General features: G+C 71.1%; 57 protein-coding genes (2 of these 57 only partly in view). 42 read left to right on the top strand and 15 right to left on the bottom strand.

Translation table 11 applies throughout. From position 1 onward, the window contains the following. Positions 1-76: the 3' portion of an NUDIX domain-containing protein gene (locus tag P3T41_RS36935; RefSeq protein WP_348533648.1), read on the top strand. The gene continues 413 nt to the left of window position 1, outside the view; only the last 76 of its 489 coding nucleotides appear in the window; its start codon lies beyond the left edge, outside the window; the stop codon is at positions 74-76. 463 nt (positions 77-539) lie between these two features. On the opposite strand, the gene P3T41_RS12070 is transcribed toward P3T41_RS36935, so the two are convergent. After that, positions 540-980: a MerR family transcriptional regulator gene (locus P3T41_RS12070; RefSeq protein ID WP_280689695.1), complete on the bottom strand. Its 441-nt coding sequence runs from the start codon at positions 978-980 to the stop codon at positions 540-542. Between the two features lie 66 nt (positions 981-1,046). Here P3T41_RS12070 and P3T41_RS12065 point away from each other — a divergent pair, with 66 nt between their 5' ends. Continuing rightward, positions 1,047-1,835: an amidohydrolase family protein gene (locus P3T41_RS12065; protein ID WP_280689694.1), complete on the top strand. Its 789-nt coding sequence runs from the start codon at positions 1,047-1,049 to the stop codon at positions 1,833-1,835. 123 nt (positions 1,836-1,958) lie between these two features. Here P3T41_RS12065 and P3T41_RS12060 read toward each other — a convergent pair whose 3' ends face one another. Next, a complete protein-coding gene (locus P3T41_RS12060) occupies positions 1,959-2,930 on the bottom strand; it encodes a ScbA/BarX family gamma-butyrolactone biosynthesis protein (RefSeq protein ID WP_280689693.1) in 972 nt (323 codons plus the stop codon). 132 nt (positions 2,931-3,062) lie between these two features. Here P3T41_RS12060 and P3T41_RS12055 point away from each other — a divergent pair, with 132 nt between their 5' ends. The 3 genes from P3T41_RS12055 (at position 3,063) to P3T41_RS12045 (ending at position 5,252) form a co-directional block, all read left to right on the top strand. Then, positions 3,063-3,695, top strand: a complete 633-nt coding sequence (locus tag P3T41_RS12055) for a ScbR family autoregulator-binding transcription factor (protein ID WP_280689692.1) — start codon at positions 3,063-3,065, stop codon at positions 3,693-3,695. 83 nt (positions 3,696-3,778) lie between these two features. Beyond that, entirely contained in the window at positions 3,779-4,492 is a 714-nt protein-coding gene (locus P3T41_RS12050) for an HAD family phosphatase (protein WP_280689691.1), read from the top strand. A 4-nt stretch (positions 4,493-4,496) separates the two neighbouring features. Next, complete coding sequence (locus P3T41_RS12045; protein WP_280689690.1) at positions 4,497-5,252, top strand: glucose 1-dehydrogenase; 756 nt, start codon at positions 4,497-4,499, stop codon at positions 5,250-5,252. 72 nt (positions 5,253-5,324) lie between these two features. Here P3T41_RS12045 and P3T41_RS12040 read toward each other — a convergent pair whose 3' ends face one another. Beyond that, entirely contained in the window at positions 5,325-6,563 is a 1,239-nt protein-coding gene (locus P3T41_RS12040) for a transposase (RefSeq protein ID WP_280689689.1), read from the bottom strand. A gap of 281 nt (positions 6,564-6,844) precedes the next feature. Further along, on the bottom strand, positions 6,845-7,048 hold the full coding sequence (locus P3T41_RS12035; RefSeq protein WP_030235313.1) for a cold-shock protein: 204 nt from the start codon (positions 7,046-7,048) through the stop codon (positions 6,845-6,847). A gap of 370 nt (positions 7,049-7,418) precedes the next feature. Here P3T41_RS12035 and P3T41_RS12030 point away from each other — a divergent pair, with 370 nt between their 5' ends. The 5 genes from P3T41_RS12030 (at position 7,419) to P3T41_RS12010 (ending at position 11,807) form a co-directional block, all read left to right on the top strand. After that, positions 7,419-8,318: a menaquinone biosynthesis protein gene (locus P3T41_RS12030; protein ID WP_280689880.1), complete on the top strand. Its 900-nt coding sequence runs from the start codon at positions 7,419-7,421 to the stop codon at positions 8,316-8,318. A 169-nt stretch (positions 8,319-8,487) separates the two neighbouring features. Continuing rightward, positions 8,488-9,708: a cyclic dehypoxanthinyl futalosine synthase gene (gene mqnC / locus P3T41_RS12025; protein ID WP_280689688.1), complete on the top strand. Its 1,221-nt coding sequence runs from the start codon at positions 8,488-8,490 to the stop codon at positions 9,706-9,708. Between the two features lie 4 nt (positions 9,709-9,712). Continuing rightward, the gene (locus P3T41_RS12020) at positions 9,713-10,300 is read left to right on the top strand and encodes a hypothetical protein (protein ID WP_280689687.1); all 588 of its coding nucleotides are present in this window, start codon (positions 9,713-9,715) and stop codon (positions 10,298-10,300) included. A gap of 192 nt (positions 10,301-10,492) precedes the next feature. After that, positions 10,493-11,071 carry a hypothetical protein gene (locus P3T41_RS12015; protein WP_280689686.1) on the top strand — a complete coding sequence of 193 codons (579 nt, stop codon included), beginning with the start codon at positions 10,493-10,495 and terminating at the stop codon, positions 11,069-11,071. A 43-nt stretch (positions 11,072-11,114) separates the two neighbouring features. After that, positions 11,115-11,807, top strand: coding sequence for a demethylmenaquinone methyltransferase (locus P3T41_RS12010; protein WP_280689685.1), 693 nt, complete (start codon positions 11,115-11,117; stop codon positions 11,805-11,807). A gap of 12 nt (positions 11,808-11,819) precedes the next feature. On the opposite strand, the gene P3T41_RS12005 is transcribed toward P3T41_RS12010, so the two are convergent. After that, complete coding sequence (locus P3T41_RS12005) at positions 11,820-12,260, bottom strand: GNAT family N-acetyltransferase (RefSeq protein ID WP_280689684.1); 441 nt, start codon at positions 12,258-12,260, stop codon at positions 11,820-11,822. A 228-nt stretch (positions 12,261-12,488) separates the two neighbouring features. On the opposite strand from P3T41_RS12005, the gene P3T41_RS12000 reads away from it, so the two are divergent. The 7 genes from P3T41_RS12000 (at position 12,489) to P3T41_RS11970 (ending at position 20,431) form a co-directional block, all read left to right on the top strand. Further along, complete coding sequence (locus P3T41_RS12000) at positions 12,489-13,256, top strand: SCO2525 family SAM-dependent methyltransferase (RefSeq protein WP_280689683.1); 768 nt, start codon at positions 12,489-12,491, stop codon at positions 13,254-13,256. Between the two features lie 45 nt (positions 13,257-13,301). Then, positions 13,302-15,137: an SCO2524 family protein gene (locus tag P3T41_RS11995; RefSeq protein ID WP_280689682.1), complete on the top strand. Its 1,836-nt coding sequence runs from the start codon at positions 13,302-13,304 to the stop codon at positions 15,135-15,137. Between the two features lie 3 nt (positions 15,138-15,140). Further along, on the top strand, positions 15,141-16,061 hold the full coding sequence (locus P3T41_RS11990; protein WP_280689681.1) for an SCO2523 family variant P-loop protein: 921 nt from the start codon (positions 15,141-15,143) through the stop codon (positions 16,059-16,061). A gap of 13 nt (positions 16,062-16,074) precedes the next feature. Continuing rightward, positions 16,075-17,031 carry an SCO2522 family protein gene (locus tag P3T41_RS11985; protein WP_280689680.1) on the top strand — a complete coding sequence of 319 codons (957 nt, stop codon included), beginning with the start codon at positions 16,075-16,077 and terminating at the stop codon, positions 17,029-17,031. A gap of 53 nt (positions 17,032-17,084) precedes the next feature. After that, positions 17,085-18,020 carry an SCO2521 family protein gene (locus tag P3T41_RS11980; RefSeq protein ID WP_280689679.1) on the top strand — a complete coding sequence of 312 codons (936 nt, stop codon included), beginning with the start codon at positions 17,085-17,087 and terminating at the stop codon, positions 18,018-18,020. A 75-nt stretch (positions 18,021-18,095) separates the two neighbouring features. Further along, the gene (locus P3T41_RS11975) at positions 18,096-19,073 is read left to right on the top strand and encodes a DUF6879 family protein (RefSeq protein ID WP_280689678.1); all 978 of its coding nucleotides are present in this window, start codon (positions 18,096-18,098) and stop codon (positions 19,071-19,073) included. A 74-nt stretch (positions 19,074-19,147) separates the two neighbouring features. Continuing rightward, positions 19,148-20,431 (top strand): geranylgeranyl reductase family protein, encoded by a 1,284-nt coding sequence (locus tag P3T41_RS11970; RefSeq protein ID WP_280689677.1) that lies wholly within the window; start codon positions 19,148-19,150, stop codon positions 20,429-20,431. 79 nt (positions 20,432-20,510) lie between these two features. On the opposite strand, the gene P3T41_RS11965 is transcribed toward P3T41_RS11970, so the two are convergent. Further along, positions 20,511-21,206 (bottom strand): peptidylprolyl isomerase, encoded by a 696-nt coding sequence (locus P3T41_RS11965; RefSeq protein ID WP_280689676.1) that lies wholly within the window; start codon positions 21,204-21,206, stop codon positions 20,511-20,513. 117 nt (positions 21,207-21,323) lie between these two features. Here P3T41_RS11965 and P3T41_RS11960 point away from each other — a divergent pair, with 117 nt between their 5' ends. Continuing rightward, positions 21,324-21,596 carry a hypothetical protein gene (locus P3T41_RS11960; protein WP_280689675.1) on the top strand — a complete coding sequence of 91 codons (273 nt, stop codon included), beginning with the start codon at positions 21,324-21,326 and terminating at the stop codon, positions 21,594-21,596. 26 nt (positions 21,597-21,622) lie between these two features. Here the strand turns inward: P3T41_RS11960 and P3T41_RS11955 are convergent, their stop codons facing one another. The 4 genes from P3T41_RS11955 to P3T41_RS11940 all read right to left on the bottom strand — a co-directional run bounded on the left by P3T41_RS11955 (position 21,623) and on the right by P3T41_RS11940 (position 24,272). Then, positions 21,623-22,606, bottom strand: a complete 984-nt coding sequence (locus tag P3T41_RS11955; protein WP_280689674.1) for a hypothetical protein — start codon at positions 22,604-22,606, stop codon at positions 21,623-21,625. 81 nt (positions 22,607-22,687) lie between these two features. Further along, positions 22,688-23,572 (bottom strand): helix-turn-helix transcriptional regulator, encoded by an 885-nt coding sequence (locus tag P3T41_RS11950; protein ID WP_280689673.1) that lies wholly within the window; start codon positions 23,570-23,572, stop codon positions 22,688-22,690. 173 nt (positions 23,573-23,745) lie between these two features. Then, entirely contained in the window at positions 23,746-23,952 is a 207-nt protein-coding gene (locus P3T41_RS11945) for a hypothetical protein (RefSeq protein ID WP_280689672.1), read from the bottom strand. Next, positions 23,949-24,272: a hypothetical protein gene (locus tag P3T41_RS11940; protein ID WP_280689671.1), complete on the bottom strand. Its 324-nt coding sequence runs from the start codon at positions 24,270-24,272 to the stop codon at positions 23,949-23,951. The genes P3T41_RS11945 and P3T41_RS11940 overlap by 4 nt, the downstream gene beginning before the upstream one ends. A 125-nt stretch (positions 24,273-24,397) precedes the next feature. Between P3T41_RS11940 and P3T41_RS11935 the strand changes: the two genes are divergently transcribed. After that, the gene (locus tag P3T41_RS11935) at positions 24,398-25,240 is read left to right on the top strand and encodes a helix-turn-helix transcriptional regulator (RefSeq protein ID WP_280689670.1); all 843 of its coding nucleotides are present in this window, start codon (positions 24,398-24,400) and stop codon (positions 25,238-25,240) included. After that, positions 25,216-25,428, top strand: a complete 213-nt coding sequence (locus tag P3T41_RS11930; RefSeq protein ID WP_280689669.1) for a DUF397 domain-containing protein — start codon at positions 25,216-25,218, stop codon at positions 25,426-25,428. The genes P3T41_RS11935 and P3T41_RS11930 overlap by 25 nt, the downstream gene beginning before the upstream one ends. A 39-nt stretch (positions 25,429-25,467) precedes the next feature. On the opposite strand, the gene P3T41_RS11925 is transcribed toward P3T41_RS11930, so the two are convergent. Both P3T41_RS11925 and P3T41_RS11920 read right to left on the bottom strand, forming a co-directional pair. Beyond that, entirely contained in the window at positions 25,468-25,977 is a 510-nt protein-coding gene (locus tag P3T41_RS11925) for a DinB family protein (protein ID WP_280689667.1), read from the bottom strand. Positions 25,978-26,327: 350 nt separating this feature from the next. Next, positions 26,328-26,882 (bottom strand): Uma2 family endonuclease, encoded by a 555-nt coding sequence (locus P3T41_RS11920; protein WP_348533647.1) that lies wholly within the window; start codon positions 26,880-26,882, stop codon positions 26,328-26,330. A gap of 245 nt (positions 26,883-27,127) precedes the next feature. Here P3T41_RS11920 and P3T41_RS11915 point away from each other — a divergent pair, with 245 nt between their 5' ends. The 22 genes from P3T41_RS11915 to rarD all read left to right on the top strand — a co-directional run bounded on the left by P3T41_RS11915 (position 27,128) and on the right by rarD (position 52,822). Then, positions 27,128-28,063, top strand: a complete 936-nt coding sequence (locus P3T41_RS11915; protein ID WP_280689665.1) for a DMT family transporter — start codon at positions 27,128-27,130, stop codon at positions 28,061-28,063. A gap of 473 nt (positions 28,064-28,536) precedes the next feature. Further along, on the top strand, positions 28,537-28,896 hold the full coding sequence (locus P3T41_RS11910; RefSeq protein ID WP_280689664.1) for an NADH-quinone oxidoreductase subunit A: 360 nt from the start codon (positions 28,537-28,539) through the stop codon (positions 28,894-28,896). 67 nt (positions 28,897-28,963) lie between these two features. Next, a complete protein-coding gene (locus P3T41_RS11905; RefSeq protein ID WP_280689663.1) occupies positions 28,964-29,518 on the top strand; it encodes an NADH-quinone oxidoreductase subunit B family protein in 555 nt (184 codons plus the stop codon). Beyond that, positions 29,515-30,252, top strand: coding sequence for an NADH-quinone oxidoreductase subunit C (locus tag P3T41_RS11900; RefSeq protein WP_280689662.1), 738 nt, complete (start codon positions 29,515-29,517; stop codon positions 30,250-30,252). The genes P3T41_RS11905 and P3T41_RS11900 overlap by 4 nt, the downstream gene beginning before the upstream one ends. Further along, positions 30,252-31,598 (top strand): NADH-quinone oxidoreductase subunit D, encoded by a 1,347-nt coding sequence (locus tag P3T41_RS11895; RefSeq protein ID WP_280689661.1) that lies wholly within the window; start codon positions 30,252-30,254, stop codon positions 31,596-31,598. The genes P3T41_RS11900 and P3T41_RS11895 overlap by 1 nt, the downstream gene beginning before the upstream one ends. After that, positions 31,595-32,335 carry an NADH-quinone oxidoreductase subunit NuoE gene (gene nuoE, locus P3T41_RS11890; protein WP_280689660.1) on the top strand — a complete coding sequence of 247 codons (741 nt, stop codon included), beginning with the start codon at positions 31,595-31,597 and terminating at the stop codon, positions 32,333-32,335. Before P3T41_RS11895 ends, nuoE begins: the two co-directional genes overlap by 4 nt. Beyond that, entirely contained in the window at positions 32,335-33,699 is a 1,365-nt protein-coding gene (gene nuoF / locus P3T41_RS11885; RefSeq protein ID WP_280689659.1) for an NADH-quinone oxidoreductase subunit NuoF, read from the top strand. The genes nuoE and nuoF overlap by 1 nt, the downstream gene beginning before the upstream one ends. Next, positions 33,696-36,173, top strand: coding sequence for an NADH-quinone oxidoreductase subunit G (locus P3T41_RS11880; protein WP_280689658.1), 2,478 nt, complete (start codon positions 33,696-33,698; stop codon positions 36,171-36,173). The genes nuoF and P3T41_RS11880 overlap by 4 nt, the downstream gene beginning before the upstream one ends. Then, entirely contained in the window at positions 36,170-37,573 is a 1,404-nt protein-coding gene (gene nuoH, locus P3T41_RS11875) for an NADH-quinone oxidoreductase subunit NuoH (RefSeq protein ID WP_280689657.1), read from the top strand. Before P3T41_RS11880 ends, nuoH begins: the two co-directional genes overlap by 4 nt. A 6-nt stretch (positions 37,574-37,579) precedes the next feature. Further along, positions 37,580-38,155, top strand: a complete 576-nt coding sequence (gene nuoI, locus P3T41_RS11870) for an NADH-quinone oxidoreductase subunit NuoI (protein WP_280689656.1) — start codon at positions 37,580-37,582, stop codon at positions 38,153-38,155. Next, positions 38,152-39,033 carry an NADH-quinone oxidoreductase subunit J gene (locus P3T41_RS11865; protein WP_280689655.1) on the top strand — a complete coding sequence of 294 codons (882 nt, stop codon included), beginning with the start codon at positions 38,152-38,154 and terminating at the stop codon, positions 39,031-39,033. Before nuoI ends, P3T41_RS11865 begins: the two co-directional genes overlap by 4 nt. Then, the gene (nuoK, locus tag P3T41_RS11860; protein WP_280689654.1) at positions 39,030-39,329 is read left to right on the top strand and encodes an NADH-quinone oxidoreductase subunit NuoK; all 300 of its coding nucleotides are present in this window, start codon (positions 39,030-39,032) and stop codon (positions 39,327-39,329) included. Before P3T41_RS11865 ends, nuoK begins: the two co-directional genes overlap by 4 nt. Before the next feature lie 9 nt (positions 39,330-39,338). Beyond that, entirely contained in the window at positions 39,339-41,234 is a 1,896-nt protein-coding gene (gene nuoL, locus P3T41_RS11855; protein ID WP_280689653.1) for an NADH-quinone oxidoreductase subunit L, read from the top strand. 31 nt (positions 41,235-41,265) lie between these two features. Next, the gene (locus tag P3T41_RS11850) at positions 41,266-42,897 is read left to right on the top strand and encodes an NADH-quinone oxidoreductase subunit M (protein WP_280689652.1); all 1,632 of its coding nucleotides are present in this window, start codon (positions 41,266-41,268) and stop codon (positions 42,895-42,897) included. Positions 42,898-42,941: 44 nt separating this feature from the next. Then, a complete protein-coding gene (nuoN, locus tag P3T41_RS11845; RefSeq protein ID WP_280689879.1) occupies positions 42,942-44,561 on the top strand; it encodes an NADH-quinone oxidoreductase subunit NuoN in 1,620 nt (539 codons plus the stop codon). Between the two features lie 187 nt (positions 44,562-44,748). Continuing rightward, a complete protein-coding gene (locus P3T41_RS11840) occupies positions 44,749-45,759 on the top strand; it encodes a polyprenyl synthetase family protein (RefSeq protein ID WP_280689651.1) in 1,011 nt (336 codons plus the stop codon). 38 nt (positions 45,760-45,797) lie between these two features. Then, positions 45,798-46,457: a response regulator transcription factor gene (locus tag P3T41_RS11835; protein ID WP_280689878.1), complete on the top strand. Its 660-nt coding sequence runs from the start codon at positions 45,798-45,800 to the stop codon at positions 46,455-46,457. 300 nt (positions 46,458-46,757) lie between these two features. After that, positions 46,758-48,611 (top strand): 2-oxoacid:acceptor oxidoreductase subunit alpha, encoded by a 1,854-nt coding sequence (locus P3T41_RS11830; protein WP_348533649.1) that lies wholly within the window; start codon positions 46,758-46,760, stop codon positions 48,609-48,611. After that, positions 48,604-49,647 carry a 2-oxoacid:ferredoxin oxidoreductase subunit beta gene (locus tag P3T41_RS11825; RefSeq protein ID WP_280689649.1) on the top strand — a complete coding sequence of 348 codons (1,044 nt, stop codon included), beginning with the start codon at positions 48,604-48,606 and terminating at the stop codon, positions 49,645-49,647. Before P3T41_RS11830 ends, P3T41_RS11825 begins: the two co-directional genes overlap by 8 nt. A 100-nt stretch (positions 49,648-49,747) precedes the next feature. Next, positions 49,748-50,668, top strand: a complete 921-nt coding sequence (locus P3T41_RS11820) for an RNA polymerase sigma-70 factor (RefSeq protein ID WP_280689648.1) — start codon at positions 49,748-49,750, stop codon at positions 50,666-50,668. A 47-nt stretch (positions 50,669-50,715) separates the two neighbouring features. Beyond that, positions 50,716-51,729 carry a hypothetical protein gene (locus P3T41_RS11815; RefSeq protein WP_280689647.1) on the top strand — a complete coding sequence of 338 codons (1,014 nt, stop codon included), beginning with the start codon at positions 50,716-50,718 and terminating at the stop codon, positions 51,727-51,729. A gap of 124 nt (positions 51,730-51,853) precedes the next feature. Continuing rightward, complete coding sequence (gene rarD, locus P3T41_RS11810) at positions 51,854-52,822, top strand: EamA family transporter RarD (protein WP_280689646.1); 969 nt, start codon at positions 51,854-51,856, stop codon at positions 52,820-52,822. Positions 52,823-52,877: 55 nt separating this feature from the next. On the opposite strand, the gene P3T41_RS11805 is transcribed toward rarD, so the two are convergent. The 3 genes in view from P3T41_RS11805 to P3T41_RS11795 are tightly spaced (at most 2 nt apart) and all read right to left on the bottom strand, a layout consistent with a single transcriptional unit that may run on beyond the window. Continuing rightward, positions 52,878-53,774 (bottom strand): ABC transporter permease, encoded by an 897-nt coding sequence (locus P3T41_RS11805; RefSeq protein WP_280689645.1) that lies wholly within the window; start codon positions 53,772-53,774, stop codon positions 52,878-52,880. Next, positions 53,761-54,783 carry an ABC transporter ATP-binding protein gene (locus P3T41_RS11800; protein ID WP_280689644.1) on the bottom strand — a complete coding sequence of 341 codons (1,023 nt, stop codon included), beginning with the start codon at positions 54,781-54,783 and terminating at the stop codon, positions 53,761-53,763. Before P3T41_RS11800 ends, P3T41_RS11805 begins: the two co-directional genes overlap by 14 nt. Before the next feature lie 2 nt (positions 54,784-54,785). Beyond that, a protein-coding gene (locus tag P3T41_RS11795) for a DUF2092 domain-containing protein (protein ID WP_280689643.1) crosses the window boundary here: on the bottom strand, positions 54,786-56,116 show its 3' portion. 1 nt of this gene lie beyond the right edge of the window; 1,331 of the gene's 1,332 nt are visible here — the last part of the coding sequence; the start codon is cut by the window's right edge — 2 of its three bases fall inside, at positions 56,115-56,116; it ends in the stop codon at positions 54,786-54,788.

Raw genomic sequence — 56,116 nt, 5'->3', positions numbered from 1 at the left:
ACTCCAACGCCCAGCGGTTCGCCTTCTTCGCCACCAACTGCACCAAGGTCGCCGAGCCGACCCCGGAGTGCACTGAGTTCATCGACGTCGTCACCCTCCCCCTGTCCGAGTTCCGTACCACCGTGCTCCGCAGGGGCGAGATGACCGACACCGCCGCCGCCTACCTCGCCCTGGACTGCCTCCGGCTCCTATAACTCCTCGGGCGACGGCGGGCGAACAGGCGACGGCACCCCAGCTCACCCGCCCACCCCAGGAGGACCCCACCGTGACCGAACGGAGTACCACCGACACCACCCGCCCCGCGGCTCGCTACTCACGGCCGGGGGTTCGTCGTCGGTGCGTCAGATATCGCCGAACCTGTTCGAGCGGGCCGGCCGGTACGTCAAGAAGCATTCGGGATCACCATCACCGAGGCCGGCCAGCGGGTCTGGATCGGTGACGAGGACGGTCCGGGCTGGGAACTGCCCAGCTGACACCAGGCGGCGTCAGACTTCGCGTTTCCCCAGTTCAGAGCCTTCTCGGCGTTCAGTCAGTCCGCGTCACAGCTCTTCGTGCCGGCGCTCTTCTCGAGGTCCTTCAGCGTGTTCCGCTGGTGGACGGTCGGGGCTGCGGGCAGGGTCACGTTCGGCCGGTGGGCCAGCCCACTGCCGGAGTTCCCCGGCCAGCATCCGCCGGGTCGCCCGCAGCGCGGACATCTTGGCGTCGATGTCCGCGATCTGCCCGCGAAGGCGCTCCTGGGCCCGGTCGCACGGCGTGAGTTCGCCGGTCTCGGCGAAGCAGGGGAGCAACTGTGCGACGTCCTCGAGGTCCAGCCCGATGGCCAGCAGGAGTCTGATCCGACGAACTCGCTCGATCGCCTGCTCGGGGAAGTCGCGGTAGCCGTTCGCCAGGCGTTGCGACGGCAGGAGCCCGTTCGCGTCGTAGTGCCGCAGGGCCCGAGGGCTGGCCCCGGTCCGCTGGGCGAGTTCGCTGACGCGCATGACGATTCCACCTCTCCACCTCGCGGGCTTGACCTTGACGCCGGTGGCAAAGTTTAACGTCGAGCCGTGATCATCGACTTCCACGCCCACGTCACCGTCGACCTCCCGGCCCAGCTGGCCCGGGCCCGAGAGGCCGGTGTCGGCCGCACGGTTCTGCAGTCCACCCGCATTCACCCCGAGGCACCGACGACGTTGGACGGCCTGCGTGCGGAGTTCGCCCGGCTGGTCGCGGTGATCGGTGGTGAGATCAGCCCAGAGGAGGAGTTCCGCGCGGCGGTGGACGAGCTCTGCGCTGCTCTCGACACCCACCCGGACGAGACCGTGGGCCTGGCCGGTGTCCGCCTGAACATGACCGCCGACCGGACCCGGGCCTGGCTGGACCACATGCTGGCCCGCCCCGGCATCGTCGGAATCGGCGAACTGACCCCCGCCCCCGGCCAGGCGCGCCTCATCGAGCCGGCGCTCGCGGTCAGCGCCGACCACGGCGGCGTGCCGGTCCTGGTCCACGGCTTCGCGCCGAACACCGCCGACGATCTGCGGACGTACGCTTCGCTGGCCGCGCGCCATCGCTCGGTCCCGGTGGTCGTCGGTGCGTTTGGCGGGCTCAACTGGCTGGAGTTGGTCGACCTGGCCCGGGAGACGCCGAACCTGCACATCGAACTCTCCAGCGCGCTCCAGGTGTTCGCTGTCCGGGCCGCGGTCCGCGAGCTTCCCGAGCGGTGCCTGTTCGGGTCGAACACGCCCTACGGCGACGTGGTCGCGGCGCGGCACACCGTCGAGGCCGCCGTTGCCGATCCGGCGGTCCGCGACCTGGTTCTCGGCGGCAACGCGGCCCGCCTGCTGGCCGGAGGCTGACCTTGCACCCGGTCCGCCCGCACCGCCCGGTCCACCCGCACTGCCCGCACCACCCGCACCACCCGCACCACCCGCACCACCCGCACCGCGCAGGATCGATAGGGCGCGCTGAGTGACGGCCCGTCAGGCACTGGTGGCGGGTGCCGTGGTCACCGTGCAGGAGAAGCCGATCCGGCCGCCCTGCAGGGCGACAACCTCGACCGCATCCTGATCGCGCACCGTCTCGGCGGCGATCCAGCAGGGCTCGTCGAGTTCGATGTAGCGGTAGAACTTGGCGTCGAACCCCACCGGTATCCGCTCGGTGGAGCCCAGTTGGGCGTGGGCGGCCTGGCGGGCCGCCTCCAGGAGCAGCATGCCGGGGGAGTGGTCGACGGGGTGGTCGAAGAGGATCGGGTGCGAGGTGTCGTTGCGCAGCTGCCAGCGCTGCGGGAAGCGGGAGTCGGCGAGGACCACGTCGGCGGCCCGGCGGCGGCCCACGAGGGCGGCGGGTATCGGCGGAGTGAGCGGCGTGGCGGCGGCCATCGCCCGCTGGGCGTCGGCGCGCTCGCCGCGCAGGCGCTGGTAGACGGCCGGCGGGTTGCTGGTGAAGCGGGCGACCGCGGTGGCCGCCCGGCGGCCGGCCCGCAGGGCGACCACGGACATGGTCAGCGAGGCCAGCCGGGCGCGCCGGCGGACCACGTCGGAGCAGGTGATCCGCAGTTCGAGCTCGGCCGGGCCGTCCTCGATCCGCAGCGCCGCCGGGTCGACCCGGTAGCTGAAGTCCTGCCAGATCAGCTGGTGTCCGACCGGGACGTCGTAGGCCACGTGCGAGATCAGCGGGATGTTCTGCCGCACGGTCTCGGCGAACAGCAGCGGGTCGAAGTCGCCGTTGTCGCTCTGGTAGAAGGCGTGTTGGCGGGGCCAGCGCGCGCCGACGGCGAAGGCGTCGGGGCCGGTGCGTCGCCAGCGGGTCAACAGCACTTCGTCGGCGGCGAGTTTGTGGACGTACTGTTGGAGTGCGGGACCGCCGGCGGTGCATCGGCCTGGCGCGGGCTTGGTCGGCACGGGAGCTGTGGTGCAGGGGTGGAGCTGCGCGGTCTGGATGGTGACGGTCATCAGAGCTCTCCCGTAACGACGGCTGGGGCGACGTTGATCGCTCGGAGCCTGGCGGGCCGGGCCCGAGAGTTGTAACATAACGTGTGTTCGTTTTGTTTGTCGAGATTTTGTTCGCCCAGAGAGGTCAGTGGCTTGTCGCCGGAGCCGAAGCAGGAGCGTGCCGTCAGGACGCGTGACGAGATCCTCCAAGCCGCGGCCCAGGTGTTCGACGAGCACGGCTACCACGGCGCCAGCATGCGGGAGATCATCAAGCGGGCTGGGGTCACCCTCGGCGCGGTGTACTTCCACTTCCCCAACAAGGAGGCGCTGGCCCGCGCGGTGATGACCGCTCAGACCCCCACGATCATGCCCAGGCTCGCCTCGCAGGGGCTGCAGCGACTGGTGGACCTGACCCTGGTCTGGTCGCGTCAGCTGCAGATCGATCCGGTGCTGCGGGCCGGCGTGCGGCTCACCGGGGAGCAGACCGGATTCGGGCTGAGCGAGGTCGAGCCCTACCGGGTGTGGGTGGAGATCATGCAGGACTGCCTGCGGACGGCCGAGCGGGACGGGGAGTTGCTGGCCGGCATCGACGTGCACGAGACGGCCGAGTTCGTGGTCTCCGCCTGCACCGGGATGCAGATGTACGCCCAGATCGCCACCGGCCGGGCCGACCTGTCCGAACGCACCGTCAGCATGTGGCGGCTGCTGCTGCCGGCCCTCGCCACCGAGGCGGCGGCCAAGGCGATGAAGGTCGGCGTGAAGCGGGCGTACACACTGGTGCCGTGACGGTCCCCGGACGTTTCATGTCCCGACCGTCCGCCCGGTCAGTACCACCAGCACCAGTTTTCGAGAATCAAGGGGGGACTTCCGTGTCCCAGGCCTTCCAACGGCTGCGTCTTGCCGCGCTCAACATCGACGGCGTCCTGCTGAACGACACCTTCAGCCCGGTCATCCACCACTTCATCACCAGCCGCGGCGGGCAGTACAGCGCCGAGGTGGAGCAGCGGATCTTCTCCCAGCCGCGCCGGATCGCCGGCGTGGAACTGGCCGCCGCCGCCGGCCTGGCGGTGAGCGGGGAGCGGGCGCTGGAGCTCTACTTCGGCGAGCGGGACGCCTATCTGGCCCGGCATCCGATCGAACTGGTCGACGGCGCGGTCGAGTTGCTGAAGCGGCTGCGTTCGCTGGGGCTGGCCACGGTCTGCTACGGGGGGCTGGCCAAGGACCATTTCGACGCGTTCCTCGGTGAGTACGCCGAACTCTTCGACGGTCCCGGCTACGTCTGCACCAACGACTTCCGCCCGGGCATCCGGGAGATCACCACCGAGGTGTTCGGCCTGGGCTACGACCAGGTGGTGTTCGTCGACGACGTGGCCCGGGTCGCGACGGGGGCCAGGGCGCTCCAGGTGCCGTTCATCGGCCACCCCAGCACCTTCGAGCACAGCCACCAGCGGGAGTTGATGCGCGTCGCGGGCGTGCGCCACCTGGTCGACTCGCTCTGGTCGATCGACGAGCCGCTGCTGCGCCGGATCGACGCCGAGGCGGCGGCCGGCAGCGTGTGGGCCGACCTGGCAGCGGGGGAGTAGCGCCATGCTCGATGGCAGGACGATCATGATCACCGGCTCGTCCAGCGGGATCGGCGCCGCCGCCGCCCGGCTGTTCGCGGCCGAGGGGGCCGCGGTGGTGCTGATGGCGCGCCGGGCCGACCGGCTGGCCCGGCTGGCCGAGGAGATAGCCGAGGCCGGCGGGCGCGCCACGGTGGCGGCCGGCGACGTCACCGAGCCCCGGGACGTGGAACGGGCCGTGGCCCTCGCGGTGCAGACCTACGGACGGCTGGACGGCGCCTTCAACAACGCGGGTTGGGCCACCGCCGGGACCCCGTTGCACGAGACGGACGACGCGGTCTTCGGCCAGGTCATCGACGTGAACGTGCGCGGCGTCTGGAACTGCCTGAAGTACCAGATCCGCGCCATGCTGGCGGCCGGCGGCGACGGTTCGATCGTCAACACCGCCAGCGTCGCGGGGGTGATGGCGACCGGTACCACCGCCTCCTACATCGCGGCCAAGCATGCGGTGATCGGCCTGACCAGGGCCGCGGCCGACGAGTACGGGCAGCGCGGGATCCGGGTCAACGCCCTGGTGGTGGGCAGCACGCGCACCGAGCTGATGGAGGAAGTGCTGGAGGAGACACCGGAGTTGGCCGACTCGTTCACCTCCCGCTCGATGCAGAAGCGGATCGCGGAGCCGGTCGAGATCGCCCAGGCCGCCGCCTGGCTGTGCAGCGCCCGCTCCTCCTTCGTCACCGGCGTGGCGATGCCGGTGGACGGCGGCTGGACCGCTCGCTGACTGCTGGCTGACTGCTCGCTGACCAGAGCAGTTCGACGGTTGATCAGGCGAGGACCCGTGCCGCCGCCGGCGTCACACACCGGCGGCGGCACAGGTGAGTTCGGCCAGCCGGTCGGCGGCGTACAGGCCCTCGGTGGTGGTGTCACCGTCTCCCGGCGGGGTCAGCCGGCGGTATCCGTAGGCGGCCGAGACCAGGGTCATGTGGTGGTGCCAGCCGGGGAACGAGCGGCCCTCGAAGTCGAGCAGGCCGAAGTCCCGGGCCAGTTCGTCGAGCGCGCCGGTGGTCCCGCCCTCCAGTGCTGCCAGGGCCGTCAGCTGGTCCAGCGAGTGGTCGGTCAGGTTGGTGAGCCACACCCGCGCGGGCCGCTCGCCCGCCGCGCGCCACTCGCTGAACAGGCGGTAGTTCTGGCGGACGCCGGGCAGGGTGACCTGCCCGGCGAGCATCCGGACATGCCGGTGCCGGCGGTCGTCGGTCAGCAGGGTGGCGGCGGGCGAGTGCCGGGTGTTGTGCTGGTGGAGGTAGGCCCGGGCGCCGACCGGGCTGTGTCCGCCGGTGGCGGCGTACTGGTAGCCGCGGCTCGGCGACCAGACGGTGGGGAGCACCGGCAGGGTCGCCGGCACCGCGAGGACGAACTCGTGGCCGCGCCGGCTCAGGCCGTCCACCAGCCGGTCGGCGTCGGGGTGTTCGCTCAGGTCGGCGACGACGGGGACCCGGGCCAGCGAGGTGCGGGCGGCCATCGCGTCCACCAGCTGCAGGGTCAGCGCCCAGAGCGGCTGGTGGCGCACGGTGGCCGGGATCCGGGCGCGTTCGCGCAGTTCCGGGGCCCCGCCCCAGCGCTCGGGCAGCAGCAACTGCCAGTCGACCGGGATGTGTTCCTCACCCGAGGAGACGAAGAGGCCGACTCCCAGCTGGCAGTTGATGGTCCGTCCGACGCTCGGGACGAAGCGCCGGTGCACGCCGCAGGAGTGCTCACCGCGCTTGGGCAGCACGGCGCTGCCGATGGTCCAGGCCCGGGGCAGGGTGTGCCGCTCGGTCAGCCGGGTCAGCTCGTGCCGGGCCGGCGCCCAGTCCCACGGGCTGGCGTTGACGAACTGCTGCAGCGATTGGGCGGTGGCGTCGGAGCCGCCGGCGGCCGCGGCCAGCCGCCGCACCGATTTGCGGCCAGGGGTGGTGAGCAGGCCCTGGAGGTAGATCCGGGCCCAGCGGCGCTGGTCGGCCCGGCTCAGATGGCCGAAGAGTGCCTCGGTGAACGCGCAGACCCCGGGGCCGGGCTCCCGTGTGAGGGGTCGCTGCGTCTGCTGCTCCACCATGTCGCTTCCCTCCCGCGTCGCACCGACCTGCTTCCGGAAGAATAACGAACGTTATATTTTTTTGTGCCAAAGGTCGTGCGACTTCGTCAAGTCCGCCAACAGGAGCAGGCCGCCCGAACCGGACCCGGCGCTGAAAAACGGCAGGGGGCCCGCGTGGCGGGCCCCCTTGGTAGTGCTAGTCGTGCTCGTGCGGCCCACGGGAGGGCCGGCGGTGGACCCGGCTCGGGGCAGGGTCCTGAGCGATCAAGCCGGAAGGTGTTCCGATCGCGCCGAGAAGGCGATCAGATCGCGGTGACGTTCTCCGCCTGCGGGCCCTTCGGGCCCTGGGTGACGTCGAAGCTGACCGCCTGGTTCTCCTCCAGCGAGCGGAAGCCGTTCGCGTTGATGGCGGAGTAGTGGACGAAGACGTCGGGGCCGCCGCCCTCCTGGGCGATGAAGCCGAAGCCCTTCTCAGCGTTGAACCACTTGACGGTTCCCGTGGCCATGCCGTTCTCCTTGCGAGGGACGTGTTGGATACCACACCGTGTGGCATCCGGTCCGCTGCGCTGATCGCCCCGCCTCCGGAGTGGGCCCGGAGTTTTTCGCACAATGCTGAAAAACTACAAAAAGCCCGCGGTTACATGCTCCGCAGGCTTCAAGTACTGCAAGGGGAATCAAACTGCAACTGGCAGAAACCGTAGCACGGAGGCGCGGGCTCGACCAGAGGTGTCTCGCGGTACCAGAGGGGCGTGTCGGAGTTGGCTTGAAGTGTGTCGGACGGGGGTCGCGCGGGCCCACCGAGCGCCCGGGCATACCCTGCGAAGACCGGACGAACGGGCAAAGGAGCACGCGGTGGCTGATCTGGTCGAAGAGGCAGTGGGAACCGGTGTCGGCAGCGGTTCGGGCGGGGCCGGAAGTGCCCCGCTCACCCGGCCGCGGGTCGGCCACATCCAGTTCCTCAATTGCGTTCCCCTCTACTGGGGGCTGGCCCGCACCGGCAGCCTGCTCGACTTCGAGCTGACCAAGGACACCCCCGAGAAGCTCAGCGACCTGCTGGTGAACGGCGCGCTCGACGTCGGCCCGATCACCTGCGTGGAGTACCTGCGGCATGCGGACGAATTGGTGGTTCTCCCGGACATCGCGGTCGGCAGCGACGGCCCGGTGATGTCCTGTGTGATCGTCAGCAAACTTCCGCTGAGCGAACTGGACGGTAAGAGCGTCGCGCTGGGTTCCACGAGTCGGACGTCGGTCCGCCTCGCCCAGCTGCTGCTCGCCGAGCGCGAGGGCGTCCACCCCGAGTACCACAGCTGCCCGCCCGACCTGGACGCGATGCTCGCCACGGCGGACGCCGCCGTGCTGATCGGCGACCCGGCGCTGCGGGCCACCCTGGAGGCGCGGCCGGACAGCGGGTACACCGTGCACGACCTCGGGGAGATGTGGAAGGAGTGGACCGGGCTGCCGTTCGTCTTCGCCCTCTGGGCGGCCCGGCGCGAGTTCGTCGACCAGCGCCCTGAGCTGGTGGCGGCCGTGCACCGGGCGTTCCTGGAGTCCCGGGACCTCTCGCTGGCCGAGGCCGACCAGGTGGCCGCGCAGTCGGCGCGCTGGGAGCCGTTCGACGCGGCGGTGCTGGAGCGGTACTTCAGCCAGGCGCTGGACTTCTCGCTCGGCGAGCGGCAGCTGGCCGGCATCGCGGAGTTCGCCCGCCGGGTGGCCCACGACAGCGGCTTCGCCCCCGACGTGACGGTCCGTCTGCTGGAACCCGCCCCGCTGGTCTGACACTCACCGGCGCCCGGCCCGCTGAGCTGGGCGGCAACCCGCCGCCGACTCCCCCCCGCCCGGGGGAGCCGGCGGTCTCGACCCCTGGCGTAGGCTGGTCCGGTCATGCCGCCGGGGCCGAGCCGCCAGCTCTTTCCCGGCCAACCCTGGAGAGAAAGAAGGCCGCCAGGTGTCCGAGCCCGCAGCGACTCTCGACGCGCCCAGCACCGACCTGCAGGCGGTCCTCGACCGGGCGGCGGCCGGCGGCCGGATCTCGGCCGAGGAGGCGCTGGAGCTCTACCGCTCCGCGCCGCTGCACGCCCTGGGCGCCGCGGCCGACGCGGCCCGCCGGCGGCGGTACGCGGGTGTCGAGCACATCGCGACGTACATCATCGAGCGCAACATCAACTACACCAACGTCTGCGTGACGGCCTGCAAGTTCTGCGCCTTCTACGTGGCGCCGAAGAGCGACAAGGGCTGGTCGCGCGATCTGGACGAGATCCTGCGCCGCTGCGCGGAGACCGTCGAGCTGGGCGGCACCCAGATCATGTTCCAGGGCGGCCACCACCCGGACTACGGCGTGGAGTACTACGAGCGCGCGTTCTCGGCGATCAAGGCGGACTTCCCGCAGCTGGTGATCCACTCGCTGGGCGCCTCCGAGGTCGAGCACATGGCCCGGATCTCGAAGGTCTCCGTCGAGGAGGCGATCACTCGGATCCACGCCGCGGGCCTGGACTCCTTCGCCGGCGCCGGCGCCGAACTGCTGCCGGAGCGCCCGCGCAAGGCGATCGCCCCGCTCAAGGAGTCGGGCGAGCGCTGGCTGGAGATCATGGAGACCGCGCACCGGCTGGGTGTGGAGTCCACCTCCACCATGCTGATGGGCACCGGCGAGACCAACGCCGAGCGGATCGAGCACCTGCGGATGATCCGCGAGGCGCAGGACCGCACCGGCGGCTTCCGCGCCTTCATCCCCTATACCTACCAGCCGCAGAACAACCACCTGAAGGGCTCGACCCAGGCGACCGTCTTCGAGTACCTGCGGATGATCGCGATCGCCAGGCTCTTCCTGGACAACATCGCGCACATCCAGGGCTCCTGGCTGACCACCGGCAAGGAGGCCGGCCAGCTCTCGCTGCACTACGGCGCGGACGACCTGGGCTCGGTCATGCTGGAGGAGAACGTGGTCTCGATGGCCGGGGCCAAGCACCGCTCCAACCTGACCGAACTGATCCACCTGATCCGCACCGCCGGGCGGGTGCCGGCGCAGCGCTCCACCACCTACCAGCACCTGCGGGTGCTGGACGACCCGGCCAACGACCCGGTCGACCCCCGGGTCGCCTCGCACATCGCCTCCACCGCGATCGAGGGCGGCACGGCGCACCCGGAGCTGACCATCCTGTCCACCAGCTGACGCGTTGCTGACCCTGCACCGGGCCGCCGAGCTGCGCCCGTCCGGCACCGCCCCGTCGATCACCGACGGGGCGGTGCTGGTACGCGGTGCCGCGATCGCCGCGCTCGGCCGGTACGCGGAGCTGGCGGCGGCCCACCCGGACGCGCGGCTGCGCGAGTGGCCCGGAGCGGTGCTCACCCCGGGGCTGGCCCAGCCGTACGGCGCGCTGCTGCTGGAGCGGCACTACCACCCCGACCCGCGTGAGGGGCTGGGCGTCGAACCCCGGCCGCTGCCGCTCGGCTTCGAGCCGGCGCAGTACGGCGGGCTGGGCGGCAGCGCCCGGCGGGGCCTGCAACGGATGCTGCGCCACGGCACGACGGCGCTGGCCGGCCCGTTCGAGCGGCCCGAGGTGCGGGCGGCGGTGAGCCGCTCGGGGCTGCGGGTGGCAGCCCCGTTCGAGGTGCCGCGGGCGCTGAACACCCTTGCCTTCGAAGGGGTTCCGTACGGAGCGCTGGCCGTAGACGGGCGGGCGGATTTCGCCATCTTCGGTCCGGAAGCCGAGGAGTGCCTGGGTACGGTACTCGCCGGTAGCCTGGTGTACCGCAGTCGCTGAGCCTGCTCCAGGGCAGGCGGGGAGCGGATCGTCAGTCGACGAACTCCGGTGTGGGGATGGTGTGCTGATTCCCCCTCGCCGTGACCTGAGGCACCGCCAGCGGTTACGATCCCGGTTGGTCCCGGTACTTCTCGTGCTCCTTGCCGCGGCCGTGCCAGCAGATGTCCAGGAAAGCCAAGGTCGGCCCAGCCCATGCGATCCCCGTCCGTGACCGCCGCCCCCAGGATCGGCCGTGGCTGGTACCTCGCGGCGGTGCTGAGTGCCGTGCTGGCCCTGGGCATGTGCCTGCTGGGCTGGCGGCAGACCGAGTTGGCCGACAAGATCGGCGCGCACCCGGTCCGGGTCCAGGGCGTGATCACCCAACTCCCGGGCGGCAGCGCCACCTACAGCGGCGTCCGGTACCAGGCGGACGGCCAGCAGCGCAGTGCCACCGACCTGACGTTGCCGGCGCAGGCCAAGGTCGGCGACCAGATCTGCCTGGAGCACGCCGCGAACGACCCCGGCGCGGTCCGGGTCTGCGACCAGCACTATCCGCAGCAGGCGGGGGTCCGGCTGGCCCAGATCAGCGTGCCCGTCGCGTTGCTGCTCTGCCTGCTCTGCGTGCTGCGGATCACCCGGCACCGGCGCAGTCTGGGCGTGCGAGTCCGGCGGGCCCGGGTGGTCACCACGGTGGCGCTGGCCACCGAGGCGCTGGCCGAAGGGATGCCGGCGATCACCCAGGGCAAGCGCTCGCGACGGCGCCGCAAGGGTGGGCGCCGCGCGCTGAGGTGAGCCCGGCGCGGGGCCGGTCGGTGTCAGGGTGAAGAATGGGGCCGTGACCCGAGCCAACCTGGACAAGCAGCCGAACGAAGTCGCCGCCATGTTCGACGACGTCGCGGCCAAGTACGACCGGACCAACGACGTCCTCTCGCTCGGCCAGGCCCGGGCCTGGCGCCGCGCGGTGGCCGAGGCGGTCGGCGCCGGGCCCGGTGACCTGGTGCTGGACCTCGGGGCCGGGACCGGCACCTCCTCGCTGCCCTTCCTGGACGCGGGCGCCAAGGTCGTCCCCTGCGACTTCTCGACCGGCATGCTCGCCGAGGGCAAGCGCCGCCACCCCGAACTGCCGCTGACCGCCGGCGACGCCACCCGGCTGCCCTTCGCCGACGCCTCCTTCGACGCGGTCACCATCTCCTTCGCGCTGCGCAACGTGCACGACACCGACGCCGCGCTGCGCGAGATGCACCGGGTCACCAAGCCCGGCGGCCGCGTGGTGATCTGCGAGTTCTCCACCCCCACCTGGACCCCGCTGCGCACCGTCTACACCGAGTACCTGATGCGCGCGCTGCCGCCGGTGGCCAGCAAGGTCAGCAGCAACCCCGACGCGTACGTCTACCTCGCCGAGTCGATCCGCTCCTGGCCCGACCAGCCGGAGCTCGCCGCCAAGCTGCAGCAGGCCGGCTGGACCAAGGTGGCCTGGCGCAACCTCACCGGCGGGATCGTCGCCCTGCACCGGGGGACCCGGGCCTGACCCGCACAGAGGTCAGCCGAGTTTGCGGGCCATGATGAGCCGGTCGTGGCCCGGGCCGAAGTACGCCTGCCGCCGGTCGATGGTCTCGAACCGCATCGACCGGTAGAGGTTGAGGGCGATCTCGTTGTTCGGCTCGACGCTGAGGCGCACCTCGGCGACCTCGTCGGCGGTGAGCCGCTCGATCGCCTCGCGCATCAGCAGCCGCCCGTACCCCCTGCCCCGGTCCCGCGGGACGACGCCGAGCCCGAGCACCCAGCTGTGCCGCCGGTCGTCGGGGGTGGTGGCGAGGATGGCGTAGCCGGCGAGTTCGCGCTCGTGCTCCAGGACCAGGAAGCGCTCGCCGTGGACCTCGAACAGCTGACGTAGGACGAAGAACTGATAGGCGTCGTCGAGGAAGATCACCTGATCGATGCTGTGGAGCTGGTCCAGGTCCCGTTCCGTCGCGCATCGCACGGTCGCGGCGTCATTCTTTCGAGTGGACTCTCGCACAGCTTGACCTTCCGTCGAGTTGACAAAGGTTGCATGGCGTACAGGTGCTTCGGTGGGGTCCTGGTGGGACGCTGGAGTCGATTGTCCGACTGCGGCGTCATAAACCCAAGACCCTTGCCAGTGCGATACTCTGACTGTCATTCAGCAACTCTCAAGTGGACCGTAGCGCTCCGGAGGCGATAGGCCATGCCCATGGAACTCCTGCCCCTGGTGCCACCGGGAGGGCTGAAGAACAGCCAAGCTCCGTGGGACTCGTTCGATTCGCGCGACTACTTCGAGCACAACTACCGTTCGCTGCGTGAGGACGACCGGCGGATCCTGACCGCCGTGCGCGACCACTTCGGCGCCCACCTCGGACACAACGGCGGTGAGCTGCGCGGCCTCGACGTCGGCGCCGGGACCAATCTCTACCCGTCGCTGGCGATGCTCCCCTGGTGCTCGCGCATCACGCTCTTCGAGCGGGCCGCGGGCAATGTCGCGTGGCTGCGCGAGGAGGTCGGCCGGTACGGGGAGAACTGGGACGAGTTCTGGCAGGTGCTGACCGAACTCCCGGCCTACCAGGGCGTCGCCGACCCGCGGTTGCGGCTGGCGCAGGCCGCCGACGTGGTCCAGGGCGACCTCTTCACCGAACTGCCGCAGCGGGTCGCCGACCTGGGCACCATGTTCTTCGTCGCGGAGTCGCTCTCCACCGAGGCGGAGGAGTTCGTCAGCGCGGTCGACATCTTCGCCAAGGCGCTGCGCCCAGGCGCTCCGTTCGCGGTGGCGCTGATGGAGAACTCGGAGGGCTACGAGGTCGGTGAGCTGGTCTTCCCGGCCTACAAGATCGTCACCAACGACGTCGTCGACTGCCTGCGCGGCCACGCGGCGGACGACCTGCGGGTCACCCGGATCGAGGACGGACCCAAACTGCGCAACGGCTACACCGGCATGCTGCTGGCACTCGGGCGGCTGCGGCCCTGAGCCTGCGGGCCCGGGGGTGGGGGCGGACGGAAACAGGGGTGACACGTGCGGATCAAACCACGCCAGCAACTGCTGGAGATCTGGGAGGCGGTGGCCGCCCAGGGCCAGCACGGCCGGCTCTGGCAGGGCTCCGAGGGCGCCTACCGCAACAGCGTCAGTGACGCCGAACAGCTGCTCTGCCTGCTCTATCCCGCCACCGAGGTGCCCGCGCTGCGCCTGGAGGTGCCGGACCAGACCGCCGAGGACGTGCTGGCCGCGCTGCGCCGGATCGGCGACGCCGTGGAGATCCCCCGGGCGCTGCTGGACGGCCTGACCGGCTTCATGGACCGGCACAGCGTGGACGGTGCGCCGAGCTTCTCCGGCGGGGACTACTTCGACCCGGACGACCCCGATGTGGAGTTGACGCCCGAACAGCGCGAGCTCGGCGTGGTCGACGCCTACTCGCTGTCGATCACCCTCTCGCTCGCCACCCTCGGCTTCCTGAAGTACTTCGGCCCCGGCCTCACCCGCGCCGACCTGAAGCGCACGGCCGCCGAGTTGGAGGCGGCCACCAGTCGGCGGCTGTCGGCCGCGATGGTCTGCCTGCTGCGCTCGTTCTCGGTGAGCGCCTTCCGGATCGAGTCGGACCAGGGGCGGTCGCTCTGCGACATGATCAACCGGGCCGGCGAGCCGAACCGCACGGTCGTCCAGCGGCTGCAGCGCCGGCTGGATCCGCTGCGCGCCACCATCCGCGACCGCTTCTCGCTCGGTCTGGCCGGCACCGACGACCTGGCGAACGACAACCTGCTCTTCGAGGTCGGCTGGTCCTGGGGCATCATCGAGAACGCCCCACCGATCGACACCGACGAGCCGATCGGCGAGCAGCCCGAAGGCGTGGCGCAGGACGCCCCGTACCTGTACTTCACCGTGATCGCGCTGGACGGCATCGCCGACCTCTTCTCGGAGCGCACGCTGACCCTGGGCCTGCTCAACGAGGAGCAGCAGCGGCTGGCCCAGGCGCTGCGTCTGCGCTGGGAGCTGACCCAGCAGTACTGGTCCGCGCTGGCCCGCTTCGACGACCACTCCTGGCCGTTGGAGGACATCCCCTGGCGGACCACCGACCGCCAGGAGTCGCTCTACTTCAGCCTCCTGGTCACCTCCATCCTGGTGCAGGACCTGGTCCGCCGCCGGGCCACCGACGACGACCTGGCCAGGACCGTCAACGTGCTGGAGGAGCTGGCGATCCGCTCCAAGACCATCCGGCGGCTGGTGCCCGACGACACGTCACTGCGGCTGCACAATCCGGGCGTCCAGCTGACCCTGCTGGGCAGCGAGCGGCTCGGTCCGCTGATGCGCTGGTCGGTCACCGACTTCTCCGCCCAGCTGCTCAAGCGCAGCGTTCAACTGCGCGGCCTGTCCCGGAACATCGGCGCGCACGAGCGGCTGCTGCGGCTGGCCGAGTCGGTGATGGACCACCTCTGGGAGCGCCGGATCGGCGCCGGGGTCGGGGCCAGGCTCTGGGACGACCTGAGCGGGGTCTACCCGCAGCTGGACGAGCCGGGCTCGCCGCTCTCCTGGAGCTTCACCGAGCGCATCGTGGAGAGCCTGGTCGCCGCCGCCAGCATGGTCCGCGAGACCCCGATCCGCAGCACCCGGCTGATCGAGCTCGCCACCGACCTGCTGAGCGAGGCCGACCACCTGCTCGACAAGGAGATGATGAACGGCTCCGGCGGCAACTTCGTCTCGGTGCACAACATGCTCCGCCAGGCCGAGGTGCGGCTGCAGCAGGCCCGCCGGCTGGTGCGCGACCGGCCCGGCACGGCCTGCGCGCTGGCCTTGCAGGTCCTCACCTCCCTGGAGGAGCTCGCCGCGGCGCGGCGCACCACAGCCTGGGGGTCCTGAGCCGTGCTGATCTTCGCGATCTCCGACAAGGGCGGCACCGGACGGTCCGTCACCAGCGCCAACATCGCCTACCGCCGCGCCCTGCCCGGGGCCGATGTCTGCTACCTCGACTTCGACTTCGGCTCGCCCACCAGCGCCGCCGTCTTCGACGTGCCCTCGGCGCTGCGCGGCACCGAGCAGGCCGGCCTGCACTCCTACCTGCGCGGCGAGGTGGCCGAACCGCAGCGGATCGACATCTGGGCGGAGACCGAGAGCGCGGGCCTGCGGCCCCGCCCGGCGCAGGCCGGCCAGCTGGTGCTGCTGCCCGGCGACCGCGGCGGCGGCGAGTTCGTGCTGGGCAGCGACACCGTGCGGCGCTGCGCCGACCTCTTCCTGCGCCTGGAGGAGGAGTTCGAGATCACCCTGGTGGACCTCAGCGCGGGCCGCTCCTACGCCGCCCAGCTGGTCCTGGAGGCCACCGCGCTGCCCGAGTTGAGCAGCGTGACGGCGCGCTGGCTGGTCTTCCACCGGTGGACCAGGCAGCACATCATCGCCGCCGCCGGCCTGGTCTACGGCGACCGGGGCATCATGGCCACCGGCGCCTCGCGCGGGCACGAGCGCGACCGGCTGCGGGACTCGGTGCGGTTCGTCCGGGCCGCGGTGCCCAGCCCGTCCTCGCCGATGTTCGCCGAACTGCGGCCGGCCCAGGCACTCTGGCTGAGCATCTGCGACGAGGACCTCACCCGGCTCGCCTCCGAACACAAGCTGGGGCCGATGCTGACCCTGGGCACCGTCCCGCTCGATCCGGTGCTGCAGTGGCGCGAGCAACTCATCACCGACGAGGACGTGCTGTCGAGCCAGGTGGCCAACCTGGAGACGGCGCAGGCGTTCGCGGACCTGGCCGCGGCGCTCACCGACGACAGACGCTGGCAGTCGCCGCTGTGAGCCTGAGGGGGGCTTGATGGATACCACGTTCCGGGAGGTCTCCTCGGATCCGCGCACCACACAACTCCCGCTCTCGCACCTGTCCCTGGAGCTGGGCCACCTCTACATGGACGACTTCGCGGCCGGCCCCGGGCGACTGCGCGAGCAGTTCGCCCGGGTCAAGCCGTGGGCGGACGCGGCGCGGGCGGCCGCCACCAGGACCGGCGGGCGGCGGCCCCGGATCAGCACCTGCTTCCTGATCGACGACTACTTCACCCGGTTCTCCTCGCCCGCCGAGGTGCTGCCCCAGGTGCTCGCCGAGGCGGCCGAGTGCGGCCTGGTGATCGACTACCTGGCCCGCGAGTCGGCCTGCGCCGAGGTGGGCGCGGTGCGGCCGGCCCGGTTGGCGGAGGCTCGGCTGGTGCAGTCGCCGCCGCTGGGCAGCAACGGTTCGCGCCCGCCGGCCACCGAGGTCGGCTGGCTGAGCAACGGCGAACGCTCGCCTTCTGACCAGCCGGGCGAGGCGATGCAGGCGGCCGCCGGCTGGCAACCGCCGCGCGAGATCGAGGCGCGCCGGCACTCGGTCTTCCTGGACGTCGAGCTCTGGGACGAGCACGAGGGGCGGCGCACCTGGTCCTGCCCGTTCCTGGCCGCCGTCTGGCAGTTGCTGCGCCTGGGCCTGCTGCGCGACCAGGGGCAGGAGGTGCTGGCGCCGGTCCCGCGCGAGGAGACGTTTCCCGCCTCCTGGGACAGCCTGCCGCCGCTGGTCCGGCTCAACCCGGCCGCCGACCCGTTCGCGGCCTACCGGACCTGCTCGGTGCTGGCGTCGCGGTTCCTGCCGATCGAGCACGCCGTGCGGGTGATCCTCGCCCAGTGGTCGCCCGAGGAGTCGGTGCTCCGGCAGATCGCCGAGCGGGCCGAGCGGGAGGGGCTGGCCATGCCGGACGACGTCACCGACCGGATCAACTACGTCTTCCACGCGCCGTCATGACGCGCCCCTCGGAGCCTTTCTCGACTGTCAGCCCGCCAGCTGGCCCGGACCTGTTGATCGGTGAGGTCAGGACCGCCCTGCTGCAGCACTCGGTGGCGCTGCCCCGCGCCGCCGCCGGCCAGCTGCTGCAACTGCGGCACGGCGAGCGGGTGCGGACCTCGGAGCGCCCCTCGGGCCAGGCCGTCTCGCCCGACCTGCTGACCGGCGTGGACTGCCCGCTGCCGACCGCCTCGGGCCGGGCGGTGCGCGGGGTCGGGACGGCAACCTCGCGCGCGGTGCTCACCGAGGGCCGGCTGCTGCAGGCCTCGGTCCGGGTGCGGATCGCCGCCACCGGCGGGAGCCTGCGGCTGCCCTGGGGCCACTACCTGGCCCGCCCCGGCACTGTGGAGCCGTCAGGGCGGCTGGCCGGCGCGGACCTGGTCGACGGCCACCTGTCGGCCGACCGCCTGCCCGGCGGCGCCCTGGACCTCGGGGCGATCGCCGAGCGGCTGCTGACGGACCTCCAGGGCCGGCGCGTGCTGGACCGCCGGGCGCCGTTCAGATCCCGGCGCACCCGGCTGCTCTGGACGGCCACCCGCGCCGAGCCGGGCGGCGACGGGCCGGGCGCGCTCTTCACCATCGAGGACGGCACGCTGCGCACGTTGCGGCTCACCCTGGAGCGGGTGGACCCGGTGGCAGTTGCCGCCTTCTGCGAGGACCTGGCGCTGCACGACTGGCTGCTGACCACCCTGGTCCAGCTGGTCGAGCGCAGCGGCCTCGGTTCGGCGCCCGGCCCCGAGCCGCTGCTGCGGCTGCGGCCGGCCGTCGACCACCTGCTGCACCTGTGGATGCCCGGCGCCCGGGTGGACCGGGCACTCGCCCCGATCTGGGCGGGCCTGGAGACCCGACCCGGCTTCACCCGCCAGTGGGCGGCCACCGTCCAGCGCATCCGCGACCACCTGGCGCTGCAGGCCATCGGCCTGCCGGCGCACTCCTACCAAGGGGACTGACCGGCACCACTGACCGGCACCAGCGACCGGCACCACCGACCGGCACCTTCGCCAACACCGAGTACGGGGGCCCGTATGGCAACGGAACGGGAACACGGGATATCGCCACTGCTTCGCAAGATCATCACCACCACGGTCTCGGGTGGCACCACCCTGATGATCACGCTGCTGACCAGACAGTCGATCGTCGAGAGCGTCAACCTCTCGGTCCTGGTGGGCGGCGTCGCCCTGCTGGTCGAGTTCCTGCTGGAGTTCGACGCGCGGCTGGTCGGCGTCGAGGAGGTACTGGCTGAGCACACGGGGGTCGTGCAGCAGCTGATGGAGGGCCACACCCAGAAGGCGCAGGACCTGGTGGAGGCCGGCTTCACCCGGGTCAGCGAGGCGACCCGGCTGTTCCAGCTGATGGAGACGGGCCGGCTGGGGAACGGCCTGATGGGCGAACTGGTCCACAACGCCTCGGAACTGGGGGAGGACGGCACGCCGATCGTGCGGGACTTCGCGCAGCGCGAGATCCGCCGGCTCTCCGACATGATGAAGGAGCTGCAGGCCGGCCAGGCCGCCTACGACGGCGAGGACCAGGACTGGCTGCTCACCCTCACGCACAGCGCCACGGTCTCCATCGACGCGATCAGCACCTCGATGGACAGCGGCTTCTGGGGCAGCGGACTGGGTCGGCGCTACCTCGACGCGCAGCGTTCGGCGGTGCGCCGCGGGGTGCCGGTGCGCCGGGTCTTCGTGCTGCGCAAGCCCGATCAGGAGACCCCCGACGAGACGCTGAAGGTGGCCGGCGCCCAGGCGATGCTCGGCATCAACGTCCGGACGGTGGCGATGGAGGAACTCGCGCCCTGGGCCCGCCGCCCGATGTCCGACTTCATCGTCTTCGACGGGGCGATCAGCTACGAACAGAACACCGACGAGGGCGAGGGGCCGCAGGCGGCGCCGGTGATCGCCCGCACCCTGCTGGTGCTCAACCACGACACGGTGGTGAAACGGATCCAGCGTTTCGAGGACCTCTGGGCAGTCGCTCGGCCCCCTGGAGAGCACACCGTTTAGACTGCTGGGGACCTTCGGCCGGCCAGTCCAGCTCGAGCCGGTGCCCCGCAGCAGTGCTCAGGAGTGTGCCCGTCGTGACCGAGACCGCCGTAGAGAGCTCCGCTGACGTCATCGTGGTCGGGGCCGGCCCGGCGGGCTCGACCACCGCGTACTACCTGGCCCAGGCCGGGCTGGACGTGCTGCTGCTGGAGAAGACGGCGTTCCCGCGCGAGAAGGTGTGCGGCGACGGGCTGACCCCGCGGGCCACCAAGCAGCTGGTGGACATGGGGATCGACGTCTCCACCGGCAACGGCTGGCTGCACAACAAGGGCCTGCGGATCATCGGCGGCGGGGTCCGGCTGGAGCTGGACTGGCCGGAGCTCGCCTCGTTCCCGGACTACGGGCTGGTCCGCAAGCGGGCCGACTTCGACGAACTGCTCGCCCGCCAGGCCGAGAGGGCCGGCGCCAAGCTGTACGAGCGGTGCAACGTCAGCGGTCCGGTCCTGGACGAGCGCACCGGCCGGATCACCGGCGTGACGGCCAAGCTGGGCGCCGAGAAGCGCGAAGTCACCTTCCGCGCCCCGCTGGTGGTGGCCGCCGACGGCAACTCCACTCGGCTCTCGCTGGCCATGGGCCTGCACCGGCGCGAGGACCGCCCGATGGGCGTGGCCTACCGGACGTACTTCACCTCCCCGCGCGGCTCGGACGACTACCTGGAGTCCTGGCTGGAGCTGTGGGACACCCGCGGCCACGAGAAGAAGCTGCTGCCCGGCTACGGCTGGATCTTCGGCATGGGCGACGGCACCTCCAACGTGGGCCTGGGCATCCTCGACTCCTCGCCCGCCTTCGGCGAGCTGGACTGGCGCGAGGTGCTCAAGTCCTGGTGCGCGAGCATGCCGGCGGAGTGGGGCTACACCCCCGAGAACATGACCGACCCGATCCGCGGCGCCGCGCTGCCGATGGCCTTCAACCGGCAGCCGCACTACACCCGCGGCCTGCTGCTGGTCGGCGACGCGGGTGGCCTGGTCAACCCGTTCAACGGCGAGGGCATCGCCTACGCGATGGAGTCGGGCCAGATCGCCGCGCGCACCATCGTGCAGGCCCAGGCCCGGGTCACCGACGGCGGCCGTGAGCGGGCGCTGCAGGCCTACCCGGCGACGCTCAAGGACGTCTACGGCGGCTACTACACGCTGGGCCGGGCGTTCGTGAAGCTGATCGGCAACCCGAAGATCATGCAGATCGCCACCCAGCGCGGGCTGACCCACCCGATGCTGATGAAGTTCACCCTGAAGCTGCTGGCGAACCTGACGGACCCGCAGGGCGGGGACGCGATGGACCGGATCATCAACGGGCTGGCCCGGGTGGCGCCCAACGCCTGACGCGCCCTACCCGGTCGCCGTCGTCCCGTCGCAACCGTGCGGGGGCCGGCGCCGGTCGCGGCGCCGGCCCCCGACGCGGTCAACGGTCGCTGATCTTCACCGACTTGATGTCCACCGGCAGGGTCGGGAAGCCGTCCCCGGCGCCGTTCTGGTCGTCCTCACCGGCGGCGGCGATCTTCTGCAGCACGTCCAGGCCGCCCGTCACCGTGCCGAAGGGGGTGTAGGCCGCAGGCAGCTTGGTGTCCTTCCAGACGAAGAAGAACTGGCTGCCGTTGGTGTTCGGGCCGGCGTTGGCCATCGCCACCGTGCCGGCCGGGTAGGTGGCGCCGGTCAGGTTCTCGTCGTTGAACGAGTAGCCGGGCCCGCCGCTGCCGGTGCCGGTCGGGTCGCCGCACTGCAGCACGAAGATGCCCTGGGTGGTGAGGCGGTGGCAGTGGGTCCGGTTGAAGTAGTCGTGCTCCGCCAGGAACCGGAACGAGAAGGTGGTGCACGGCGCGGCCGCGGTCAGCGCCTGGAACGTGATCGCGCCCTGGGTGGTGCGCAGCGTCGCGTGGTACGGCTTGGCGGCCTCGGTCGCGTCGAACACCGGAATGCCCTTGAACCGGTCGGCCGGCACGGCTTTGGTGAAGCCGCAGTTCGGCGCGGCCGACGGCGTCCGGGTGGTGCCTGCCTTGGCGTTCGGCGTCACGGTGGTGGCGGCGGAGGCGGCGCTGGTCGCGCAGAGCACCAGGGTGGCGGCGGCTGCGGTGGCGGCGAGGCGGGTGCGGCGGGTCATGTGAGGCCTCTCGGGAGATGACGGCATGTCATGCGCACAACGTCATGCCCAACTGCCCCGGAGTCGTTCCTTCGAAACCACTGACACGAACGAACGTTCGTGTCAGGCTGTGCACCCGTGCGCCTCATCAACCGCGACTTCACCCTGCTCTGGGCCGGCCAGTCGGTGTCGCAGACGGGTGACTACGTCTTCGACACCACGCTGACCCTCTGGGTCGGCACCGTGCTGCACGGCTTCCACGGCCAGGTCGCCGGTCTGCACGTGGGCGGCTACGACACCGTGCTCACCGGCTCGGCGCTGCTGGTGGTGGCGGGCGGGGTGTACGCGGTGCTGGGGCTGCGGGAGCGCGTGGGCCGTGCGCCCGCCGTGCCGGTGCCCGAAGCGGGCTGACCGGCACGGCGGTTGCGGCCCCGGGGCTACTCGTTGAGGTGGGCGAGGATCAGGTTGGGGTCCTGGGCGGTGAGGTAGGCGGCGCTCAGGACGTAGACGGTGTCGCCGCGCAGGGCGATCGAGGTGGGGTTCTGCAGGCCGTCGGCCGAGGTCAGCACGAGGGAGTGGCTGCCGTCGGGCTGGACCAGTGCGACCTCGCCCGGGCCGTTGAGGGCGGCGAGCAGCTGGTCGCCGTGGCCGGTGAAGGCGAAGTCGTCGATCCCGGCCAGGCCGGTGGCCTCTGTGTGGACCGTGCCGGCCCGGCCGCCTCGCAGGACGGGGATGCGCAGGACGGTGCCCTGGTCGAGGTTGGTGGCCCAGACGGCCCCGTTGTGGATCTTCAGGCCGTTGGCGCCCAGAAAGCCGGTGGCGGCCAGCTCGGGGGCGGTGGACCAGGCGGTGGCGGTGCCGCCGCCGGTGGGCACGCTCCAGATGGTGCCGAGGACGGAGTCGGTGACGTAGAGCGTGTGGCTGCACGGGTCCAGGGCCAGGCCGTTGGGCAGGCCGTTCGCGGGCAGCGCGGCGATCCGCTGCGGCTGGCCGCCCGGGCGCAGGCGCCACACGCCGGTGAGGTCGGCGGTGCCGGTGGCGTAGAGGAAGTACAGGGTGCCGTCCTGGGCGCGGACGATGCCGAGGGTGAGCGGGAAGCCCAGCGCCGGGGTGTGGACGCCGCCGTCGGCGGGCGCAGGCAGGGTGGCCAGGATCCGGACCGCGCCGGTCGGGGAGACCTCGGCCACCTGACGGCCCTTGGCGAAGGTGACGTACGCGGAGCCGTCCGGCGCCAGGGCGACGTTCTCCGGCGTCTGCCCCTTGGTCAGGTCGAAGTGCGCGGCGATCCGCGCATCGCTCAGCGGGGCGGACGCGGAGGCGGTGGAGGCCGACGCCGACGCGGAGGCCGGGGTGAGCGTCGTGACAGCGGCCGCGACCAGCACGGCAGCCGAAACAGCGGCCTTGGAGAGTTTCTTGAACATGGTTCCTTCACGGTTTTCGGGCATGCGGCAGCGATCCGCCGACGCACAGGGGTGATTGGGGTGAGAGGGGGAAGGCTGGGGTCAGCGGGTGCTGACCCGGTTGTTGTTCGGGGTCTCGACCGGGGCGATGGCTCGGGCGAGCAGCGAGAGCGCGGCCCGCGAAGGCGAGCCCGCCGCCACCGTGCCGACCAGGATGTTCGGGCCGGGCCCGTGGCTCAGGGTCTGCTGGGTGACGGTCAGCGTCCCGATCAGCGGGTGCCGCATCTCGTAGCTCGCGATGTGGCCGGCCTTGACCCGGTGGTCGGCCCACATGGTGGCGAACTCGGCGCTCCTCGCGCTCAGTTCACCGATCAGCGCGTGCAGCGCCGGGTCGTCCGGGTACTGCCCCGCCCGCAGGCGCAGCGTCCCGACCGCCGCCTTGGCCTTGCTCGTCCAGTCCGCGTACAGCTCGCGGGTGTGCTGGTCGAGGAACACCAGCCTGGCCATGTTGGGGCGTTCGGCCGCCCGGTCCGGGGCAGCCGGGTCCAGGTGCCCGGCGAACAGCGCGTGTCCCAGCGGGTTCCATGCCAGGACGTCACTGCGGCGGCCGACCACGACCGCCGGGGCGTCCGGCAGCGCGTCCAGCAACTGCCGAGCCGCTTCGCTCAGCCGCTCCGGTGCGGGCCACCGGCCCCGGCCGCGGGGCTGGTGCGCCCGGGCCAGGTCGTGCAGGTGCAGCCGCTCGGACTCATCCAGCCGCAGCGCCCGGGCGATCGCGTCCAGTACCTGGGGCGAGGCGTTCAGCGAATGCCCCTGCTCCAGCCGGGCGTAGTACGAGGCACTCACACCCGCCAGCATCGCCAGCTCCTCGCGCCGCAGCCCGGGCACCCGCCGGCGCTCTCCGTAGGTGGGCACCCCGGCGTCCTCGGGCCGCAGCCGGGAGCGCCGCGCCTGCAGGAAGTCGCCGAGCCGCACCGTCGTGTCCATGAGTCGAGTATTGGCCGAAGGTGCGTGGCGCTGCCTCTCCCTGCCGCGGATAGGCAACGGCGGGAGTGGTGGTCGGACGGTGGGTGCCTCCGGTGTGGCAGGCGTGTTGTCGCCTGGCGTCAGCGAGCGACAACACGCCAGTTGGAGACGTCAGCTGAGGCTGACGGCTCCCGTCACGTCCGGGCGTCCGGCGGGCGGATGGCCTGGGCGAGGCGGAGTACCTCGATGGGGAGCAGGGGACGGAACTGGACCAGGACGGTCCCGGCGGGCGTGATGCGCCAGCCGGCCGAAAGGTCGGGGATATCGACTTCCGCGTCGTCGAGTGCGGTGGTCAACTCGTCCAGCGCGGAGGCGGCTTGGCGGTGCGCACGGAGGTTCACCGGTCGCTCACCAGCCACTTGGCGTCGACCTCCCACTCCGGGCCACCGCGAGCGGGGCGCAGGTAGACGAGCTGGCCGACGCGGTCCATGAAGACGCCGGTGCGCTGGTTGAGCGTGTCGTGGACCAACTCGCCGCGCTTGGTGGGGGAGTGGGGGTGCTCGGGCGGCTTGGCGGTGCCGTCGTCGCGGACCGTGGGGTAGGCGGGAGCCAGCCGGAGCAGCGCCTCGGGGCGACCTCCGCAGTCGGCCGGGCACTCGCACGAGGGGAGGCTGCGGTCGAAGGTGGGGGGCGGGGGTGGGTAAGTCTGATGATCAGTCATATCTGACTCTCCGTGCGCTTGCTGGGGCCGAATCTCACGATCCGTGTACCTAGCGTGGCGCTGTGGAGTTAGCATCGCCAGAGGGGGAGTCTTCAACCGGCCATGTTGTGAACGAGGGAGTGGTCATGCCGGCTCCGAAGGAACTTGATCCCACCATCTCGCTGGAGCACTATCTGGGGAACCAGGTGCGGAAGCGGCGGGAGGCGAAGGGGCTGACGCAGAAGCAGCTCGGGCAGATGATCTTCGTGTCGCACAACCGGATCGCCCAGATCGAGTTGGCGACGGATCCGCCGGGGCCGCATCTGATCGTGCTGCTGGATGCGGCGCTGGATGCGCAGGGAGACCTGATTGAACTCTGGGGTCACCTCGGGCTCGAGAGGGTTGACGACTACGCTCGGCTCTTCCTGATGCGGCAAGGGCAGGCCAGGATCATCCAGGAGTACGGCCTGGTGATCCCTGGGCTGGTGCAGACCGAGGACTACGTGCGAGCGATGTTCACAGCTGGGGAGGCTGTTGGGGAGCCGCCCGTGGCAGGAAAGCTTCCGATTCGGCTCGCTCGACAGCGGATCTTCGACCGCGAGGATCCGCCGTGGTACCGGCTCACGTTGGATGAGTCGGCTCTCTACCGGAACGTCGGCGGGCGGGCGGTGATGGGCGCGGAGCTGCTCCACCTGTTGGAACTCGGCAAGCGGCCCCGGGTCGAAATCCAGGTGGTCCCGTTCGGTGCGCTCGATCTCAATGCGCTGGGTGGATCGCTGTGCCTGCTCACGATGCCTGACGGTTCCCGGGCGGCGTACACCGAGGGGCTTCACACCGGCCGGTTCTTCGAGGACGCGGAGAAGGTCGCTCGGTTTACCCTCGTTTACGATCGGATCCAGGCTGCTGCGCTCGATCCCGAGATGTCGGCTGCCTTCATCCGGAACGTGATGGAGGAACGGTACGCATGGGACCTGCCGCCCCTGGCCTGAGCGCTGCCGTGTGGCGGAAGTCCAGCCACAGCAACTCCTCGCAGAACAACTGCATCGAGGTCGCCGACGGCTTCCCGGGCGTCACCCCCGTCCGTGACTCCAAGGACCCCGCCGGCCCCGCACTCGTCTTCCCCGCCCCCTCCTTCGCCGCCTTCATCACCGGTGTCAGGCGCGGCGATCTGACATGAGGACCGCAGCACCGGCGGAGCCGCGCTCCTGAAGGACGGTCAGCCCATCGTCTTCTGACCGTCGATGGCCTCGCGGATGATGTCGGCGTGGCCCGCGTGCTGCGAGGTCTCGGCGATGACGTGCAGCATCACGCGCCGCACCGACCAGCTGGCGCCGGGCTCGAACCACGGGGCCTTGGGCAGCGGGTGGCTCTCGTTCAGGTCCGCCAGCGAGGTCAGCATGGCGTCGGTCCGCTTCGCCGCGTCGTCGTACGCGGCCAGCAGACCGGCCAGCGTCTCACCGGGCTCCATGCGGAAGCCGGCCATGTGCTCCTCGAACCCGCCGGACATGGCCTCGGCGCCGCGCTGCGTGAAGTCGAACCACCGCCGCTCGACCTGCGTCACGTGCTTGATCAGCCCGCCCAGACAGAGCGCGCTCACGGTCGGCGTGAGTGCGGCCTGCTCGTCGGTCAGCCCCTTCGTGGTGTGGCGAAGGAAGTTGCGGTGCTTGTCCAGGGTGGCCAGCAGGTCCGCGTGCTCGCCGGTGATGGGGTTCTCGGTGGTGGTCATGGTCTCGGCCTTCCCTCGTCGTTGTCCGGTACGGATGACGTTACGAGGCAATGAGGTCAGATGCTGTCCTCAATGCCAGCGAGTCTCGACGGATTCCCTGTTCACTTCGGCCCGGATGAAACCTCGGCGCTGTGCCGCCACTGGGTGAGGAGTAGCGCGAGTGGCGCGAGATCGGCCAAGGGCTCCGAGGCCCGCGCCAACTCGACGCTTGGCGCAGCGCTTCGACGTGTCCGGCTCGCGCCAGGTCCGTGAGCAGGCGTCCGGTGAAGTCGACGATGCCGGCTTCCTCTGTGCGGCGCTGGTGCCGGCCGTGATGGCCGAGGCCGTTCGGTGTTCCGGATCGGCCTGGTCTACCGGCGGAGCGCGGTGGGGTCGAGGTCGAGTGGGAAAGGCTCGGTCAGAGCGGTGGTCTCGCCGACCTGAACCAGGCGGTCGACGTAGGCGCCGCGCTCAAGTTGGCCGAGGTAGAGGCGGGGTGCGGGCTCGAGCTCGAGTCGCCAGTAGTGGGGGATGCCAGCCGCCGCGTACAGGGCGGGCTTCATCTTCTTGTCCGTGACACGGGTGGAGGGCGAGGCGATCTCGACGGCCACGACGATGTTGTGTGCGCTCAGCGTGGTGCCGGCCTCGGCGGCAGCGTCGGCGTCGGCGATCACCAGGTCGGGGATGAGCAGGCCGTCGGGGACGATGACGTTGACCGCCTCCAGGACCTCGAACGGGGCTCCGCAGGCCTCGATGGCGGCACCCAGGAGCACGGCGAGCCGGGAGCTGGCCCGCTGGTGGGGGACGCCGGGGTTCGGGCTCATCAGCAGCGCACCCCCGACCAGTTCGATCCGGTGGTGGGTGTCTTCGGGCAGAGTCAGGACGTCTTCCACGGTCCAGGGCCCGCTGTGCTCAGTGGTGGCCACGCTCACGGTTCCTCTCACCTCCTTCGGTACTGCCATGGTGTCCGGCAGGGCACTGAGGCGGTACCGACACTCGGGTTGTTTGCCGAGGGGCCCAGGGCTGAGCCGGGCCGGGCCCGCGTGCGGCCCGGGCGTTCGCCGCCGCACCGCCGCCGGCGAGCGGCAGCCTAATGGCCAAAAGCCGTTGATCACCAAGGCGTAGCCGCGAAACGATGATCCGATCTACGCCCCCCGACGGACGGACCCCCATGCGAAGCGCTTCACAAGCAGCCGACCTGGCCGCTTCCCGTTCGCTGCTCGCCGATCTGCCGCTGCTCGCGGTGGCGGTGGTCTGGGGGTCCAGTTACCTCGCCGTCAAGCAACTGACCGACGCCCACACCGTGCTGCCGATGCTGGTGCTGCGGTTCACGGTGGTGCTGCCGGTCTTCGGGGTGTTCGCTTGGCGCGGGTTGCGCACGCTGGGGGCGGCGCAGTGGCGGGGGGCGGCGCTGCTCGGGGTGATCCTGGGCGGGATCTTCCTGCTGGAGAGCTACGGGGTGGTGCACACCTCGGCCACCAATGCCGGGCTGATCATCAGCCTGACGATGATCCTCACCCCGCTCGCCGAGAGCCTGCTGAGCCGCACCGCGATACCGCGTGCGTTCCTCGGTGCCGCCGTTCTCTCGCTGCTCGGCGTCGGGCTGTTGACCGAGGGCGCGGGCCTTCAGGCGCCCTCGTTCGGGGACCTGCTGGTGTTCGGCGCGGCGCTGACGCGGACCGTCCACGTGCTGGCGATGTCGCGCAGCCGGGCGCTGCGCGGGATCGACTCACTCGCCCTGACCTGGGTGCAACTAGCAGCCGCCGCAGTGGTGTTCGCCATCACCGCGCCGTTCGGCGGCCCCGCGCCCTGGCGGGTGGCGGCCGGTTGGTCGCTCGGTCAGTGGAGCCTGCTGCTCTACCTCTCGCTGTTCTGCACGCTCTTCGCGTTCTTCGTCCAGATGCGGGCCGTGCGGGCCACCTCTCCCTCCCGGGTCAGCCTGCTGCTGGGCACCGAACCCCTCTGGGCCGCCGTCTTCGGCATCGCGCTGGGCGGCGACCGCCTCGGCGCCCCGGCCCTGCTCGGCGGCCTGCTGGTCCTGGCCGGCACCGAAGCGGGCCGCCGCGCGGTCCTGCCGGCGAGCGGCCTGGTGGCCGAGCCGGCTTGATCTCCTGGGGTGGGCGCTCCGCCGAGCCCATCCTGCCCGCCATTCGTGCGCTTGTGAACCAAGGGTCAAGCGCGTGCCCCTCCCTCGTCACCCCTGCGAGGGAGGGGCTCTATCACGTCAACATGAGGCCTGGAAATTTGCCATGATCGCCGCATAGTTGATATAGGCAAGTCGCTTTGACCAGCGGCTTGGCCAAGGAATATGACAGTTTGCGACCATCTGGGTCCGTTGCGTTCATATCTCGCGACTTGTCGCCATGGCTACCGGTCTGCGAGGTGTCGTAGATCACAAAGATCACCTCGGAACGCGTGTCGCAGATCACAAGCCGACGGGCATAGGATGCGCTCGATCCGGGCTTTGTGAACTGCCTCACATGGGGTGGATCTCGGGAACCGGACGGCTGGATCACCCCACGGTGACCCGGTGATTCCGATCTGCAGTCAAGGACGACTGGACGGAGGGAGCGAGGGCGGATGAATGCCTACGCGCCGATCCTCGTACTCGGTGCCATCGCGGCGGCGTTCGCGATCGGCTCCGTCGTGATGGCTTCGCTGACCGGCCCGAAGCGCTACAACCGGGCCAAGTTGGAAGCCTACGAGTGCGGTATCGAACCGACCCCGCAGCCACTGGGCGGCGGGCGGTTCCCGATCAAGTACTACCTGACGGCGATGCTCTTCATCGTCTTCGACATCGAGATCGTCTTCCTCTACCCGTGGGCGGTCAGCTTCGACGCCCTGGGGATCTTCGGGCTGGTCGAGATGCTCCTGTTCATCGCCACCGTCTTCGTCGCCTACGCGTACGTGTGGCGGCGCGGCGGCCTGGAGTGGGACTAGCGCGGTACTGACGGCACCAACAGCGCCGCGATCAGCTGGATTTGAGGCCACTGAGAGGGATGGGTAGATGGGAATCGAGGAGAAGCTGCCGAGCGGCTTTCTGCTCACCACGGTGGAGAGTGCCGCGGGCTGGGTGCGAAAGGCCTCGGTCTTCCCGGCCACCTTCGGGCTGGCCTGCTGCGCCATCGAGATGATGACCACCGGGGCCGGCCGCTACGACCTGGCCCGGTTCGGCATGGAGGTCTTCCGCGGTTCGCCCCGGCAGGCCGATCTGATGATCGTGGCGGGGCGGGTGAGCCAGAAGATGGCTCCGGTGCTGCGCCAGGTCTACGACCAGATGGCGAATCCGAAGTGGGTCATCTCGATGGGCGTCTGCGCGTCCTCGGGCGGGATGTTCAACAACTACGCGATCGTCCAGGGCGTCGACCACATCGTTCCCGTGGACATCTACCTGCCGGGGTGCCCGCCCCGTCCGGAGATGCTGATGGACGCGATCCTCAAGCTGCACCAGAAGATCCAGCACGAGCCGCTCGGCGTGAACAAGCGGCGGGCGCAGGACGAGGCCGAGGAACTCGCGCTGCACGCGATGCCGACCAGCGAGATGGGGTGGCAGCAGCGATGAGCGGCAACACCCCCGACAAGACCCCTGACAACACCCCCGAGGTCCCGATCCCGAACGGTCGCGCCGAACTCCCCGTCGAGGTGATCGGCAAGCGCCAGGGCATGTTCGGCGCCCAGGGCAGCGGCGACACCTCCGGTTTTGGCGGCCTGGCGGCTGCCATCGTGCTGCCCGCACCGGCCGAACGCCCGTACGGAGGCTGGTTCGACGAGGTGGCCGACGAGCTGGAGGGGGCGCTGGAGGAGCAGGACCTGGTGCCGGCCGCGGTGATCGAGAAGACCGTGGTCGACCGTGGCGAGCTGACCTTCCAGATCGCCCGCGAGCACCTCCTGCAGACCGTCCGGATCCTGCGCGACGACCCGGCGCTGCGCTTCGAACTCTGCCTGGGCGTCAGCGGCGTGCACTACCCGAGCGAGACGGGGCGCGAGCTGCACGCCGTCTACCACCTGCGGTCGATCACCCACACCCGGCTGATCCGGATCGAGGTCACCGCGCCGGACGCCGACCCGCGGATCCCGTCGGTGGTGAGCGTCTACCCGACCAACGACTGGCACGAGCGCGAGACCTACGACTTCTTCGGCATCGTCTTCGAGGGCCACCCGGCGCTGACCCGGATCATGATGCCGGACGACTGGCTGGGCCACCCGCAGCGCAAGGACTACCCGCTCGGCGGGATTCCCGTCGAGTACAAGGGCGCCCAGATCCCGGCACCCGACCAGCGGAGGTCGTACTCCTGATGCCCAAGTCTTCTGAGAACAAGACGGCCGAATACGAAGCGGGAGCGCGCGAGACCACCGAGGGCCGGGTCTTCACCGTCACCGGTGGCGACTGGGGCGAGGTGGTCGACGCCGTCGCGCGGGCCGACGACGAGCGCATCATCGTCAACATGGGCCCGCAACACCCTTCCACCCACGGGGTGTTGCGGCTGATCCTGGAGATCGACGGCGAGACGGTGACCGAAGCCCGTTGCGGCATCGGCTACTTGCACACCGGTATCGAGAAGAACATGGAGTTCCGCTCCTGGGTGCAGGGCACCACCTTCGTCACCCGGATGGATTACCTCACCCCGCTCTTCAACGAGACCGCGTACTGCCTGGCGGTGGAGAAGCTGCTCGGCATCACCGACCAGGTCCCGGACCGGGCCACCGTGATCCGGGTGCTGATGATGGAGCTGAACCGGATCTCCTCGCACCTGGTCTGCCTGGCCACCGGCGGCATGGAGATCGGCTCCACCACGCTGATGATCTACGGCTTCCGGGACCGCGAACTCATCCTGGACATCTTCGAGTTGGTCACCGGGCTGCGGATGAACCATGCCTACGTGCGCCCCGGCGGCCTGGCCCAGGACCTGCCCCCGGGCGCGGTCGACCAGATCCGCGAGGCCGTGAAGCTCTTCCGCTCCCGGATGCACGAGTACGACAAGCTGGCCACCGGCAACCCGATCTTCAAGGCCCGGCTGGTCGACGTCGGCCACCTGGACCTGGCCGGCTGCCTGGCGCTCGGCGCCACCGGGCCGATCCTGCGGGCCACCGGCCTGCCGCACGACCTGCGCAAGTCGGAGCCCTACTGCGGTTACGAGTCCTATGACTTCGACGTCGCGGTGGCGGACACCGCGGACTCCTTCGGGCGGTTCCTGATCCGCCTGGAGGAGATGAAGCAGTCGCTGCGGATCGTCGAGCAGTGCCTGGAGCGGCTGCGCCCGGGGCCGGTCATGGTGGCCGACAAGAAGATCGCCTGGCCGGCCCAACTGGCCCTCGGGCCGGACGGCCTGGGGAACTCGTTGGACCACATCCGGAAGATCATGGGCACCTCGATGGAGGCCCTGATCCACCACTTCAAGCTGGTCACCGAGGGCTTCCGGGTCCCGGTCGGCCAGGCGTACGTGGCGGTCGAGTCGCCGAAGGGCGAACTCGGCGTGCACGTGGTGAGCGACGGCGGGACCCGCCCGTACCGGGTGCACTTCCGGGACCCGTCGTTCACCAACCTGCAGTCGATGGCGGCGATGTGCGAGGGCGGCCAGGTGGCCGACGTGATCGTGGCGGTGGCCGGGATCGACCCGGTGATGGGAGGCGTGGACCGTTGAACAGCACTGACCTCGGCCTGCCGGCGCTGCCGGCCAAGCCGTATCCACCGGAGGTGCACGCGCGCCTCGCCGTGGACGCGAAGGAGCTGATCGCCCGCTATCCGCAGGCCCGCTCCGCGCTGTTGCCGCTGCTGCACCTGGTCCAGGCCGAGGAGGGCTTCGTCAGCGCGACCGGGATCCGGTTCTGCGCCGAGCAGTTGGAGCTCACCACGGCCGAGGCCACGGCGGTCGCCACCTTCTACACCATGTACCGGCGCCGGCCCGCCGGGGAGTACCACGTGGGGGTCTGCACCAACACGCTCTGCGCGGTGCTCGGCGGCGACCAGATCTTCGAGGAGCTCCAGGAGCACCTCGGGATCGGCAACAACGAGACCACCGAGGACGGCAAGCTCTCGATCGAGCACATCGAGTGCAACGCGGCCTGCGACTACGCGCCCGTGGTGATGGTCAACTGGGAGTTCTTCGACAACCAGACGCCGCAGAGCGCCAAGCAGCTGGTCGACGACCTGCGGGCGGGCGCCGAGGTGCGTCCCACCCGTGGCGCCAAGCTCTGCTCGTTCAAGCAGACGGCCCGGATCCTGTCGGGCTTCCCCGACACCCGGGAGGGCGCCAACGAGGAGTCCGGCGCGGGCGGCGCCCCGTCGCTGGCCGGTCTGCGCCTCGCCAAGGGCGAGTCGCTGCCGGGCGCCCCGGGCGCCCGCGTGGTCTCCCCCCGAGCCGAAGGGACGGAGGCGTGATGACCGCCACCGAGCCGGCCGAGAAGCTGCTCAGCCCCGTGCTCTCCGCCTCCTGGGACGACCACCGCCCGTGGTCGCTGGAGACCTACCACCGCCACGAGGGCTACCAGGGCCTGCGCAAGGCGCTGGCGATGGACCCCGACGCGCTGATCGCCCTGGTCAAGGAGTCCGGCCTGCGCGGTCGCGGCGGCGCCGGGTTCCCGACCGGGCTGAAGTGGCAGTTCATCCCGCAGAACGACGGCAAGCCGCACTACCTGGTGGTCAACGCGGACGAGTCGGAGCCCGGGACCTGCAAGGACATCCCGCTGCTCTTCGCCAATCCGCACGCGCTGATCGAGGGCATGGTGATCGCCTCCTACGCGATCCGCTGCGAGCACGCCTTCATCTACCTGCGCGGCGAGGTGGTGCCGGTGCTGCGCCGGCTGCACGCGGCCGTCGCCGAGGCGTACCAGGCGGGCTACCTGGGCCGGGACATCCTCGGCTCCGGCGTCGACCTCGACATCACCGTGCACGCGGGCGCCGGCGCCTACATCTGCGGCGAGGAGACGGCGCTGCTCGACTCGCTGGAGGGCCGGCGCGGCCAACCGCGGCTGCGCCCGCCGTTCCCGGCGATCGCGGGCCTGTACGCCTGCCCGACCGTGGTCAACAACGTGGAGTCGATCGCCTCGGTGCCGTCGATCCTGGCCCGCGGCAAGGAGTGGTTCACCTCGCTGGGCACCGAGAAGTCGCCCGGATTCACCCTCTACTCGCTCTCCGGGCACGTCACCAACCCCGGGCAGTACGAGGCGCCACTGGGCGTGACGCTCCGTCAACTGCTGGACATCAGCGGCGGGGTGCGGTCCGGTCACCGGCTCAAGTTCTGGACCCCGGGCGGCAGTTCCACCCCGATGTTCACCGACGAGCACCTCGACGTCCCGCTCGACTACGAAGGCGTGGGCGCGGCCGGCTCGATGCTCGGCACCAAGGCGTTGCAGATCTTCGACGAGACCACCTGCGTGGTGCGCGCGGTCACCCGGTGGACCGAGTTCTACGCCCACGAGTCCTGCGGCAAGTGCACCCCGTGCCGCGAAGGCACCTACTGGCTGGTCCAGTTGCTCAAGCGGATCGAGGCCGGCGCCGGCGAGGCGGGCGACCTGGAGAAGCTGCTGGACATCGCCGACAACATCAACGGCAAGTCCTTCTGCGCGCTCGGCGACGGCGCGGCCAGCCCGATCTCCTCCTCGCTGCAGTACTTCCGCGCCGAGTACGAGCAGCACCTGGCCGAGCGCCGCTGCCCGTTCGACCCGGCCGCCGCCACCGTCTGGGCCGACGCCAAGCAGGCCAAGGCCCCCCAGCCCGCCACCGAGAGGGAGGTGCACGCGTGACCATCACGACTGGTGACATCAGCGGCTCCGCCGCGGGTCCGAAGACTTCGGTCGAGCTCGTCACGCTCACCATCGACGGCGTCGAAGTCCAGGTCCCCAAGGGCACGTTGGTGATCCGGGCGGCCGAGCAGATCGGCACCCAGGTGCCGCGGTTCTGCGACCACCCGCTGCTCGATCCGGCCGGCGCCTGCCGGCAGTGCATCGTGGAGATCGAGGGCCAGCGCAAGCCGGTCGCCTCCTGCACCATCCCGGTCGCCGAGGGCATGGTGGTCCGCACCCAGGTCAGCTCGCCGGTCGCCGAGAAGGCGCAGCGCGGCGTGATGGAGCTGCTGCTGATCAACCACCCGCTGGACTGCCCGGTCTGCGACAAGGGCGGCGAATGCCCGCTGCAGAACCAGGCGATGTCCACCGGCTCGGCCGACTCCCGCTTCGAGGGCATGAAGCGGACCTACGAGAAGCCGATCCCGATCAGCAGCCAGGTGCTGCTGGACCGCGAGCGCTGCGTGCTCTGTGCCCGCTGCACCCGCTTCTCCGAGCAGATCGCCGGCGACCCGTTCGTCGAGATGCTGGAGCGCGGCGCCCTCCAGCAGGTGGGCATCGGCGCGGGCGACGACTTCGAGTCGTACTTCTCCGGCAACACCATCCAGATCTGCCCGGTCGGCGCCCTCACCTCGGCCGCCTACCGGTTCCGCTCCCGCCCCTTCGACCTGGTCTCCTCGCCCAGCGTCTGCGAGCACTGCTCCTCGGGCTGCGCGCAGCGCACCGACCACCGGCGCGGCAAGGTGCTGCGCCGGCTGGCCGGCGAGGACCCGGACGTCAACGAGGAGTGGAACTGCGACAAGGGCCGGTTCGCCTTCCGCTACGCCCAGCAGCGCGACCGGCTGACCAGCCCGCTGGTCCGCGACCAGGCCACCGGTGAGCTGGTGGCCACCTCCTGGCCGCAGGCGCTGGCCGCCGCCGCCGAGGGCCTGACCGGCGCCCGCGCCGCCGTGCTGACCGGCGGCCGGGTGACGGTCGAGGACGCCTACGGCTACGCCAAGTTCGCCCGGGTGGTGCTCGGCACCAACGACGTGGACTTCCGGGCCCGCCCGCACAGCGGTGAGGAGGCGGACTTCCTGGCCGTCGCCGTCGCCGGGCGCGGCGTCGATCTGGACGGCAGCGGTGTCACGTACGCGGCGCTGGAAGCGGCTCCGGGCGTGCTGCTCGCGGGCTTCGAGCCCGAGGAGGAGTCGCCGATCGTCTTCCTGCGGCTGCGCAAGGCGAGCCGCAAGGGCCTGAAGGTCTTCGCGATCGCCGACCACCACTCGCGGGGCCTGGGCAAGCTCGGCGGCGCGCTGCTGCCGGCCGCCCCCGGCACCGAGGCCGAGTGGCTCGGCGCGCTGGCGGCCGAGGAGCCGCTGAGCGACGAGGCCGGACGGGCCGCCGAACTGCTGCGGCAGCCCGGCGCGGTGATCCTGCTCGGCGAGCGCCTCGCCCAGACGGCCGGCGCGCTGACCTCGGCGCTGCGCCTGGCGCACGCCACCGGCGCCAAGCTTGCCTGGATCCCGCGCCGGGCCGGCGAGCGCGGCGCGCTGGAGGCCGGCGCGCTGCCCGGCCTGCTGCCGGGCGGCCGTCCGGTCGGCGTCCCGGCCGCGCGGGCCGAGACCGCCGCCGCCTGGGGTGTGGCCGAACTGCCCGCCCGGCTGGGCCGCGACACCGGCCAGATCCTGGCCGCCGCCGCGCACGGCGATCTGGACGCGCTGCTGATCGGCGGCGTCGACCCCGACGACCTGCCCGACCCGCAGCTCGCCGAGGAGGCCCTGACCCGGGTCGGCTTCGTGGTCTCGCTGGAGCTGCGGCCCTCGGCCGTCACCGAACACGCCGACGTGGTGCTGCCGGTGGCCGCCGTCGCCGAGAAGGCCGGCACCTTCCTGGACTGGGAGGGCCGGGTCCGGCTCTTCGAGGCCGCGCTGAAGCCGGATCAGCAGATGGGCCGTCATCTCCAGTCGGACGTCCGGGTGCTGAACATGCTGGCGGACGCACTCGGCCACCGGCTCGCACTGCCCGACCTGCGGGCCGCGCGGCGCGAGCTGGACGCCTTCACCCCGTGGACCGGCGACCGCCCGGCCGCGCCGGCCGGTCACCCGGCCCCGCTGCCCAGGCCCGCCACCGGGCAGGCGGTGCTGGCCGGTTGGCGGCTGCTGCTGGACCGCGGCACCCTCCAGCAGGGCGACGAGCACCTGGCCGGCACCCGGCACGCCGCCGTCGCCCGGCTCTCGCCCGGCACCGCCGCCGAGATCGGCGCGAGCGGGGGCCGGCTGCGGGTCAGCGGCCCGGCGGGCTCGCTGGTGCTGCCGCTGGAGATCACCGCGGAGATGCCGGAGCGCACCGTCTGGCTGCCGCTCAACTCCACCGACCAGGGCGTGCACCGCACGCTCGGCACCACGGTCGGCCACCTGGTCACCATCGCCCCGGCAGGAGGGGAGGAGCAATGACGCACTGGACATTGGCCGCCGGCTACCAGACGCTCGGCTTTTTCGGGCGGGACCCGTGGTGGCTGGTCGTCATCAAGGCGGTCTTCTGCTTCGCCTTCCTGCTGATCACCGTGCTGGTCGCGATCGTCTGGGAGCGCAAGGTCGTCGCCTGGATGCAGCTGCGGATCGGCCCCAACCGGCATGGCCCCTGGGGCTTGCTGCAGTCGCTGGCCGACGGTGTGAAGCTCGCCCTCAAGGAGGACCTGGTGGTCTCCGGGGCGGACAAGGTGGTCTACATCCTGGCCCCGGTGATCTGCGCGATCCCGGCCTTCATGGCGATCGCGGTGATCCCGTTCGGCCCGGCCAACGACGAGATCTCGATCTTCGGCACCCGTACCCCGATGCAGCTCACCGACCTGCCGGTGGCGCTGCTCTACATCCTGGCCACCGCCTCGATCGGGATCTACGGCATCGTGCTGGCCGGCTGGTCCTCCGGCTCGACCTACCCGCTGCTCGGCGGCGTCCGGTCGGCGGCCCAGATGATCTCCTACGAGATCGCGATGGGGCTCTCGTTCGCGGCGGTCTTCATCTACTCCGGCTCGATGTCGACCTCGCAGATCGTCGACTCGCAACAGCCCACCTGGTTCGCGGTGTTGCTGCCGGTCTCGTTCATCGTCTACATCATCGCGATGGTCGGCGAGACCAACCGGGCGCCGTTCGACCTGCCGGAGGCCGAGGGCGAGCTGGTCGGCGGCTTCAACACCGAGTACAGCTCGCTGAAGTTCGCGATGTTCATGCTGGCCGAGTACGTCAACATGGTCACCGTCTCGGCGGTCGCCAGCACGCTCTTCCTGGGCGGCTGGCGGGCCCCGTGGCCGATCTCCACCTTCTGGGCCGGCGCCAACCACGGCTGGTGGCCGATGCTCTGGATCATCATCAAGATCCAGCTGCTGCTCTTCTTCTTCATCTGGCTGCGCGGCACGCTGCCCCGGCTGCGCTACGACCAGTTCATGAAGCTCGGCTGGAAGGTGCTGATCCCGGTCTCGCTGGTCTGGCTGGTGATGGTGGCCAGCGTCCGGGCGCTGCGCAACGAGGGCGAGGGCTTCGGCCGGGTGGTGCTCTACGTGGGCGCGCCGGTGGCCGCGGTGCTGCTGCTCTCGCTGCTCTGGGACGCGTTCCGGTCCAAGGAGGAGCCGCAGGGCGGCGCCGTGGCAGCGCAAGGCACCCCGCCCGAGGGTGAGTTCGACCCGATGGCGGGCGGCTACCCCGTCCCGCCGCTGCCGGGCCAGCAACTGCCCCCGGTGCCGCGTCGGCGCAGCCGGGTGCCCCAGGCAACTGCGCCGCAGCAGCAGTTGGAAGACGCGCTGAACGGCGCCAACGGCAGTGCGAACAGCGGCGCCAACCAGTCCGAAGGGAGCTGAACCGAGATGCCAGAGTCCGACGACAAGCCGTCGCTGCTGGGCCCGGCCGCAGGCTTCGGCGTGACCTTCACGGCCATGTTCAAGAAGCGGCTGACCGAGCAGTACCCGGAGCAGAAGAAGCCCACCGCCCCCCGGTTCCACGGCCGCCACCAGCTCAACCGTCACCCCGACGGCCTGGAGAAGTGCGTCGGCTGCGAGCTGTGCGCCTGGGCCTGCCCGGCGGACGCGATCTACGTGGAGGGCGCCGACAACACCGAGGAGGAGCGCTACTCCCCGGGCGAGCGGTACGGCGCGGTCTACCAGATCAACTACGCGCGCTGCATCCTCTGCGGGCTGTGCATCGAGGCCTGCCCGACCCGCGCGCTGACCATGACCAACGAGTACGAGCTGGCCGACTCCTCGCGGGCCGACCTGATCTTCACCAAGGAGCAGCTGCTCTCCGGGCTGACCGAGGGCATGGTCGCGCCGCCGCACGCGATGTACCCGGGCACCGAGGAGGGCGCCTACTACCGCGGCGAGGTCACCCACGCCGCGCCCGGGACCCTCACCCAGGAGCAGCACGAGAAGGAGGCGAGTTCATGACCTCCACCGGCGAAGCGGTCCAGTTCTGGGTACTCGCGGTGATCGCGGTCGGCGGCGCGCTCGGCATGCTGCTGATGCGCAAGGCGGTGCACAGCGCGCTCTGCCTGGCCGCCACCATGATCGCGCTGGCGATCTGCTACCTGGCCCAGGGCGCGGTCTTCCTCGGCGTGGTGCAGATCGTGGTCTACACCGGCGCGATCATGATGCTCTTCCTCTTCGTGGTGATGCTGGTCGGCGTCACCTCCGAGGACTCGCTCAAGGAGCAGCTCAAGGGCCAGCGGGTGGCCGCGGTGCTCTGCGGCCTGGGCTTCGGCGTGCTGCTGATCGCCGGCATCGCGCACGCGAAGCTGGGCCACTTCCCCGGCCTGGCCGAGGCCAACGCCGAGGGCAACGTGCAGGGCCTGGCCCGGCTGATCTTCACCAAGTACGTCTGGGCCTTCGAGGTCACCGGCGCGCTGCTGATCACCGCGGCGGTCGGCGCGATGGTGCTGACCCACCGCGAGCACGTGACGGCGCCCAGCACCCAGCGGGAGCTGGCGGCCCAGCGGATCCGGGAGAACAAGCAGGTCCCGCCGCTGCCGGCGCCCGGCGTCTACGCCCGGCACAACGCGGTGGACATCGCGGGCCTGCTGCCGGACGGCACCATCGCCGAGGACTCGGTGATGAACACCCTGCGCGAGCGCGGCCAGATGCGCGACGTCAGCCAGGACATGCTGCGCCGGATGGCCGAGTTGGAGAACAGCACGGCCGAGTGGCTGGGCCGCCCGTCCTCCGAGCGGCCGGCGCTCCCCAGCCAACCGCGCCCCGAGCTGGAGCCGGTGCCGAACCACCAGAAGACCACGGACGACGCCGCGAAGCGCCAGGAGGAGGGCGAGTGAACCCGGTCAACTACCTCTATCTCGCAGCCCTGTTGTTCACCATCGGAGCCTCCGGGGTGCTGATCCGGCGCAACGCGATCGTCCTGTTCATGTGCGTGGAGCTGATGCTCAACGCCTCCAACCTGGCCCTGGTCACCTTCTCCCGGCTGCACGACAACCTGGACGGCCAGATCCTGGCCTTCTTCACCATGGTGGTCGCGGCAGCCGAGGTCGTGGTGGGCCTGGCGATCATCGTGAGCATCTTCCGTACCAGGCACTCGGCTTCGGTCGACGACAGCAACCTGATGAAGCTGTAGGGGCCCAGGGTGAACTCTCTTATTCCGCTGCTCATCGCAGCGCCGCTGGTCGGGGCTGCCCTGCTGCTGCTCGGCGGCCGCGCGCTGGACCGGTTCGGCCACTGGCTGGGCACGTTCGCGTCGCTGCTCTCCTTCGTCTTCGCGCTGCTGCTGTTCAGCAGCATGCTCGGCCGCAGCGTCGACCAACGCCCGGTCCGCGAGCACCTGTTCAGCTGGATCTCGGTGGGCACCTTCCAGGCCGACGTCTCCTTCCAGCTCGACCAGCTCTCGATGACCTTCGTGCTGCTGATCACCGGCGTCGGCACGCTGATCCACGTCTACTCGGTCGGCTACATGGCGCACGACGAGCGCCGCCGCCGCTTCTTCGGGTACCTCAACCTGTTCCTGGCCGCCATGCTGCTGCTGGTGCTGGCGGACAACTACCTGCTGCTGTACGTCGGTTGGGAGGGCGTCGGGCTCGCCTCGTACCTGCTGATCGGCTTCTGGCAGCACAAGCCGGCCGCGGCCACCGCCGCCAAGAAGGCGTTCATCGTCAACCGGGTCGGCGACATGGGCCTGTCCATCGCGATCATGCTGATGTTCACCCAGTTCGGCAGCTTCGCCTTCGGGCCGGTCTTCGCCACCGCGCACCAGGCGAGCCAGGGCCGGCTCACCGCGATCGGCCTGCTGCTGCTGCTCGCCGCCTGCGGCAAGTCGGCCCAGGTGCCGCTGCAGAGCTGGCTCGGCGACGCGATGGAGGGCCCGACCCCGGTCTCCGCGCTGATCCACGCGGCCACCATGGTGACCGCCGGCGTCTACCTGATCACCCGGTCGAACGCCATCTTCGACCTGGCGCCGACCGCGCAGCTCGCGGTGGTCTGCGTCGGCGCCGTGACGCTGATCTTCGGTGCGATCGTCGGTTGCGCCAAGGACGACATCAAGAAGGCGCTGGCCGGCTCGACCATGTCGCAGATCGGCTACATGATCCTGGCCGCCGGCCTGGGGCCGATCGGCTACGTCTTCGCGATCATGCACCTGGTCACCCACGGCTTCTTCAAGGCGGGGCTCTTCCTCGGCGCCGGCTCGGTCATGCACGGCATGAACGACGAGGTGAACATGCGTCACTACGGCGGCCTGCGCAAGTACATGCCGATCACCTACGTCACCTTCGGCCTCGGCTACCTGGCGATCATCGGGTTCCCCGGCCCGTCCGGCTTCTGGTCCAAGGACCGGATCATCGAGGCCGCCTTCGCCAAGGGCGGCACCGAGGGCTGGATCCTCGGCGCGGTCACCCTGATCGGCGCGGCGGTCACCGCGTTCTACATGACCCGGGTGATGATCATGACCTTCTTCGGCGAGAAGCGCTGGCAGCCCGACGCCGAGGGCCACGAGCCGCACCCGCACGAGTCGCCCAAGTCGATGACCGTCCCGATGATCCTGCTGGCCTTCGGCTCCGTCTTCGCGGGCGGGCTCTTCGTCCTGAACAACAACTTCCAGCACTGGCTGGAGCCGGTCACCGGGTTCAGCGAGGGCAACTCCCCGCTGTCGTCCGGCGTGGTCATGGCGCTCAGCATCGCCTGCATGCTGGCCGGCGCCGGGCTCGCCTACGTGGTGTACGGGCGCTCGCCGGTCCCGGCCGTCCCGCCGGTCGGCTCGGCGCTCACCCGGGCGGCCCGCCGTGACCTGCTGCAGGACGACTTCAACCACGCCGTCCTGGTGCGCCCCGGCTCCGCGCTCACCGCGGCGCTGGTCTTCTTCGACAGCAAGGGGCTCGACGGCTTCGTCAACGGCCTGGCCGCGAGCATCGGGGGCATCTCCGGTCGGCTGCGCCGGGTGCAGAACGGTTACGTCCGCTCCTATGCCCTCTCCATGTTCGGCGGCACGCTGGTCCTGGTCGCCACGACTCTCCTGATGAGGTCGGTATGAAAGACATGACGCATCGTCAGGAGGCAAGGCCATGAGCTACCTGCTGGCCGTCACCTGTGCCGTCCCCGCCGCCGGGGCGATCCTGACCGCCGCGCTGCCCGCCGGCACCAACGAGGCCAGGCGGCGCACCACCAAGGCCATCGCGCTCGGCGTCTCGGTGGTCACCCTCGCGCTCACCGCGCTGATCGCCGCCGACTTCAAGCCCGGCGGGGCGCGCTACCAGCTCACCGAGTCGCACAGCTGGATCCGCTCCTTCGGGATCAACTTCTCGCTCGGGGTGGACGGCATCGCCGCCGTGCTGGTGCTGCTCACCTCGGTGCTGGTGCCGCTGGTGATGCTTGCCTCCTGGCACGACGCGGACCCGGCCCCCAGCCCGGACGGCACCTTCGACGGCGACACTTTTGAGGGGCGCCGCCGCACCCAGGGCTTCTTCGCCCTGATCCTGGCCGTCGAGGCGATGGTGATCGTCTCCTTCCTGGCCACCGACGTCTTCCTCTTCTACGTCTTCTTCGAAGCCATGCTGATCCCGATGTACTTCCTGATCGGCGGCTTCGGCGACCGGGCCGGCGGCCCCGAGGCGTCCCGCCAACGCTCGTACGCGGCCGTCAAGTTCCTGCTCTACAACCTGCTCGGCGGCCTGGTCATGCTGGCCGCCGTGATCGGCCTGTACGTGATCGCGCAGGGCCAGGGCCAGGGCACCTTCGACCTGCAGACGCTCACCTCGGCGGTGGCCGACGGCAAGCTGGTGATCAACCCGACCGCCGAACGGGCGCTCTTCCTCGGCTTCTTCTTCGCCTTCGCCGTCAAGGCCCCGCTCTGGCCGCTGCACACCTGGCTGCCGAACGCGATGGGCGAGGCCACGGCCGGCACCGCCGTGCTGATCACCGCCGTGGTGGACAAGGTCGGCACCTTCGCGATGCTGCGGTTCTGCCTGGGCCTCTTCCCGGACGCCTCGAAGTTCTTCGCTCCCGCGATCCTGGTGCTCTCGGTGATCGGGATCATCTACGGCGCGCTGCTGGCGGTGGGTCAGAAGGACATCAAGCGGCTGGTCGCCTACGCCTCGATCTCGCACTTCGGCTTCATCATCCTGGGCATCTTCGCGATGACCAGCCAGGGCCAGAGCGGTGCCACCCTCTACATGGTCAACCACGGCATCTCGACCGCCCTGCTGATGCTGATCGCCGGCTTCCTGATCTCGCGGCGCGGCTCGCGCCTGATCGCCGACTTCGGCGGCGTGCAGAAGGTCGCCCCGGTGCTGGCCGGCACCTTCCTGATCGGCGGCCTGGCCACCCTGTCGCTGCCCGGACTCGCCCCGTTCGTCAGTGAGTTCCTGGTGCTGGTCGGCACCTTCAGCCGCTACCCGGCGCTCGGCGTGATCGCCACCCTGGGCATCGTGCTGGCCGCGCTCTACGTCCTGGTGCTCTACCAGCGCACCATGACCGGGCCGGTCAAGGAGAGCGTCAGCAAGATGCCCGACCTGAAGGCGCGAGAACTGCTGGTGGCCGCCCCGCTGATCGCGCTGACCGTGGTCCTCGGGGTCTACCCCAAGCCGCTCACCGACCTGGTGAACCCGGCGGTGGCCGACACCCTCTCCCAGGTCCACCGGACCGACCCGGCCCCGGCCCACCCGGTGGCCATCCCTGCCGGAGGTGAGCAGCAGTGAGCGTCCCCCTTCTCCACGGCGCGGGGTCCGTCCACAGCGTGTGGATGGCGGCGGCCGGCGGCAACACGCCGAGCATCCCGGCGCCGCAGCTCGAGTACGGCCAGCTCTCCCCGATGCTGATCGTCTTCGGCGCGGCCGTCGCGGGCATCCTGGCCGAGGCCTTCGTGCCGCGCCGGGCCCGCTACACCACCCAGGTCGGCCTGGCACTGACCGGCCTGGCCGGTGCCTTCATCGCGCTGATCGTGCTCGCCTCGCAGGGCTACGGCTCGACCAAGAGCGGGCTGATCGCGATGGGTTCGGTGGCCGAGGACGGCCCCGCGCTCTTCCTGCAGGGCGTGATCCTGCTGGCCGCCGTGGTCGCCGTGCTGCTCTACGCCGAGCGCGGCTTGGACCCGCGCACCGAGGGCGGGCCGCGCGACGCCTTCACCCCGCAGGGCTCCGCCACCCCCGGCGGCGAGCAGGAGCGGCAGGCCACCCGGGCGGGCTTCGCCTCCACCGAGGTCTACCCGCTCACCCTGTTCGCGGTCGGCGGCATGCTGCTCTTCCCGGCCGCCAACGACCTGCTGACCATGTTCGTGGCCCTCGAGGTCTTCTCGTTGCCGCTCTACCTGCTCTGCGCGCTGGCCCGCCGGCGCCGGTTGCTCTCGCAGGAGGCGGCGGTCAAGTACTTCCTGCTCGGCTCCTTCGCCTCGGCCTTCTTCCTGTTCGGCAGCGCGCTGCTGTACGGGTACGCGGGCAGCTTCCGGCTGCCGGAGATCGCCGACGCGGTCAACGGCACCGCCACCACCACCGCGGGGCTCGCGATCAGCACCCACAACGACGCGCTGCTGCTGATCGGCCTGGCACTGGTGGCGGTCGGCCTGCTCTTCAAGGTCGGCGCCGTCCCGTTCCACGCCTGGACCCCGGACGTCTACCAGGGCGCGCCGACCCCGGTCACCGGCTTCATGGCCGCCGCCACCAAGGTCGCCGCCTTCGGCGCGCTGCTGCGCCTGTTCTACGTCGCGCTGCCCGGGCTGCGCTGGGACTGGCGCCCGGTGATGTGGGCGGTGGCGATCCTCACCATGGTGGTCGGCGCGATCCTCGCGGTGACCCAGCAGGACGTGAAGCGGCTGCTGGCGTACTCCTCGATCGCGCACGCCGGGTTCATCCTGACCGGCGTGATCGCCACCAACCGGCAGGGCCTCGGTGCGGTCCTCTTCTACCTGCTGGCCTACTCCTTCGTCACCCTGGGCGCCTTCGCGGTGGTCACCCTGGTGCGCGACTCCAAGGGCGAGGCGACCCACCTGTCCAGCTGGGCCGGGCTCGGGCGCCGCTCGCCGCTGCTCGCGGCGGTCTTCGCGCTCTTCCTGCTGGCCTTCGCCGGGATCCCGCTGACCAGCGGATTCACCGGTAAGTTCGCGGTCTTCCAGGCCGCGGCGGCGGGCGGTGCGACCCCGCTGGTGATCGTCGGTGTGCTGAGTTCGGCGGTGGCCGCGTTCTTCTACATCCGGGTGATCGTGCTGATGTTCTTCTCCGACCCGCAGCCGAACGGCCCGGCGGTGGCGATCCCCAGCGTCTTCACCACGATGGCCATCTCGTTCGGCGTGATCGTCACGCTGGGCCTGGGCCTGCTGCCGCAGTACTTCCTGGACCTGGCGTCCAAGGCGGCGCAGTTCACCCACTGAGACAGCGCAGTTCACCGGCTCGTGCGCCGGGTTCCGGGCGTTGATCGCCCGGGGCCCGGCGCCATCTTCGCCGCGCTACCCGCACGCCCGTACAGTGATCCACTCGTGACCGGATACGCTGCTGGGGATGGCAGCGGCCGCAACAGGGACCGGACCGCATGATCGACCGGCGACAGGAGTGGTCTTCGTGACCGTCGTGGAACCCTTCGGGCTCAGCGTGCAGGACCGCGATCTGACCCGTGACGTCCAGGCCGGACTCGAGGCGGTGGAGGCCGCGATGGCCGAGGCCGTGCAGAGCGACCGGCCGCTGATCGCCATCACCGCGAGCCACCTGATCAAGGCCGGCGGCAAGCGCTTCCGCCCGCTGCTGGTGATGCTGGCCGCGCAGTTCGGCGACCCGACCGCGCCCGGCGTGGTGCCGGCCGCCGTGGTGGTCGAGCTGACCCACCTGGCCACCCTGTACCACGACGACGTGATGGACGAGGCCCCGGTGCGCCGCGGCGTGCCCACGGTGAACGCCCGCTGGGACAACTCGGTGGCCATCCTGACCGGCGACTTCCTCTTCTCCAAGGCCTCCCAGGTGCTCTCCGACCTCGGCCCCGAGGCGGTCCGGATCCAGGCCGACGCCTTCGAGCGGCTGGTCACCGGCCAGATCCTGGAGACCGCAGGGCCGGGCCTCGAGGACGACCCGCTGGCCCACTACCTGGAGGTGCTGGCCGGCAAGACCGGCGCGCTGATCGCCGTCTCGGGCCGGTTCGGCGCGCTGATGGCCGGCGCCGAGCCGCACGTGGTGGAGATCCTCACCGAGTACGGCGAGAAGATGGGCATCGCCTTCCAGCTGGCCGACGACGTGCTGGACATCGCCAGCGACGGCCACGAGTCCGGCAAGACCCCCGGCACCGACCTGCGCGAGGGCGTGCCCACGCTGCCGGTGCTGCTGCTGCAGTCGATGCCGCTGGACGAGAGCGACCCCGAGGACGCCCGGCTGCGCGAGCTGCTCCAGCAGGACCTGACGGACGATCAGGCGCACGCCGAGGCGCTGCGCCTGCTGCGCCGTCACCCCGCCCTGGAGCGCGCCCGCCGCGAGACGCTGCGCTACGCCGAGGAGGCCCGCGCGCTGCTCGCCCCGCTGCCGGACGGACCGGCCAAGGCGGCCCTGCAGGGGCTCTGCGACGCGGTGGCGATCCGTACCATGTGAGCGGTCGTTGCCCACTGCTCCGGGGGAGAAGCTCCATGCTGCGCGTCGTCATCGCCGAGGACTCGGTCCTGCTCAGGGAAGGCCTGATCCGGCTGCTCACCGACCGTGGCCTGGAGGTGGTCGCCGGGGTGGGTGACGGCGAGGCGCTGATCCGCACCATCCACGAGCTGGCCGGCGCCGGTGCGCTGCCGGACGTGGTGGTGGCCGACGTGCGGATGCCGCCGACCCACACCGACGAGGGCGTGCGGGCCTGCGTGGAGCTGCGGGCGAGCTTCCCGGACCTCGGGGTGCTGGTGCTCTCCCAGCACGTCGAGCAGCAGTACGCAGCCGAGCTGCTGGCCGGCTCCACCCGGGGAGTGGGCTACCTGCTCAAGGACCGGGTCGCCGAGGTGCGCGAGTTCGTGGACGCGGTGGTCCGGGTGGCCGGCGGCGGCACCGCGCTGGACCCCGAGGTGGTGCAGCAGCTGCTCAGCCGCAGCCGCAAGGGCGACGTGCTGGCCGGGCTGACCCCGCGCGAGCGCGAGGTGCTCGCCCTGATGGCCGAGGGCCGGACCAACGCCGCGGTGGCCAAGCAGCTGGTGGTCTCGCACGGCGCGGTGGAGAAGCACATCAGCAACATCTTCCTCAAGCTGGGCCTGGCGGCCGGCCCGGAGGACCACCGCCGGGTGCTCGCGGTGCTCACCTACCTGAACTCCTGACCGGTCACCCCAGGGCACTCCCGGCGCCCGGGTGGGTCGGGTGGGTATCGACCGCCCGGGTGTGTACGGAATACACCGTGGCGCCGGATTGCTTTAGTTCCAGCCTAGGGATTCGCGACCCGCATAGGATGCGATCGGTGCACCAGGCGGACGGGGCACACGGCTCACGCCCGCGGCTGGTACCCCTGAGGGAGGTTCGCGGCAGTGACCAGCGAGGTCGATCAGGCAGAGACAGCGAGCGGTGGCCCGGACGCGCCGAACGGCCGACCAGCGCCAGGCGCACCCCGGCGCGTCAAGCCGATCCGGCGGGTGGACCGGGTGATCATCCGGTTCGCCGGCGACTCCGGTGACGGCATGCAGCTCACCGGGGACCGCTTCACGTCCGAGACCGCCTCCTTCGGCAACGACCTCTCCACGCTGCCGAACTTCCCCGCCGAGATCCGGGCCCCACAGGGCACCCTGCCGGGCGTCTCCAGCTTCCAACTGCACTTCGCCGACCACGACATCCTCACCCCGGGCGACGCGCCGAACGTGCTGGTCGCGATGAACCCGGCCGCGCTCAAGGCGAACCTGCCCGACCTGCCGAAGGGCGCGGAGATCATCGTCGACACCGACGAGTTCACCAAGCGGGCGCTGGCCAAGGTGGGTTACGCCGCAGACCCGCTCGGCGACGGCTCGCTCGACGGCTTCCACCTGCACAAGGTGCCGCTGACCACGCTGACCCTGGAGGCGCTCAAGGAGAGCGGGCTGGCCCGCAAGGACGCCGAGCGGGCCAAGAACATGTTCGCGCTCGGGCTGCTCTCCTGGATGTACCACCGCCCCACCAAGGGGACCGAATCGTTCCTGCGCACCAAGTTCGCCAAGAAGCCGGCGATCGCCGAGGCCAACGTGCTGGCGTTCAAGGCGGGGTGGAACTTCGGTGAGACCACCGAGGACTTCGCGGTCTCCTACGAGGTGCCGCCGGCCAAGCTGCCGCCCGGCACCTACCGCAACATCTCCGGCAACCTGGCGCTCTCCTATGGCCTGATCGCCGCCTCGCAGCGTTCGGGCCTGCCGCTCTTCCTCGGCTCCTACCCGATCACCCCGGCCTCCGACATCCTGCACGAGCTGTCCAAGCACAAGAACTTCGGCGTGCGCACCTTCCAGGCCGAGGACGAGATCGCCGGCATCGGGGCCGCGCTGGGCGCGGCGTTCGGCGGCTCGCTGGGCGTCACCACCACCTCGGGCCCGGGCGTGGCGCTGAAGTCGGAGACCATCGGTCTCGCGGTCTCGCTCGAACTGCCGCTGCTGGTGGTGGACATCCAGCGCGGCGGCCCGTCCACCGGGCTGCCCACCAAGACCGAGCAGGCCGACCTGCTGCAGGCGATGTTCGGGCGCAACGGCGAGGCCCCGGTGCCGATCGTGGCTCCGGCGACCCCGGCCGAGTGCTTCGAGGCGGCGCTGGAGGCGGCCCGGATCGCGGTCACCTACCGGACCCCGGTGCTGCTGCTCTCGGACGGCTACCTGGCCAACGGCTCGGAGCCCTGGCGGATCCCGCAGGTAGCCGAACTCCCGGTCATCGAGCCCGACTTCGCCACCGGACCGAACACCCCCGAGGGCGAGTTCTGGCCCTACAAGCGCGATCCGCAGACCCTGGCCCGCCCCTGGGCGGTGCCCGGCACGGCGGGCCTGGAACACCGGATCGGCGGCATCGAGAAGCAGGACGGCACCGGCAACATCTCCTACGACCCGGCCAACCACGACCTGATGGTCCGCACCCGGCAGGCCAAGGTGGACGGCATCGAGGTGCGCCCGATCGAGGTCGACGACCCGGACGGCGAGGCCGAGGTGCTGGTGATCGGCTGGGGTTCCACCTATGGCCCGATCACCGCGGCGGTGCGCCGGGTGCGGGCGGACGGTGGCAAGGTCGCCCAGGCGCACCTGCGCAATCTCAACCCCTTCCCGGCCAACCTGGGCACGGTGTTGGGGAGTTACGACAAGGTCATCGTGCCGGAGATGAACCTCGGCCAGCTCGCCCTGCTGCTGCGGGCCAAGTACCTGGTGGACGCCCAGTCCTACAACCAGGTGCGCGGACTGCCGTTCAAGGCGGCGCAGTTGGCGGACGTGTTGTGGGCGGCGATCGGGACGCTGGACGGGAGCGACGACGATGAGTGAGTTCAGGTCCTTGTCTCTGGTGCCGAAGGCGGACGCCCTGCAGAGCGCCAAGGACTTCAAGACCGACCAGGAGGTGCGCTGGTGCCCCGGCTGCGGGGACTACGCGATCCTGGCGGCCGTGCAGTCCTTCATGCCGGAGCTGGGCATCCGGCGGGAGAACACCGTCTTCGTCTCCGGGATCGGCTGCTCCTCGCGGTTCCCGTACTACATGAACACCTACGGGGTGCACTCGATCCACGGCCGGGCCCCCGCGATCGCCACCGGCCTTGCCGCCACCCGGCGCGACCTGAGCGTCTGGGTGGTCACCGGCGACGGCGACGCGCTCTCGATCGGCGGCAACCACCTGATCCACGCGCTGCGCCGCAACGTCAACCTGAAGATCCTGCTCTTCAACAACCGGATCTACGGCCTGACGAAGGGTCAGTACTCGCCGACCTCGGAGGTCGGCAAGATCACCAAGTCCACCCCGATGGGCTCGCTGGACGCGCCGTTCAACCCCGTCTCGCTCGCGCTCGGCGCCGAGGCCACCTTCGTCGCCCGCACCCTCGACTCCGACCGCAAGCACCTCACCTCGGTGCTGCGCGCGGCCGCCGAGCACCAGGGCACGGCGCTGGTGGAGATCTACCAGAACTGCAACATCTTCAACGACGGCGCCTTCGACGCGCTCAAGGACCCGGCGGGCGCCGACCGGGCGCTGATCCGGCTGGAGCACGGACAGCCGATCACCTTCGCCGACCAGGGCGTCTTCCGCGACCCGGCCAGCGGCGAGCTGACCGTCGCCCAGGTCACCGAGACCAACCAGGCCGACGTGCTGGTGCACGACGCCCACGCGGCCAGCCCCGTCACCGCGTTCGCGCTCTCCCGCCTGGCCGACAACGACACGCTGCACCACACCCCGATCGGCGTGCTGCGCAGCGTCGAGCGGCCGGTCTACGACACGCTGATGGCCGATCAGCTGGCCACCGCCGTCGAGCAGCACGGCGCGGGCGAGCTGGCCGACCTGCTGTCGGGGAAGGACACCTGGACGGTCGTCTGAGCTGGCTTGGGCCGTCTTGGGCCGTCTTGGGCCGTCTTGAGCCTTCTTCGCCCCGACCCCGGTGCTTGTCCGGGGCCGGGGCGACTGGCAGCCTGGAGTGGTGATCGACTCCGCGTTGGACGACCCGTTCCTCGAACACCGGCGGCTGCTCTTCGGCACCGCCTACCAACTGCTGGGCAGCGTGGCCGATGCCGAGGACACCTTGCAGGACGCCTGGCTCAAGTGGGCCGCGGTGGACCGCGCCACGGTCAACCACCCGAAGGCGTACCTGGTGCGGACCGTCACCAACCTGGCGCTCAACAGGCTCACCTCGGCCCGGGCCCGGCGCGAGGCCTACGTCGGCCCCTGGCTGCCCGAGCCGCTGCTGACCGACCCGCGACTGGCCGCGCCGGACGCCTCGGTGACCGCTGAACTGGCCGACTCCGTCTCGCTGGCCATGCTGGTGGTGCTGGAGACGCTCAGCCCGCTGGAGCGCGCGGTCTTCGTGCTGCGCGAGGTCTTCAGCTACTCCACCGCCGAGATCGCCGAGGCGCTGGAGCGGTCCGAGGCCGCCGTGCGGCAGACCGCGCACCGGGCCAAGGCCCATGTGGCGGCCCGGCAGCCCCGGTTCGACACCGACCCGGGCGAGCGCCGCCAGGTCACCGAGCGCTTCCTGGCCGCCTGCGCGAGCGGCGACGCGGCGAACGTGATGGAGCTGCTGGCGCCCGACGTGACCGCCTGGTCGGACGGCGGCGGCGTGGTGCGCGCCGCTCGGCGCCCGCTCCACGGGCCCGACCACGTGGCGCGCTGGCTGCTCGGGGTGCTGGCCAAGCCGGACGCGGTCGGCATGGTGCCCGAGGTCGTCTGGCTCAACGGCGAGCAGGCGCTGGTCTTCCACAAGGACGGGGTCACCCTGGGCGCGCTCAGCCTCGAACTGCTCGACGGCCGGGTGCACGCCCTGCGTGCCCAGCTCAACCCCGAGAAGCTGGCCGGCCTGCGCGCCCCGGCCCCCTGGGAGCGGGTGCCGGCGCAGGGCGCGTAGCCTCTGGGCGATACGGGAGCGCGTCATTCGGGGGAGCCATGGTCGGCGTGGACACATTTCTGCTGGGCTGCGCGGTAGTCGGGGTGATCGCGCACGGGACGCGGGTGGCGAAGTCCGAGCGGCGGGCGGCGCAGTCGGCGGCCGAGGCGGCGGCGGCACTGGCGGAGATCAAGGCGATCCGGGCAGCGGCCGTGGTCTCGCTCACGAAGGCGCCGCTGCCGGGGCGACAGCAGCAACTCGCGGTGCTGCACAGCGAGTTGGTGCAGGTGCTGGGCCGGCGCGCGGCGAGTGAGCTGCGGGCGGCGCCGGTGGATGCCGTGCCGCAGGACGTGGTGCCCGCCCCGGCCCCCAGCGGCGGCGACGGCCTCGCGCGGCTCACCCCCGCCGGTGGCCCGCGCGACTCCGCCGGCCCCGTCCCCCAGCGCCAGGCCGATGAGCGCTTCCACTACTCCGGTGTCCTCACCGCCGCGAGCGAGGAGGAGTACCCGATCGAGTGGCCCGAGCCCGGTGCCGTCGCGATCGCCGAGGTCGCGGCCGAGGCGAAGCAGCTGACCATCGTCCCGATGACCCGCACCCGCACCCGGGTCCACACCCACAGCAAGCTCGCCTACGTGTTCGACTACGAGGGTCAGGTCCGGACGCGTGGTGTGCTGACGCCGGACATGACCCATCTCAAGGTGCAGTCGGAAAAGGGCGGCGCGACCTGGTCGGTACGCCTGCTCGCCCCCTCGGAGCTGGACGAGCTGGTGGACGAGCGCCGGGGCACCGGCAGCCCGATCCTGGCGGTGCGCCCGCAGACGCCGGTCGAGGTGGTGGTACACGCCAAGTCCTCCTCGTCCTGGAGCATCGAGTTCGTCTGCGGCTGCTGGGCGGGCGACGAGTGCGCCTGCACGACGGGGCGGGAGCTCGGCTATGTCGCCAGGACGGTGAGCGCCTCCTACGAGGCCATCGAGGTGCTCACCGTCCTGCGCCCGGGTCTGCTGGTGGTCAAGATGCACGAGGACACCGACCCTTGGCACCTGCGCATCCGCGACGTCAACTCCGAGTTGTACGAGGACTGAGCCCGCGTCCCGTCGACGCCCGCCCGATGTCATGACCAAAATGCGAGAACGGAGATGACAACCCACCTCTCCGACCGCTACGGTCACCACGACACACGTGTACTGAGCTGAGGAGAGCCCTGCCATGGCAGCAGAAACCCCGGGCGGCCAGGAACTCCACTCCGAGGCCGGTCGCGGTGTGTGGCTCGGTGCCGCCGCCTATGGCATCTGGGGGCTCTTCCCGCTCTACTGGCCGCTGCTGGAGCCCACCGCCTCCGGTGACATCCTGGCCAACCGGATGGCCTGGTCGCTGGTGGTCGTGATCGCCGTCCTCACCGTCCGTCGGCACTGGGGCTGGCTGCCCCCGCTGCTGCGCCAGCCGCGCCGGCTGGCCCTCTCGGCGCTGGCGGCGGTCGCGATCTCGGTCAACTGGGGCGTCTACATCTGGGCCGTGAACTCCGGGCACGTGGTGGAGGGCAGCCTCGGGTACTTCATCAACCCGCTGGTCACCATCGCCTTCGGCGTGCTGCTGCTGCGGGAACGGCTGCGCCGCGCGCAGTGGGTGGCGGTGGGGGTCGGCGCGCTCGCGGTGCTGGTGCTGACCGCCGGGTACGGGCGGCTGCCGTGGATCGCGCTCACCCTGGCGTTCAGCTTCGCCGTCTACGGGCTGCTGAAGAAGAAGATCGCGCTCGGCGGGCTGGAGAGCTTCGCGCTGGAGACGGCGTTCATCTTCCCGTTCGCCGTGGGGTACCTGGTCTACCGCTCGACCACCGGCCACGCCGTCTTCGGCCACGACGCGGGCCACTTCACGCTGCTGCTGCTGACCGGCCCGATCACCGCGGTGCCGCTGCTCATGTTCGGCGCCGCCGCGATCCGGATCCCGCTCTCCTCCATGGGCCTGCTGCAGTACCTGGCGCCGGTCTTCCAGTTCCTCTGCGGCGTCCTCTACTTCCACGAGACGATGCCGCCCGAGCGCTGGGCCGGCTTCGCACTGGTCTGGGCGGCGCTGGCGGTGCTCACCTGGGACGCGTTGCGCCAGCTGCGGGTGGACCGGCTCGGGTCGGTGCCGGTCCCCGCGGCCGTGCCGGCGCCCGCCCCCAGCGTCACCAGCTGACCCGGCCTCACCCTCGCGGGCCGGGCCGGGCCTCACCCTCGCGGACCCGGCGGCCTCAGGCGGTGATGTCGCGGGTGGTGAACCGCGCCCAGGCCGCCGAGCCGAAGACCGCCACGTAGAGCGCCTGTAGGCCCAGGTCCTGCCAGACCGCGTGCCAGTACATCGGCTGCCGCAGCAGGTCGCCGAACGAGAGCCAGTAGTGGGTGAGCAGCCACGGCTGGATCGCGTGCAACTGCGGGAAGCTGTCCAGCACCTGGACGATGATCACCAGGCCGACCGTGCTGGCCATCGCGGCGATCCCGCTGCCGGTCAGGGTGGAGATGAAGAGTCCGACCGCCGCCAGCCCGGCCAGCGAGAGCGCCACCACGCCCGAGATCAGCACCACCCGCAGCAGCGCCGCGCCCAGCCCGATGGTGTCCCCGGAGAGCAACGTGACATCGCCGACCGGGAAGAGGATCGACCCGATGAGCAGCCCGGAGACCGCGACCGCCAGCGTCGCCGCCAGGCAGAACGCCATGGCCGCGGTGAACTTGGCCGCCAGCAGCCTGCTCCGCCCGGCCGGCGCGACCAGCAGGTAGCGCAGCGTGCCGGTGGCGGCCTCACCGGCCACCGAGTCGCCCGCCACCACGCCCACCGTCATCGGCAGGAAGATCGGCAGCGAGGTGGCCAGCGCGGTGAAGGTCAGGAAGACGCCGTTCTGGGTGACCTGGGTGATGAACGCCGGTCCGCCGTCACCGCCGTGCATGTTGCCCGTCTCGATCTTCACCACCACGCCGATCAGGATCGGCACCACGGCCAGCACACCCAGCAGCGCCAGCGTGCGGGCCCGGCGGAAGGTCAGCGTCAGCTCGCTGCGGAACAGCGCCAGGAACCCGGGCACCGTCTGCGGCCTCGGCCCGGCCACCGCCCCCGGTCCGGCCGCCGTGACCGGCACAGTCTCAACCCGCGACATCGAATCCCTCCCCGGTCAGCGCCACGAAGGCGTCCTCCAGCGTGCCCCGCTCGACCCCGAACCCGCGCACCCGCACGCCGGCCTCGACCAGCGCCGCGCACAGCCTGGGCAGCGCGTCCTCGGACAGCGCGGTCGACTCGCCGTCCACCTGGCCCTCGCCGACCCGCAGATCGGTCACCTGATGCTCGGTCAGCACGGCCAGCGCCGCCTCGGTGTCCGCCGTCCGGACCACCAGCCGGCCCTGCGCCCGGGCGGCCAGCTCGGCCACCGTGCCCTGCACCACCAGCCGGCCCTTGGACATCACGGCGGCGTGCGTGCAGACCTGTTCGATCTCGTCCAGCAGGTGGGAGGAGAGGAAGACGGTGGTCCCTTCCGCCGCGACCTCGCGCACCAGCGCGCGGATCTCCCGCATGCCCTGCGGGTCCAGGCCGTTGGTCGGCTCGTCCAGCACCAGCAGCTCGCGCGGCTGCAGCAGCGCGGCGGCCAGCCCGAGCCGCTGCTTCATGCCCAGGGAGTAGGCCCGCGCCTTCTTGCCCGCCGCGGCGGCCAGCCCGACCCGGTCCAGCGCCTGCGCCACCCGCTGCTTGCGGGTGCCCGGGTCGGCGGTGGGGTCCGCCGAGTCGTAGCGGATCAGGTTGTCCCGCCCGGAGAGGAACCCGTACAGCGCGGGCCCCTCGATCAGTGCGCCGACCCGGGGCAGCACCCTGCCCACCGACTGCGGCATCGGCGCGCCGAGCACCGTGGCCACGCCGGAGGTCGGGGCGATCAGGCCCATCAGCATCCGGATCGTGGTGGTCTTGCCCGAGCCGTTCGGGCCGAGGAACCCGAAGACGCTGCCCCGCGGCACGGTCAGGTCCAGTCCGTCCACGGCCAGTTGGCCGCCGGCGAAGCGCTTGGTCAGGCCCTGCGTCCGGATCACCGGCGGACCGCCGACGGGGGCCGCGGCCGCCTCGGCGGTCCGGCCCCCCTCGGTGGTCTCCGCCGTGTCCACGGTCGGAGACTGCGTCATCGTTACTTCACTCCCGCCGCTGCCTGGAGCACCGGCAGGGTCACCGCGCCGGCGTAGACGTGGTTGTCGTCGGTGATCAGGACGTTGATCACCTTGGTGCTGATCAGGGTGCCGCCGGCCACCGGCTTGCCGAGCGACTTGATCAGCGTGGTGGAGTCGGGCAGCGCCTGCTTGCGGTGGTGGCCGCTCGCGGCCTTGCCGCCGCCGGTCTGTGTGGAGCCGGTCTGGGTGGAGCCGGTCTGTGTGGAGCCGCTCTGGGTGGGCAGCGTGAAGGAGACCACCGCCGTCCAGTCGGTGCCGGTCACCTTCGAGCCGGCCTTCGACGCCTCCGGCTGCGGCTGGATGCCGTTGTCCCACTTCCGCTGCTGCGCCGGCTGGACCACCGTGGCGCCCTTCGGCGGGGTGAAGTCGAAGGTGCTCGCGCTCGGCACGGCGAAGGAGACATCGCTGAAGTGCACGTCCAGCACGGTGCTGCCGGAGGTCGAAGTCGCCACCACCGCGAGCGGGGTGCCGGTCGCGGAGTCCACCGCGATCTTCACCTCGCGGATCGTCGAGCCGGACTGCTTGGGCTTGACGCTCAGCTGGTAGGCGTCCCGCCCGGCCACCGAGACGGTGCCAGCCACGCTGACGTCCGAGCTGCTCGCGCTGCCGGCCAGGAACTGCTGGGCGGCCTGCTGCGGGGTGGTCGGCACGCCGTCGAGCGGGGTCTTCGGCTGCTCCTTCGCGTCCTTCGCGGCAGCGCCGCCCGTGCCGTCGCTCAGGTGCACGGCCTGGTTGCTCGCGCTGTCCCAGGCCCAAGCCTGGTCGCCGTTGTGGATCAGGTCGTACTCGGCCAGCGGCTCGACCAGCGCGACCCGCTGCTTGTCCGGGCCGTCCGCCGCGACGCGCAGCGTGTGGTCACCGGCCAGCAGGGTGGTCAGCTTGGCCTGCGGACCGGCGCTGGCCGCGTTGGCGGCGCCCTCCTTGGCCTGGCCGCTGCCCCCGGCCGCCCCCGCGGCGCCGGTCACCCCGGCCACCGCGCCCTGGCTCGCCATGTCCAGCACCTGGCTCGGGATGCCGAGGTCGGTGGAGACCTGCACGGTGCCGCTCAGCGCGGTGGTCCGGTTGGCCAGCACCTTGGTGACCAGCTGCTGGGCCGTGACCTGAGGCAGCGTCGGGGTGCCCGGGCTGGCCAGCGCCGGCACCACAGCCACGCCGGCCGCCGCGACGGCCGCGATCGCCACCGGCACCAGCACCCGCGCCGCGGTGCGGCGTCGGCCCCGGTAGGGCACGCCGATCGGCTCGTCACCGCCGGCCGGCTCCGGCTCCTCGAAACCCGCGTACTTGGTCGTCA

It is taken from the genome of Kitasatospora sp. GAS204B (assembly GCF_029892155.1).
GTDB lineage: Bacteria > Actinomycetota > Actinomycetes > Streptomycetales > Streptomycetaceae > Kitasatospora.
Note: the sequence above shows the minus strand (reverse complement) of the source record. Positions and strands in the feature narration are given on the sequence as shown.

Excerpts from the sequence above, each read along its gene's own strand:
- P3T41_RS11800 (WP_280689644.1), bottom strand. The coding sequence starts at position 54,783 with ATGACGCAGTCTCCGACCGTGGACACGGCGGAGACCACCGAGGGGGGC.
- P3T41_RS11865 (WP_280689655.1), top strand. The coding sequence starts at position 38,152 with ATGACCTCCACCGGCGAAGCGGTCCAGTTCTGGGTACTCGCGGTGATC.
- P3T41_RS12035 (WP_030235313.1), bottom strand. The coding sequence starts at position 7,048 with ATGGCCACGGGAACCGTCAAGTGGTTCAACGCTGAGAAGGGCTTCGGC.
- P3T41_RS11805 (WP_280689645.1), bottom strand. The coding sequence starts at position 53,774 with ATGTCGCGGGTTGAGACTGTGCCGGTCACGGCGGCCGGACCGGGGGCG.
- P3T41_RS11930 (WP_280689669.1), top strand. The coding sequence starts at position 25,216 with ATGGGACCTGCCGCCCCTGGCCTGAGCGCTGCCGTGTGGCGGAAGTCC.
- P3T41_RS11915 (WP_280689665.1), top strand. The coding sequence starts at position 27,128 with ATGCGAAGCGCTTCACAAGCAGCCGACCTGGCCGCTTCCCGTTCGCTG.
- P3T41_RS11850 (WP_280689652.1), top strand. The coding sequence starts at position 41,266 with ATGAGCTACCTGCTGGCCGTCACCTGTGCCGTCCCCGCCGCCGGGGCG.
- nuoF (WP_280689659.1), top strand. The coding sequence starts at position 32,335 with ATGACCGCCACCGAGCCGGCCGAGAAGCTGCTCAGCCCCGTGCTCTCC.
- P3T41_RS11965 (WP_280689676.1), bottom strand. The coding sequence starts at position 21,206 with ATGACCCGCCGCACCCGCCTCGCCGCCACCGCAGCCGCCGCCACCCTG.
- P3T41_RS11895 (WP_280689661.1), top strand. The coding sequence starts at position 30,252 with ATGCCCAAGTCTTCTGAGAACAAGACGGCCGAATACGAAGCGGGAGCG.
- nuoH (WP_280689657.1), top strand. The coding sequence starts at position 36,170 with ATGACGCACTGGACATTGGCCGCCGGCTACCAGACGCTCGGCTTTTTC.
- P3T41_RS11935 (WP_280689670.1), top strand. The coding sequence starts at position 24,398 with ATGCCGGCTCCGAAGGAACTTGATCCCACCATCTCGCTGGAGCACTAT.
- P3T41_RS12045 (WP_280689690.1), top strand. The coding sequence starts at position 4,497 with ATGCTCGATGGCAGGACGATCATGATCACCGGCTCGTCCAGCGGGATC.
- P3T41_RS12000 (WP_280689683.1), top strand. The coding sequence starts at position 12,489 with ATGGAACTCCTGCCCCTGGTGCCACCGGGAGGGCTGAAGAACAGCCAA.
- P3T41_RS12015 (WP_280689686.1), top strand. The coding sequence starts at position 10,493 with ATGCGATCCCCGTCCGTGACCGCCGCCCCCAGGATCGGCCGTGGCTGG.
- P3T41_RS11955 (WP_280689674.1), bottom strand. The coding sequence starts at position 22,606 with ATGTTCAAGAAACTCTCCAAGGCCGCTGTTTCGGCTGCCGTGCTGGTC.
- P3T41_RS12070 (WP_280689695.1), bottom strand. The coding sequence starts at position 980 with ATGCGCGTCAGCGAACTCGCCCAGCGGACCGGGGCCAGCCCTCGGGCC.
- P3T41_RS11925 (WP_280689667.1), bottom strand. The coding sequence starts at position 25,977 with ATGACCACCACCGAGAACCCCATCACCGGCGAGCACGCGGACCTGCTG.
- P3T41_RS12060 (WP_280689693.1), bottom strand. The coding sequence starts at position 2,930 with ATGACCGTCACCATCCAGACCGCGCAGCTCCACCCCTGCACCACAGCT.
- P3T41_RS11910 (WP_280689664.1), top strand. The coding sequence starts at position 28,537 with ATGAATGCCTACGCGCCGATCCTCGTACTCGGTGCCATCGCGGCGGCG.
- nuoN (WP_280689879.1), top strand. The coding sequence starts at position 42,942 with ATGGCGGCGGCCGGCGGCAACACGCCGAGCATCCCGGCGCCGCAGCTC.
- rarD (WP_280689646.1), top strand. The coding sequence starts at position 51,854 with ATGGCAGCAGAAACCCCGGGCGGCCAGGAACTCCACTCCGAGGCCGGT.
- P3T41_RS11950 (WP_280689673.1), bottom strand. The coding sequence starts at position 23,572 with ATGGACACGACGGTGCGGCTCGGCGACTTCCTGCAGGCGCGGCGCTCC.
- P3T41_RS11975 (WP_280689678.1), top strand. The coding sequence starts at position 18,096 with ATGGCAACGGAACGGGAACACGGGATATCGCCACTGCTTCGCAAGATC.
- P3T41_RS12040 (WP_280689689.1), bottom strand. The coding sequence starts at position 6,563 with ATGGTGGAGCAGCAGACGCAGCGACCCCTCACACGGGAGCCCGGCCCC.
- nuoI (WP_280689656.1), top strand. The coding sequence starts at position 37,580 with ATGCCAGAGTCCGACGACAAGCCGTCGCTGCTGGGCCCGGCCGCAGGC.
- P3T41_RS11825 (WP_280689649.1), top strand. The coding sequence starts at position 48,604 with ATGAGTGAGTTCAGGTCCTTGTCTCTGGTGCCGAAGGCGGACGCCCTG.
- P3T41_RS11940 (WP_280689671.1), bottom strand. The coding sequence starts at position 24,272 with ATGACTGATCATCAGACTTACCCACCCCCGCCCCCCACCTTCGACCGC.
- P3T41_RS11905 (WP_280689663.1), top strand. The coding sequence starts at position 28,964 with ATGGGAATCGAGGAGAAGCTGCCGAGCGGCTTTCTGCTCACCACGGTG.
- P3T41_RS11900 (WP_280689662.1), top strand. The coding sequence starts at position 29,515 with ATGAGCGGCAACACCCCCGACAAGACCCCTGACAACACCCCCGAGGTC.